Annotated in this window: 52 protein-coding genes (2 of these 52 running past the window's edge); 28 read left to right on the forward strand and 24 right to left on the reverse strand. The window is 66.5% G+C overall.

Going from position 1 to position 56,789, the window contains the following annotated elements:
* Positions 1-273: the 3' end of a diguanylate cyclase gene (locus tag ACSQ8Y_RS20410; protein ID WP_436268255.1), read on the forward strand. 1,152 nt of this gene lie to the left of the window's left edge; the window shows 273 of its 1,425 coding nt (coding positions 1,153-1,425); its start codon lies beyond the left edge, outside the window; its stop codon occupies positions 271-273.
* Between the two features lie 103 nt (positions 274-376).
* Here ACSQ8Y_RS20410 and ACSQ8Y_RS20415 read toward each other — a convergent pair whose 3' ends face one another.
* Positions 377-853 carry a hypothetical protein gene (locus ACSQ8Y_RS20415; RefSeq protein ID WP_436268256.1) on the reverse strand — a complete coding sequence of 159 codons (477 nt, stop codon included), beginning with the start codon at positions 851-853 and terminating at the stop codon, positions 377-379.
* 144 nt (positions 854-997) lie between these two features.
* Positions 998-2,431: a M64 family metallopeptidase gene (locus ACSQ8Y_RS20420; protein WP_436268257.1), complete on the reverse strand. Its 1,434-nt coding sequence runs from the start codon at positions 2,429-2,431 to the stop codon at positions 998-1,000.
* 213 nt (positions 2,432-2,644) lie between these two features.
* Between ACSQ8Y_RS20420 and ACSQ8Y_RS20425 the strand changes: the two genes are divergently transcribed.
* From ACSQ8Y_RS20425 to leuA, 8 genes are all read left to right on the forward strand, one after another.
* Positions 2,645-3,430 (forward strand): DUF3050 domain-containing protein, encoded by a 786-nt coding sequence (locus ACSQ8Y_RS20425; RefSeq protein WP_436268258.1) that lies wholly within the window; start codon positions 2,645-2,647, stop codon positions 3,428-3,430.
* An 11-nt stretch (positions 3,431-3,441) separates the two neighbouring features.
* Entirely contained in the window at positions 3,442-3,819 is a 378-nt protein-coding gene (locus tag ACSQ8Y_RS20430) for a cupin (RefSeq protein ID WP_436268259.1), read from the forward strand.
* Positions 3,816-4,739 (forward strand): diiron oxygenase, encoded by a 924-nt coding sequence (locus ACSQ8Y_RS20435; RefSeq protein ID WP_436268260.1) that lies wholly within the window; start codon positions 3,816-3,818, stop codon positions 4,737-4,739. The genes ACSQ8Y_RS20430 and ACSQ8Y_RS20435 overlap by 4 nt, the downstream gene beginning before the upstream one ends.
* 12 nt (positions 4,740-4,751) lie before the next feature.
* Complete coding sequence (locus ACSQ8Y_RS20440) at positions 4,752-8,282, forward strand: amino acid adenylation domain-containing protein (protein ID WP_436268261.1); 3,531 nt, start codon at positions 4,752-4,754, stop codon at positions 8,280-8,282.
* Positions 8,283-8,332: 50 nt separating this feature from the next.
* On the forward strand, positions 8,333-8,821 hold the full coding sequence (locus tag ACSQ8Y_RS20445) for an SRPBCC family protein (protein ID WP_436268262.1): 489 nt from the start codon (positions 8,333-8,335) through the stop codon (positions 8,819-8,821).
* Positions 8,822-8,883: 62 nt separating this feature from the next.
* A complete protein-coding gene (locus ACSQ8Y_RS20450; protein WP_436268263.1) occupies positions 8,884-9,774 on the forward strand; it encodes a DMT family transporter in 891 nt (296 codons plus the stop codon).
* A 306-nt stretch (positions 9,775-10,080) separates the two neighbouring features.
* On the forward strand, positions 10,081-10,890 hold the full coding sequence (locus tag ACSQ8Y_RS20455; RefSeq protein WP_436268264.1) for an AraC family transcriptional regulator: 810 nt from the start codon (positions 10,081-10,083) through the stop codon (positions 10,888-10,890).
* A 297-nt stretch (positions 10,891-11,187) separates the two neighbouring features.
* On the forward strand, positions 11,188-12,888 hold the full coding sequence (gene leuA / locus ACSQ8Y_RS20460) for a 2-isopropylmalate synthase (protein WP_436268265.1): 1,701 nt from the start codon (positions 11,188-11,190) through the stop codon (positions 12,886-12,888).
* A 60-nt stretch (positions 12,889-12,948) separates the two neighbouring features.
* Here the strand turns inward: leuA and ACSQ8Y_RS20465 are convergent, their stop codons facing one another.
* On the reverse strand, positions 12,949-14,115 hold the full coding sequence (locus ACSQ8Y_RS20465) for a cyanophycinase (RefSeq protein ID WP_436268266.1): 1,167 nt from the start codon (positions 14,113-14,115) through the stop codon (positions 12,949-12,951).
* Between the two features lie 228 nt (positions 14,116-14,343).
* On the opposite strand from ACSQ8Y_RS20465, the gene ACSQ8Y_RS20470 reads away from it, so the two are divergent.
* Both ACSQ8Y_RS20470 and ACSQ8Y_RS20475 read left to right on the forward strand, forming a co-directional pair.
* A complete protein-coding gene (locus tag ACSQ8Y_RS20470; RefSeq protein WP_436268267.1) occupies positions 14,344-15,462 on the forward strand; it encodes a succinylglutamate desuccinylase/aspartoacylase family protein in 1,119 nt (372 codons plus the stop codon).
* Between the two features lie 13 nt (positions 15,463-15,475).
* Positions 15,476-16,861 carry a YfcC family protein gene (locus ACSQ8Y_RS20475; protein ID WP_436268268.1) on the forward strand — a complete coding sequence of 462 codons (1,386 nt, stop codon included), beginning with the start codon at positions 15,476-15,478 and terminating at the stop codon, positions 16,859-16,861.
* Here the strand turns inward: ACSQ8Y_RS20475 and ACSQ8Y_RS20480 are convergent, their stop codons facing one another.
* On the reverse strand, positions 16,862-17,251 hold the full coding sequence (locus ACSQ8Y_RS20480; RefSeq protein ID WP_436269874.1) for a GNAT family N-acetyltransferase: 390 nt from the start codon (positions 17,249-17,251) through the stop codon (positions 16,862-16,864). It lies immediately after the preceding gene.
* Positions 17,252-17,292: 41 nt separating this feature from the next.
* Positions 17,293-17,982, reverse strand: a complete 690-nt coding sequence (locus ACSQ8Y_RS20485) for a hypothetical protein (protein ID WP_436268269.1) — start codon at positions 17,980-17,982, stop codon at positions 17,293-17,295.
* Positions 17,983-18,124: 142 nt separating this feature from the next.
* Here ACSQ8Y_RS20485 and argH point away from each other — a divergent pair, with 142 nt between their 5' ends.
* Together argH and ACSQ8Y_RS20495 are read left to right on the forward strand one after the other, a co-directional pair.
* A complete protein-coding gene (gene argH, locus ACSQ8Y_RS20490; protein WP_436268270.1) occupies positions 18,125-19,525 on the forward strand; it encodes an argininosuccinate lyase in 1,401 nt (466 codons plus the stop codon).
* Positions 19,526-19,539: 14 nt separating this feature from the next.
* Positions 19,540-20,229, forward strand: a complete 690-nt coding sequence (locus ACSQ8Y_RS20495) for a DUF6445 family protein (protein WP_436268271.1) — start codon at positions 19,540-19,542, stop codon at positions 20,227-20,229.
* A gap of 18 nt (positions 20,230-20,247) precedes the next feature.
* On the opposite strand, the gene ACSQ8Y_RS20500 is transcribed toward ACSQ8Y_RS20495, so the two are convergent.
* Positions 20,248-20,838: a hypothetical protein gene (locus ACSQ8Y_RS20500; protein WP_436268272.1), complete on the reverse strand. Its 591-nt coding sequence runs from the start codon at positions 20,836-20,838 to the stop codon at positions 20,248-20,250.
* Between the two features lie 642 nt (positions 20,839-21,480).
* On the opposite strand from ACSQ8Y_RS20500, the gene ACSQ8Y_RS20505 reads away from it, so the two are divergent.
* From ACSQ8Y_RS20505 to ACSQ8Y_RS20560, 12 genes are all read left to right on the forward strand, one after another.
* Positions 21,481-24,021: a M4 family metallopeptidase gene (locus tag ACSQ8Y_RS20505; RefSeq protein ID WP_436268273.1), complete on the forward strand. Its 2,541-nt coding sequence runs from the start codon at positions 21,481-21,483 to the stop codon at positions 24,019-24,021.
* A 113-nt stretch (positions 24,022-24,134) separates the two neighbouring features.
* Positions 24,135-25,340, forward strand: a complete 1,206-nt coding sequence (locus ACSQ8Y_RS20510; protein ID WP_436268274.1) for a type II secretion system F family protein — start codon at positions 24,135-24,137, stop codon at positions 25,338-25,340.
* Positions 25,337-27,043, forward strand: coding sequence for a GspE/PulE family protein (locus ACSQ8Y_RS20515; RefSeq protein WP_436268275.1), 1,707 nt, complete (start codon positions 25,337-25,339; stop codon positions 27,041-27,043). The genes ACSQ8Y_RS20510 and ACSQ8Y_RS20515 overlap by 4 nt, the downstream gene beginning before the upstream one ends.
* Positions 27,030-28,121: a hypothetical protein gene (locus ACSQ8Y_RS20520; protein ID WP_436268276.1), complete on the forward strand. Its 1,092-nt coding sequence runs from the start codon at positions 27,030-27,032 to the stop codon at positions 28,119-28,121. Before ACSQ8Y_RS20515 ends, ACSQ8Y_RS20520 begins: the two co-directional genes overlap by 14 nt.
* A complete protein-coding gene (locus tag ACSQ8Y_RS20525) occupies positions 28,118-28,789 on the forward strand; it encodes a hypothetical protein (RefSeq protein ID WP_436268277.1) in 672 nt (223 codons plus the stop codon). Before ACSQ8Y_RS20520 ends, ACSQ8Y_RS20525 begins: the two co-directional genes overlap by 4 nt.
* Positions 28,777-29,376 (forward strand): hypothetical protein, encoded by a 600-nt coding sequence (locus tag ACSQ8Y_RS20530; protein WP_436268278.1) that lies wholly within the window; start codon positions 28,777-28,779, stop codon positions 29,374-29,376. The genes ACSQ8Y_RS20525 and ACSQ8Y_RS20530 overlap by 13 nt, the downstream gene beginning before the upstream one ends.
* Entirely contained in the window at positions 29,373-29,990 is a 618-nt protein-coding gene (locus ACSQ8Y_RS20535; RefSeq protein WP_436268279.1) for a hypothetical protein, read from the forward strand. Before ACSQ8Y_RS20530 ends, ACSQ8Y_RS20535 begins: the two co-directional genes overlap by 4 nt.
* Positions 29,987-31,975 (forward strand): secretin and TonB N-terminal domain-containing protein, encoded by a 1,989-nt coding sequence (locus ACSQ8Y_RS20540; RefSeq protein ID WP_436268280.1) that lies wholly within the window; start codon positions 29,987-29,989, stop codon positions 31,973-31,975. The genes ACSQ8Y_RS20535 and ACSQ8Y_RS20540 overlap by 4 nt, the downstream gene beginning before the upstream one ends.
* A gap of 1 nt (position 31,976) precedes the next feature.
* On the forward strand, positions 31,977-32,468 hold the full coding sequence (locus ACSQ8Y_RS20545) for a type II secretion system protein (protein WP_436268281.1): 492 nt from the start codon (positions 31,977-31,979) through the stop codon (positions 32,466-32,468).
* Positions 32,462-32,857, forward strand: coding sequence for a type IV pilin protein (locus tag ACSQ8Y_RS20550; RefSeq protein WP_436268282.1), 396 nt, complete (start codon positions 32,462-32,464; stop codon positions 32,855-32,857). Before ACSQ8Y_RS20545 ends, ACSQ8Y_RS20550 begins: the two co-directional genes overlap by 7 nt.
* Positions 32,854-33,381, forward strand: a complete 528-nt coding sequence (locus ACSQ8Y_RS20555) for a type II secretion system protein (RefSeq protein WP_436268283.1) — start codon at positions 32,854-32,856, stop codon at positions 33,379-33,381. Before ACSQ8Y_RS20550 ends, ACSQ8Y_RS20555 begins: the two co-directional genes overlap by 4 nt.
* A 34-nt stretch (positions 33,382-33,415) precedes the next feature.
* Positions 33,416-34,645, forward strand: a complete 1,230-nt coding sequence (locus ACSQ8Y_RS20560) for a M24 family metallopeptidase (RefSeq protein WP_436268284.1) — start codon at positions 33,416-33,418, stop codon at positions 34,643-34,645.
* Between the two features lie 2 nt (positions 34,646-34,647).
* Here the strand turns inward: ACSQ8Y_RS20560 and ACSQ8Y_RS20565 are convergent, their stop codons facing one another.
* Positions 34,648-35,091 carry a DUF2846 domain-containing protein gene (locus tag ACSQ8Y_RS20565; RefSeq protein ID WP_436268285.1) on the reverse strand — a complete coding sequence of 148 codons (444 nt, stop codon included), beginning with the start codon at positions 35,089-35,091 and terminating at the stop codon, positions 34,648-34,650.
* Positions 35,092-35,101: 10 nt separating this feature from the next.
* Positions 35,102-35,482 carry a hypothetical protein gene (locus tag ACSQ8Y_RS20570; RefSeq protein WP_436268286.1) on the reverse strand — a complete coding sequence of 127 codons (381 nt, stop codon included), beginning with the start codon at positions 35,480-35,482 and terminating at the stop codon, positions 35,102-35,104.
* A gap of 206 nt (positions 35,483-35,688) precedes the next feature.
* Here ACSQ8Y_RS20570 and ACSQ8Y_RS20575 point away from each other — a divergent pair, with 206 nt between their 5' ends.
* Genes ACSQ8Y_RS20575 through ACSQ8Y_RS20585 form a run of 3 tightly spaced genes read left to right on the forward strand, consistent with a single transcriptional unit; the run spans position 35,689 to position 41,294 of the window.
* Positions 35,689-37,332 (forward strand): DUF1800 domain-containing protein, encoded by a 1,644-nt coding sequence (locus ACSQ8Y_RS20575; protein WP_436268287.1) that lies wholly within the window; start codon positions 35,689-35,691, stop codon positions 37,330-37,332.
* Complete coding sequence (locus tag ACSQ8Y_RS20580) at positions 37,332-38,681, forward strand: DUF1501 domain-containing protein (protein WP_436268288.1); 1,350 nt, start codon at positions 37,332-37,334, stop codon at positions 38,679-38,681. The genes ACSQ8Y_RS20575 and ACSQ8Y_RS20580 overlap by 1 nt, the downstream gene beginning before the upstream one ends.
* A gap of 6 nt (positions 38,682-38,687) precedes the next feature.
* Positions 38,688-41,294, forward strand: coding sequence for a DUF4214 domain-containing protein (locus ACSQ8Y_RS20585; RefSeq protein WP_436268289.1), 2,607 nt, complete (start codon positions 38,688-38,690; stop codon positions 41,292-41,294).
* Positions 41,295-41,311: 17 nt separating this feature from the next.
* Here the strand turns inward: ACSQ8Y_RS20585 and paaZ are convergent, their stop codons facing one another.
* The 16 genes from paaZ to paaB form a co-directional block, all read right to left on the reverse strand.
* Positions 41,312-43,357 carry a phenylacetic acid degradation bifunctional protein PaaZ gene (gene paaZ, locus ACSQ8Y_RS20590; RefSeq protein ID WP_436268290.1) on the reverse strand — a complete coding sequence of 682 codons (2,046 nt, stop codon included), beginning with the start codon at positions 43,355-43,357 and terminating at the stop codon, positions 41,312-41,314.
* Positions 43,358-43,372: 15 nt separating this feature from the next.
* The gene (gene paaY / locus ACSQ8Y_RS20595) at positions 43,373-43,978 is read right to left on the reverse strand and encodes a phenylacetic acid degradation protein PaaY (RefSeq protein WP_436268291.1); all 606 of its coding nucleotides are present in this window, start codon (positions 43,976-43,978) and stop codon (positions 43,373-43,375) included.
* An 8-nt stretch (positions 43,979-43,986) separates the two neighbouring features.
* The gene (locus ACSQ8Y_RS20600) at positions 43,987-44,724 is read right to left on the reverse strand and encodes an ABC transporter ATP-binding protein (RefSeq protein ID WP_436268292.1); all 738 of its coding nucleotides are present in this window, start codon (positions 44,722-44,724) and stop codon (positions 43,987-43,989) included.
* A gap of 8 nt (positions 44,725-44,732) precedes the next feature.
* A complete protein-coding gene (locus ACSQ8Y_RS20605; protein ID WP_436268293.1) occupies positions 44,733-45,488 on the reverse strand; it encodes an ABC transporter ATP-binding protein in 756 nt (251 codons plus the stop codon).
* On the reverse strand, positions 45,481-46,467 hold the full coding sequence (locus ACSQ8Y_RS20610; RefSeq protein WP_436268294.1) for a branched-chain amino acid ABC transporter permease: 987 nt from the start codon (positions 46,465-46,467) through the stop codon (positions 45,481-45,483). The genes ACSQ8Y_RS20605 and ACSQ8Y_RS20610 overlap by 8 nt, the downstream gene beginning before the upstream one ends.
* A complete protein-coding gene (locus tag ACSQ8Y_RS20615) occupies positions 46,464-47,339 on the reverse strand; it encodes a branched-chain amino acid ABC transporter permease (protein WP_436268295.1) in 876 nt (291 codons plus the stop codon). The genes ACSQ8Y_RS20610 and ACSQ8Y_RS20615 overlap by 4 nt, the downstream gene beginning before the upstream one ends.
* A 13-nt stretch (positions 47,340-47,352) precedes the next feature.
* The gene (locus ACSQ8Y_RS20620; protein WP_436268296.1) at positions 47,353-48,501 is read right to left on the reverse strand and encodes an ABC transporter substrate-binding protein; all 1,149 of its coding nucleotides are present in this window, start codon (positions 48,499-48,501) and stop codon (positions 47,353-47,355) included.
* Between the two features lie 101 nt (positions 48,502-48,602).
* Positions 48,603-49,808: a 3-oxoadipyl-CoA thiolase gene (pcaF, locus tag ACSQ8Y_RS20625; RefSeq protein WP_436268297.1), complete on the reverse strand. Its 1,206-nt coding sequence runs from the start codon at positions 49,806-49,808 to the stop codon at positions 48,603-48,605.
* A 34-nt stretch (positions 49,809-49,842) separates the two neighbouring features.
* Positions 49,843-51,168, reverse strand: coding sequence for a phenylacetate--CoA ligase PaaK (paaK, locus tag ACSQ8Y_RS20630; RefSeq protein ID WP_436268298.1), 1,326 nt, complete (start codon positions 51,166-51,168; stop codon positions 49,843-49,845).
* Positions 51,169-51,208: 40 nt separating this feature from the next.
* Positions 51,209-51,601, reverse strand: coding sequence for a hydroxyphenylacetyl-CoA thioesterase PaaI (paaI, locus tag ACSQ8Y_RS20635; RefSeq protein ID WP_436269875.1), 393 nt, complete (start codon positions 51,599-51,601; stop codon positions 51,209-51,211).
* A 127-nt stretch (positions 51,602-51,728) separates the two neighbouring features.
* Entirely contained in the window at positions 51,729-53,294 is a 1,566-nt protein-coding gene (paaH, locus tag ACSQ8Y_RS20640; RefSeq protein ID WP_436268299.1) for a 3-hydroxyacyl-CoA dehydrogenase PaaH, read from the reverse strand.
* A 1-nt stretch (position 53,295) separates the two neighbouring features.
* The gene (gene paaG, locus ACSQ8Y_RS20645) at positions 53,296-54,099 is read right to left on the reverse strand and encodes a 2-(1,2-epoxy-1,2-dihydrophenyl)acetyl-CoA isomerase PaaG (RefSeq protein WP_436268300.1); all 804 of its coding nucleotides are present in this window, start codon (positions 54,097-54,099) and stop codon (positions 53,296-53,298) included.
* 23 nt (positions 54,100-54,122) lie between these two features.
* Positions 54,123-55,199, reverse strand: coding sequence for a 1,2-phenylacetyl-CoA epoxidase subunit PaaE (paaE, locus tag ACSQ8Y_RS20650; RefSeq protein WP_436268301.1), 1,077 nt, complete (start codon positions 55,197-55,199; stop codon positions 54,123-54,125).
* Positions 55,200-55,212: 13 nt separating this feature from the next.
* Positions 55,213-55,785 (reverse strand): 1,2-phenylacetyl-CoA epoxidase subunit PaaD, encoded by a 573-nt coding sequence (gene paaD / locus ACSQ8Y_RS20655; protein ID WP_436268302.1) that lies wholly within the window; start codon positions 55,783-55,785, stop codon positions 55,213-55,215.
* Positions 55,786-55,850: 65 nt separating this feature from the next.
* Entirely contained in the window at positions 55,851-56,603 is a 753-nt protein-coding gene (paaC, locus tag ACSQ8Y_RS20660) for a 1,2-phenylacetyl-CoA epoxidase subunit PaaC (RefSeq protein WP_436268303.1), read from the reverse strand.
* Positions 56,604-56,616: 13 nt separating this feature from the next.
* On the reverse strand, positions 56,617-56,789 hold the 3' portion of the coding sequence (gene paaB, locus ACSQ8Y_RS20665; RefSeq protein WP_436268304.1) for a 1,2-phenylacetyl-CoA epoxidase subunit PaaB. Its footprint extends 112 nt past the window's final position; 173 of the gene's 285 nt are visible here — the last part of the coding sequence; its start codon lies beyond the right edge, outside the window; its stop codon occupies positions 56,617-56,619.

The following is a 56,789-nucleotide window of genomic DNA, read 5'->3' on the forward strand; positions in this document are numbered from 1 at the left end:
GACCTGCTGGGACGCCTGGGCGGCGAAGAGTTCGCCGTGCTGCTGCCCGGCTGCAGCGAGGCAGACGCCCGCATTATCGCGCAGCGCGTGTGCGACGCCTTCGCGCGGCACACGGTGGCGGTGGGTGAAGGCAAGCTGCTCAATTCCACCGTCAGCATAGGCGCGAGCTGCGCCGACAACACCGGCACGCCGATCGAGACCATGCTGTCGGCGGCCGACGCGGCGCTGTACAAGGCAAAACAGTCCGGCCGCAACCGCGTCGAACTGGCGTAAAAAAAACAGGCTGAGCCGCATTCGAGGTCAGACCCCAAATGCGGCTCAGCCTGCGAGCGATGCAACAGCCCTACTTCAGCCTTATTTCAGCCTTATTTCAGCCTTACTTGACCGTGGCGGCCTTCACGTCGGCGTTGGCTTTCGCCTTCACCTCGGCGGTCTTGGCGGCGGCGATGGTCTTTTCCTCGGTGGCTTCGGCTTTTTCCTTGGCGACCTTGGCATCGGCCTTGGCGGCGGTCTTGTCCACTTTCATGTTCGCGTCGGCCATTTTCTTGTCGGCCTTGGCTTCGGCTTTCACCTTGTCTTCGGGATCGGCCTTGGCGACTTTTTCCTCAGCCTTGGCGTGCGTCTTCTCGGCCTTGGCGTGGGCCTTGGCGACTTTCTCGTCGGCCTTGGCCTGGGCTTTCGCTACGTCTTGATCAGCGGCGGCGTCCTTTTTCATTTCCTTGGCTTCGGCCTTGGCCACCGATTTCTCGGCCTTGGCCTGGGCCTTGGCGACGTCGGCTGCCGGGGCCGGGGTTTGTGCCATGGCGGCGGTGGCGAACAGACCTGCGATCAGGGTAGCAATCAGCTTATTCATAATATCGACCTTTCAAAGGTTTTTGGATGAGTGTGTTGTTCTTGTCACGGATCCAGAATAAGCTTGTTGAGCACCCCCTTCTGTACGCTGGCGCACGATGGACTCGTATCAAACGTTACCAAACATTACCGGCCAGGAGCGGCGTCAGCGGGCCGGGTCGCGCGTATACAGGTCTATCGTGGCGCCCACCGCCTCGCTGCACACGGCGCAAAACTTCTCGCTGCGGTCGAACATCAGGCATTGCTGCGCCGGGCGGTAGTAGCCCTTGGCTTCGTAGTTGGCGCCCTCGAAGGCGCCCACATCCTGCCGGTGCGGCGCGGTGGAGAACAGCTTGGCGGTGAACGCCAGGTCCTCTTTGAACAGCGCGCTCATTTCGGATTCAGGACGGTTCGCCTTGCGTAATGCGGCGCGCACCTTCTGGTACTCGCGCGCATGCGTTTCGTAGGCTTCCTTCGGCCATGGCGTGGGCAGCGGCGTGCCCGGCTTCACCAGGTGCTTCCATTTCAGCCTGGCCGGGTCGCGCAGCGCGGTGGCGTTCGGCTCCCACGGTTCCACGCGCTCTCCGCTGGCCTGGTAGGCCACCGGCGAGGTGTAGTACTCGTCCGCCAGGCCCGCGAAGTGGTGGCCGAATTCGTGCACGAACAGATAGTTGGCCCAGTCGCTATTGGCAGCCGCCGTGCTGAACTGGCCGTAAATGCCGCCGCCCCCGTAGGTGTCGTTGTTGACGAGGATTTCAATGAACTCGTACGGCGCGTGCTGGGCGATGTCGCGCAGCGCGCGGTTGTCCAGCGTGAGCACGTAGCGCTCGCTGCCGAAGATGTCGTAGCGGGTGCCCAGCGCGGATGCCTTGTGCGCGCCGGTCGATGGACGCGACACGCCCGATTCCTGGGTCGGCACGGCCAGGCCCCAGACGTTGAAGTCCTGGGCGCGCTCCTTGAACGGCGACACGGAAAACAGGTAGTCCGCCAGCCGGCGCGCGGTCTGCTCGAACTTGGCCATGTCGGCCCTGGTGTAGCCGTCGCCCAGGATCAGCAGGTCCACCTTGTCCGGCGACGGGCCGCCGACGCGGATGGGGATCGGCTTGGCGGGCGCGGACTCCTGCTTGCGCACCACGTCCTGCGCGTCGGTATCGATCTCCACGCTCCAGACCACGGAGAAGGCGCTGCGCTCGTCGCGCCTGAGGATGCGCACCTTCACCGGGCGGTCCGGCTTCGGGAAGCGCACCGATTCCTGGAAGCCGCGGCTCATCTTCTGCGCCTCCTCGGTGCTGCGCCATTCGCCGAAGATGGTGGAGAAGCCGCGCGAGTACAGCAGGTCGCCGGTCCTGGCGTCCACCACTTCCACCCGGTTGACGCCCCGGTCGGTGTCGTCCAGATTGCGCGACAGCTTGCCGGGCCACGGCAGCGGCTCGATCACCACGCGGTCCATCGCGTACTGCTCGGACAGGGCGTTGCCGGTGTGGAGATAGTCGAGGCGCACGGTGGCTGGAGGCGATGCCGGGGCAGCTGCCGCAGCGGCGGCGGACAGGGCGAAGGCCGCCCCGGACAATGCGGCGGCGGCCTTGGTGCGGAGGGTCATGGCGGTCCTTGCGTTGGGTTGGGAGACCATTGTAAACCCGGCCGCGGTGGCGCGAAAGGCTGCTGCCGCAGCGTGCATTCGGGATGTCACCTGCACGAATGAATTCGTCACCATTCCGCATTTCGTGCGCCATCCAGTTCGGGCATCATCATCGCTCATTTTCCTCCAACCGACGAATCCGGCCACCGGCATTCCCGATACTAAGGTGTATACATGAGCAAAGTAACGGTATTACGCGACACCCTTGCACAGAAACACGAGGCATTGACCAAGCACCCTGTTTTCACGGCGGTACGCAACCTCGACGACCTGCGCACCTTCATGGAATGGCATGTGTTCGCGGTGTGGGACTTCATGTCCCTGGTCAAGCGCCTGCAAATTGACCTGACCACGGTATCCCTGCCATGGGTGCCGCCTGAAAATCCCCTTGCGGCCAGGCTGATCAACGACATCGTACTGGGCGAGGAATCGGATGAAACGCCGGACGGCGCCATCAGCCACTTCGACCTGTACATCAATGCGATGCGCGAAATCGGCGCCTCGACCGACCAGATCGGAACCTTCGTATCGCTGGTCAGGGCCGGCGTGCCGGTGGCCAGCGCACTGGCCAGCGTCAAGGCGCCGGAGCCCGCCTGCCGCTTCGTCATGGCGACCATGGACGCCTGCCTCAAGGGCGAAACGGCCAGCGTGCTTGGCAACTTCTTCTACGGCCGCGAGAACGTCATCCCCGCCATGTTCCGGACCTTGCTGGACCAATGGAGCATCGATGCGAGCGCCGTGGCGACCCTGGTGTTCTACCTGGAGCGCCATATCGAAGTGGACTCCGGCGATCATGGCCCGGCGGCCGAAAAAATCATCGCCCAGATCTGCAAGGGCGACGACGAGATGCTGCAGGCGGTACTCGCATCCGGCATCGCCGCGATCGAAGAGCGGCAGCTGCTGTGGAATGGGCTGCTGCTGCAAATTGAACAGAAGCAGGCCGTATGCGCGATCAATTGAGGCGGGCCGGCATGGAACAAGTACACAGGCTGGAAGCCTTCGAGTGGGAACGCCCGGCGGGATTTGACGAGGGAATCGAACAGGTCATCATCGTCGATACGCTGGACCAGCAGAAAAAACAGGGCGTGCGGACCCGCTTCGTGCGCTTCGCACCGGGCGCCGCTACCGCCGTCCCCTTCATCCACGACTACGACGAGGAAGTCTACCTGGTCGAGGGCGACCAGGCCTTGCTGGACAAGGCCTCCCTGCAGCAAGTGGCGTCCTACGGCAAGGGCGCCTATTTTGTCCGCCCCGCAGGCACCTTCCACGGCCCCTTCTCGAGCGCGGCCGGCTGCCTGCTGCTGGAAATTCACTCCTATCCAGTTGCCGGGGAAACGGGGGCCGCATGATCGAGCATCATTACCAGAGCCATTCGTCGATCTGGGAGTCGCGTGCCACGATCCGATCGCGTCCGCGCCGCCAGATCGAAGACGACGGCCTCCAATACTATCCGGCCGAGCGCCAGCCGCTTTGCCTGCATCCGCTGATCGCCGGGCTGGGCAAGGAAACGGAAGAATTCATCCTGATCCAGAGCCTGTACAAATACATCAACGACATCATCATCTTTGAAACGGAAATCGTTAACCGGACCGCGCGCAGCATCGCCAAGGGCCAGTTTCCATTCGAGTTTCCCTTTGCCTGCCGCTATGACGCGATGTCGGTGGTGATCGACGAGGACTACCACGCCTACGTGGCGATGGACTATCTGAACCAGGCGCAGGAACGCACCGGCATCGCGCCGATCGCGCTGCCCGCTGAAATCGAACTGTCGCGCGCCATTCCGCGCACGCTGGCCACGCTCGGCGAACAATACCGCGATGGCATGGAATTGCTGGCCGTGGCGATTTCGGAAAATACCGTGACCGCCGATGTCGCGGCCTTTTCGCGCGACGCCAGCATCAAGCGCTCGGTCAAGGGCATGATGTCGGACCACCTGGCCGATGAAGGCCGGCATTCGAGCTTCTGGATCAAACTGGTCAAGCTTTACTGGGCCAATATCGACGAACCGGCGCGCGTGGCGCTCGGCTCGGCGCTTCCGGTTTTCCTGCAGCAGTACCTGACCAACGATATCCAGGCCGACTTCGACCGCCGCCTGGTGGCGGCCATCGCCATGCCGGAAGCCTCGCGCCGCGACATTTCGGCCGATATGGTGCGCTCCTACCCCATCACCAAGCGGCATCCGATGATGGTCAATATCGTCAAATTCTTCAAATCGAGCGGACTGCTCGAGCACACGCCCACGCGCGCGGCGCTTGACGCGTTCATCTAACAAGGTGGCTAAATGAAATCACTCATCATCGGCGTGTCCGGTACGGATGGCCTGGCGACCAAGGCCATGGTCGCGCTGTTCGAACTCGGTCACGAAGTGCTGGTCTTGCCCGGATCGGGCGAACAATTCCTTGAGATCGCGGCCAGTCTCGGCGTCGCCGTCCTGACGCGGGACGCCGCCGCGCACATGCCGCCGCTGGACGCACTATTGCTGCTGGCCGAAGGCGCCGCAGCGCCCGCATGGCTGCAACAGCCCTGCCATGAAGTGCGATGCGGGATCAGCCTGGACGCGGCGCGGGGGCAAACCGGCGAACTGGCCTGGAGCATCGGTCCGGCCACGGCCATGCGCACGCTGTGCAGCACCACCTTCACCGTCGGCGGCCAGCGCAGCGGCGCCGACCTCGCCGCCGGCGTGACGCAGCTGGCGCTCGACTTGCTGATGGAAGCGGTCGGCCACGCCGCGCAGCACAACGGCGTCTGGGGTGTGCAGGCGGCAAGCGCCGCCACGGCGCGCTGCGATGCCGCCTCGATGCTGGAAACACTGGCCTTCTGCCACCAGTCGAACCGGCCGGCCAGGCCAGGCGCGCCGCAAGGCTCGCTGTTCGCCCAGTTCGCCGACGCCGCCACGGCGCACCCGCGCCATACCGCCCTGGTCGCGCCCGACGCCACCCTGAGCTACCAGGAACTGTTCGATTACGCGGCCGCGATAGCCGAAGACCTGCTGCAGCGGGGGCTGGCGCCGCAGGACGGTGCCGAGACCGTGATCGGCGTCGCCATGCCGAAGTCCGCCAGGCTGTACGCCACCATCCTGGCAGTCGTCGGCATCGGCGCAGCCTATGTCCCGCTCGACCCTGCCTACCCGGCGCCGCGCCTGGCAGCCGTGGCCGAGGATGCGGCCCTGGCGCAGGTCCTGACCGACGCCGAGCACGCCGCCACCTTCGAGCGCCTCGGTTTGCAGACGATCCAGGTCGTGCCCTACCAGCCCGGCGTCTGCGCCGGCCCGGCCGCCCCTTCCCCCTTCGCGCGCGCGGCGCAGCAGCACCAGCCGCAGCGCCTGGCCACCGTCATCTACACCTCGGGCTCGACCGGGCGCCCCAAAGGGGTGATGCTGGAACACCGCAATATCGCCGCCTTCTGCCACTGGTACCGCGGCCACGTCGGCCTGACGGCGGTATCGCGGGCCCTGCAGTTTTCGACCATTTCCTTCGACGCCTCCCTCCTCGACATCTTCCCCACCCTGTTCGCCGGCGGCTGCGTAATCGCGCCGTCCGAGCAGCAACGGCATGATTTCAGCGCGCTGGACGAACTGGTCAGGGCGCACGGCGTCACCCACGCCTTCCTGCCGCCCGCCTTGCTGGCCGGCTTGCCCGATTTTGCGTGGCCCGCGCTGCAGCACCTGGTCACCGGCGGCGACGTCTGCGATCCGGACACCATCGGGCGCTGGAAGCGCGGCCGCCAGTTCCACAACATCTACGGTCCGACCGAGTGCACGGTGCTGGCGACGACGTCGAATTTCTCCCTCGACAGCGCCAACAAGAACATCGGCCAGCCGATCGCCGGCGCGCGCTGCTATGTGCTGGACGACAACCGGAAACCGGTCCGCGGCGGCGAGCAAGGCGAGCTGTATATTGCCGGCGCCGGCGTCGGGCGCGGCTATTTCCGCCAGGCCGCGCTCACCGGCGAACGTTTCCTGGCCGATCCGCTCGAGCACGGCGCCAGCATGTACCGCAGTGGCGACATCGTCACCTGGCGCGCCGACGGCGGCATCGAATTCATCGGACGCAAGGACTTCCAGGTCAAGATCCGGGGCTTCCGGGTCGAGCTCGGCGAGATCGAAAACGCGGTCCTGGCCTGCGCCCTGTTCAAGCATTGCGCGGTCGTGGTCGACGAGCAAAAACGCATCCTCGCTTTCGTCGCCAAACCCTGCCATGCCGCCGCGAACGCGGCCGACGTCAAGGCTGGCGTGCGCCAGCGGCTGCCGGACTACATGGTGCCTTTCCAGGTCACGGTGCTGCCCGCGCTGCCGGCGACCGACAACGGCAAGACCGACCGCAGGGCCCTGCTCGCCCTGGCCGCGCCGGCCGCCCGCGACGCGGTCGAGGAAACCCTGAGCGCCACTGAAAGCCGCTTGCGCCCGATCTGGGCCGCAGTACTGCAGCTCGACGAGACCGAGATCGGCAAAACCGACTCCTTCTTCGACCTGGGCGGCCATTCGCTGCTGGTATCGCGCATGCTGCTGGCGATCAAGAAGGAATGGGCGGTCAGCACCCCGCTGGCGCGCTTCATGGAACAGCCCACCATCGCCGCGCTCGCGCTGCTGCTGACCGACGATACCATCCGCAAGGGCGACAGCATCCCGGAGCAAGTCTATACGGACATGCTCTTGCCCGTGAGCGTAGCGCCCATGCCGGCGGCCAACCCGGCGCTGCACGCGCCGCGCGCCGTGCTGCTGACCGGCGCCAACGGCTTCCTCGGCGTGTTCCTGCTGCAGCAGATCCTGCAGCAGACCGACGCCGTCGTGCATTGCCTGATCCGGGCCGCCACGCCCGAGCAGGGCAGCCGCAAGCTGGGCGCCGCGCTGGCGGCCAATGGCTTGCAGGCCCTGGCCGGCCAGGCGCGCATCCGGATTGTGCTGGGCGACCTTGAGCAGCCGGGCCTGGGCCTGCCGGCGCAGCTGTTCGACGAGCTGGCGCAACAGGTCGACGTCATCTACCACAATGGCGCCAACGTCAATCACGTGTACGACTACCGCTACCTGGCCAATGCCAATGTGCGCTCCACGCTCGAGCTGCTCAGGCTGGCCACCACGGGCAAGAACAAGGCCCTGCACTACATCTCGACGCTGTCGGCCGCCAGCAACGTCGACGCCGCCGGCCGGATCGTCGAGGACGGGCCGGCCAGGACTCCGCCGGCGTTCGTCAACAACGGCTACAACCTGAGCAAATGGGTGTCCGAGCATCTGGTGTGGCAGGCCATCGGACGCGGCCTCACGGGAACGATTATCCGGCCGGGCAATATCAGCGGCCATACGCAGACCGGCGTCTGCCAGCCGGACCAGAACCGCATCATGCTGCTGATAAAGGGCTCGGTGCAGCTGGGGTGCGCGCCGGCCTGGGACAGCGGCTTCGACCTGTGCCCGGTCGACTTCCTGGCCGAGGCCGCCGTGCGCTGCTCGCTGTCGGCCAGGCTCGATACGCCGGTCCTGCACTTCCACAATCCCAAGCCGCTCGACTGGGTCGACTACCTGGCCTGCTGGCGCGGCTTCGGCTATCCGCTCGCGCTGGTCGCGCCCGACGAGTGGCGCAGGCGGATCGTCGAGGTCGACGAATCGAACGCGCTCTACAACGTGCTGTCGTTTTACCTCGACGAGAGCAACGAAGACATCGGGGACATGTCGCATATCGACCACCTGCGCACCGAGGCGGCCCTGGCCCGGCTGGGCATGGCGTTCCCCGACAAGAGCGCCGCGATGATCGAAAACAATTTGCGCTACCTGCAAGACAGCGGCTTCATGCCGCAACTGCCGATCGAGGCCGACGGCTGAACCGCCGCGCCACCTCCTTTCATCCAACCCAAACTCACCAAGGATAGACCATGCTGCAACAAGTAAAACAGACCGGCGCCGCACCCGACACCCTGATCCGCAATCCCGCCACCCGCGTCATTTCCGGCTCGGCCGAACTGCCGGTGCCGGCCCGCCAGGCCTGGGCGGTGGTGGGCGACTTCGCCGGCTTCGACAAGTTCATCACCGGCCTGGAACGCACCGAAATGACCGGCGACGGCGTGCGCTCGGTACGCAAGAAATTCTTCGGCGATGGCAATATCGTCCTGGAACAGCTGAACTCGCGCGATGACGCCGCCATGCAGATGACCTGGAGCCTGCTGTACACCACCTTCAACATCGGCAACCTGTGGGCATGGATGCGCGTGGACGAAACCGGCGCCAACGGCTGCAAGGTCAGCTGGGACATCGCCGGCGAACCGTGGACCGGCGGCGCCGAAGGCCAGCCTGCTTTCGACGCCTTTGTCGAAGGCTTCGTCGACATGGCGATGACCAACCTGAAGGCCCTGTTCCAGAAGTAAGCCGCTGCGCAGGCGGCGCCGGCCACCGGCGCCGCCCTTCCATCCACCTTCACGGCCCCGCCATGTCCCCATATTCCCTGTTCCTGGTCATCCTCGTCCCCTTCATCTGGGGCCTGCAAGCGGTCATGCTCAAGATCGGCCTGCATCAATTCCCGCCGATCTTCATGGTCGGCATGCGCTTCGTGATGATGAGCCTGATCCTGCTGCCCTTCATCGGCGGCATCAAGGGCAAGCTCGGCCCCGCCCTGCTCGTCAGCCTGACCCAGGGCGTGGCCCACTTCGCGCTGCTGTACATCGGCTTCCGCCTGGTCGACGTCTCGACCGGCATCATCGCCTACCAGACCAACGCGATTTTCACGGTCATCCTGGGCGGCCTGCTGTTGCGGGAGCGCATTACCAAACTCGGCATGGCGGGCATCCTGACCGCCTTCTCCGGCGTGGCGCTGATCGTCGGCGGACCGAAAGCGGGCGGCAGCACCGAGGCCATGTTCATCATCATCGGCTCGGCGTTCATGTTCGCTGTGGGCAATATCACGGCGCGCCGCTACGGCCCCATGAAGCCTGCCGCCCTCAACGCCGTGGTGTCGCTGGCGGCCGGCCCCGCGCTGCTGCTCATTTCCTTCCTGTTCGAGCAGGGACAGGTCGAAGCCGTACGCCACGCCGACCTGACCGGCTGGGGCGCGCTGCTCTACACCGTGCTGGCCGGCGGCATTGCCGGGTTCGGCATCTGGTACTGGCTGCTGAACAAGTATCCGGTCGACAAGATCGCGCCGTTCGGCTTGCTGATGCCCTTCTTCGCCATGCTCGGCAGCGTCATCCTGTTGCATGAAAATATCACCGCAATGAATATGCTCGGCGCGGTGCTGACAGTGGCCGGTGTGGCCATTGCCCAGTTCGGCAAATCCTGGGCCGCCTGGTTCGCGCGTCCTGCGCCCTTGGCAAAGGCCGGCTGACCGCCGCGCCGCGATCGCGGACAGGGGCCCCACGAGGGCCCCTGCGCATTGACAAAACATAAACCCCGCGCTACACTTCATTTATTGTCAATATTACATTGTTGACTATTAAAGCAATATTTACCATCAGTGAATATCAACGCTCAAGGCAATTCACGCCAGCTGAATTGGGGCGCCCTTCCCGCAGACCTCGATAGCAACAATGCCAACGCAATGCCATCATTTGCCACAGCGGCGCCCGTGCGCCCGTGCGCCCGTGCGGCCTGGCGGCGCGGCACCGTTTAACAGCCCAAGCAAGGAATGCCCATGTCGCAATTCGAAGCAACGCCAGACCATGCGCCCGGTACGCCATGCCGCGGCAATGCGCACGCCTTCCAACAGGCCGAAGCGCCGGTGACGATCCTGTCGGCGGAGCTCGCGGCCGACTTTTTCTCGCCCGTGCACCAGCATGCGAGGGGGCAGCTGATCTACGCGCCCAAGGGGATGCTGGTCGCCAACGTCGAAGGCAAGTCCTGGGTGCTGTCGCCCACCCGCGCGGCCTGGGTCCAGCCCAGCGTGGCCCATTCGATCGAATGCCTGAGCCATACCCACATTTCAACCCTGTACATCGCCGGCTCGCTGTGCGCCCGCTTGCCGCCCAGCTCCTGCCTGATGTCGATCACGCCGCTGTTCAAGGAAATGGTGCGGCGGCTGTCGAGCTTTCCCGACCATTTCGAGCACGATTCAGCCAGGGCCAGGCTGATCCCGAGCGTGATCGACGAGCTGCAGGCGCTGCCGCTGCAGCCGCTGATGCTGACCATGCCGACCGACCGCCGCCTGCTGCGCATGTGCGAACGGCTGCGGCGCGCGCCGGAGTGCGACGCCACCGTCCTGATGCTGGCCAAAGAGGTCGGCCTGAGCTCGCGCCACCTGATGCGCCTGTTCTACATCGAAACCGGCATGCAGTTCGGCGCATGGCGCCAGCAGATGCGGCTGATGGCCTCGCTGCCTTTCCTGGCCGACGGCATGCCCGTCATGCGCGCTTCCCAGAACGTCGGCTACAACAGCGTGGCGGCCTTTTCCACCGCCTTCAAGCGCACTTTCGGCACCTCGCCCAGCCAGTATTTCAGCGCCTGACGCCGCCGCGCATGCGCGCAAGTGACATTTCGTGCGGCCAGGTGACGAACTGCGGCCCCACGATTGACACTGCCGGGGGCCGCTTATAGGATCGTTCCCATCCCGTCGATCAACAGCCACTGCCCGCTCCATGCCCAGCCCGTCCTTCCCCGTCCTCACCAGCGCCTCCCTCCGCGCGCTATCCCGCCCGCCCCTAGCGACCGCTTGCTGAGGCGCGCCGCCGCGCCGCTGCGGCAAGCTCGCCACCCTACCCATTCCCGTTTGATTATCTTTCCTCTCTTTGAAAGGAGATGCACCATGTTGCGCAACCCTCATGTGAAGTATCGTGCCACCGCCACTGTCGACCTGCCCGAACGCAGCTGGCCCAGCCGCAGCATAGTCCAGGCGCCGATCTGGATGAGCACCGACCTGCGGGACGGCAACCAGGCGCTCATAGAACCGATGAATCCCGAGCGCAAACTGCGCTTTTTCAATCAATTGCTGAAGATCGGCCTGAAACAGATCGAGGTCGCCTTCCCGTCCGCCTCGCAGACCGATTTCGACTTCGTGCGCGCGCTGATCGAAGAAGACCGCATCCCCGACGATGTCACCATCGAGGTGCTGACGCAGTCGCGCGAGGACCTGATACGCCGCACGGTCGATTCGGTCAAGGGCGCCAAGCAGGCCATCATCCACCTCTACAACCCGATCGCCCCCGCGTTTCGCCGCATCGTGTTCGGCATGAGCCGGGAGGAAGTCAAAGCCATCGCCGTCAACGGCACGCGCCTGATCAAGCAGCTGACCGACGCGGCGCCGGAGACCGCATGGACGTATGAATATTCGCCGGAAACGTTCAGCATGGCCGAACTCGATTTCGCCAAGGAAGTGTGCGACGCCGTGTCGGCGGAGTGGCAGGCCACGCCCGAACGCAAGATCATCCTCAACCTGCCGACCACCGTGGAGTGCACCACGCCCAATGTCTATGCCGACCAGATCGAATGGATGCACCGCAACCTGGAGCGGCGCGACAGCATCATCCTGAGCGTCCATCCGCACAATGACCGCGGCACCGCGGTCGCCGCGGCGGAACTGGCCGTGATGGCCGGGGCCGAACGGATCGAGGGCTGCCTGTTCGGCAATGGCGAGCGCACCGGCAACGTCGACCTGGTCACCCTGGCCCTGAATTTGTATTCGCAGGGCATCAGCCCGGGGCTGGACTTTTCGGATATCGACGAGGTGCGGCAATGCGTGGAATATTGCAATGACATCCAGGTCCACCCGCGCCATCCCTACGCCGGCGAGCTGGTGTTTACCGCCTTTTCCGGTTCCCACCAGGACGCCATCAAGAAGGGCTTCGCCCAGCAGGACCGCGGCGGCATCTGGGAAGTGCCCTACCTGCCGATCGATCCGGCCGACCTGGGGCGCAACTATGACGCGGTGATACGGGTCAACAGCCAGTCCGGCAAAGGCGGCATCGCCTACCTGTTGGAAAACGACTTCGGCCTGAGTTTGCCGCGCCGCCTGCAGATAGAATTCAGCCGGGCGGTACAGCGCGTGACGGACCAGACCGGGCGCGAAATCCGCTCGAACGAGGTGCATGCGCTGTTCCGCCAGGAATACCTCGACGAACACGGTCCTTATGCCTACGTGGCGCACCGCTTGACGGAAAATTCGCGCCTGGCCGACGGCGTCGGCATCGAGGTCGAGCTGTTGCTGGACAATGTCCCGCTCACCATCGCCGGCCAGGGCAATGGCCCGATAGACGCGTTTGTCGCGGCGCTCGGGCAGCAGATCAGCATCATGCATTATTTCGAGCACTCGCTGGCGACCGGCGCCAACGCGAGCGCGGTCAGCTATATCGACATGCGGGTAGCGGGCAACGCCAGCGGCTTCGGGGTCGGCATCGACCAGAATATCGTGACCGCCTCGCTCAAGGCCGTGGTGTCAGGCCTGAACCGCCACCTGCGCGCCGGCAAGACGGCGGAGCGCAACGCGGAGCCGCAAACCCTGGCGGCATAGCAGGGATGGCAGGCCCATCCACATCGTCCGTGGCGGACGATGTGGATGAATCGATGCAGATTAATTCTTGTACTTGTACAGCGGGCGCTGCACTTCGATGGGCCGGATGTCCAGGCGCAGGTTCAGGATGGAGTAGTAATCGGCCACCGATGACAGGTAGCCGGTGCTTTCCGGCGTCTTGGAGAAGCGGAACTCGAAGCCCACCTCGGGCGCCGTGCCGCGCGGGTCGCCGCTGGCGATGCCGATGGCGTCCACCTGGTCGCTGTCGATCAGCTTCTCCATCAGGTCCACCACCGCGCTGTTGCCCAGGATATCGTTGCTGAACACCGGTCCGCGCCGCACCGGCCGCGTGTTGTCCAGCCGCCCGTCGGCCTTGTCCGGCGCCGGCGTGAAGGTCTGGGTGGCGATGTTGAATTTGTCGCCCCGGTCCAGGTAGCTGATCAGGATGTTGCTGACGTTGAAGGCGCTCGATTCGGAATCCATGGTCGCATGCGACAGGTCCAGCAGCATGGCGCCGCGGTAGCCGATGATCTCCACCTCGCGCTTGGCGTTGACCACCATGGCGCTGTTCTCGTCTATGCCCAGGCCAAGCTGGTAGCCCTTCTTCAGCATGGCCGGGATCATGCGCGCGAAGCGGCCCCGTATCAGCAGGTGCTGGTCGACGAAGATATCGTCGCCGATGAAGCCCAGGCCGGGCGCAATGTCCTTGCCGTCGGCCACGCCCTCCTGCAAGGTGGCCAGCACGCGGCGCGCGTCGTAGAACATGGTGCTGCTCATGATGGCCGCGCCGGCGCTGGTGCCGGCAATGACGCCGCCGCGCCGGTAGATGTCCCAGATCGCGTCCAGCGCCGCCGTGCGGGTGCCGTCCGCGCGCACCAGGGCCTGCGTGATGCGGCCCTGGTCGCCGCCGGCGAAGTACACGCCGTCGGCGCGCCGCACGCGGTCGGCCAGGGTCATGTCGTCGGCGGCCTTGCGGTAGTCGCTATTGGCCAGCTTGACGGCGATGGGCACCAGGAAGGGGTCGGCGCCGTAGCGCTTCAGGTAGCCGATGATGGCCTGGCCCGAGCGCTCGGGCGCGCCCGCGGCCGAGGGGAACACCGCGATGCGGGCGCCTTTGCCGCCGGCCAGTTGCACGATGCGCTGCCAGATGTCGGCATTGTCGCCGCGCAGGCCGCCGCCGATGATGACCAGCGACCCTTTCGGCTGTACCGGCTCAGCTGCATGCACTTGCGCCCCCGTGATTGCATACCACAGCAGGGAAACCCTGCCCACGCATTGAATCAATGTTTTGAGTACACCCATTTTCGAATCCGTTTTGCAGAAATAGTGCAGATACCATGCCCTGAGGGCGCGCTGCGTATGGCCCGCTCCTGATGCCAATATACATCAAAAGCGTGGACACGCCGCGCTGGCAAATCCATAATCCCCCGATATCAAATCCACCGGGCCATCTTCATGCGTACAGAAAAACATCCCATCTCGGCGCCCCAGAGCAGCGCCCAGTTCGAGCTGACCAGTTTCCACTACGGCACGCCCGGCAAGGGCAAGAAAGTCTACATCCAGGCCGCGCTGCACGCGGACGAGGTGCCCGGCATGCTGGTGGCGCAGTTCCTGCGCCGGCAGCTGGACGCGCTGGAGGCGGCGGGCAAGGTGCAAGGCGAAATCATCCTGGTGCCGGCGGCGAACCCCATCGGCCTGTCGCAAGCCATCCATGGCGCGCCCTTCGGCCGCTTCGACCTGACCACCGGCATCAACTTCAACCGCTCCTACAAGCACGTGGCGGACGAATTGAAGGAGTCCTTGCAAGGCAAGCTGGGACCCGACCCGGCACAGAACGTGCGCGTGATCCGCCAGCAGGCGCTGGCCTCGGTGGCCGCGTGGGAGCCCAAGTCGGACGGCGAGGCGCACAAGAAGCTGCTGCTGGGCATGGCCATCGACGCCGACATCGTGCTGGACCTGCACTGCGACAACGAGGCGGTGCTGCACATCTACGCCGGCACGCCGCTGGCGGACGGCGTGGCCCCGCTGGCGCGGCTCATGGGCGCGCACGCGGTGCTGCTGGCACTGGCCGCCGGCGGCGAGCCCTTCGACGAAGCCTGCAGCCGCTTGTGGTGGGACTTGCAGGCGCACTTCGGCGACGCCTATCCGATCCCGCCGGCATGCTTGTCCACCACCATCGAGCTGCGCGGCGAGATGGAAGTGAACTACGAGCTGGCGCGCCAGGACGCGGACGCGCTGGTGCGCTACCTCGCGCACGCCGGCGTGCTCGACGCCGAAGCGGGCGAACTGCCCGCGCCGCTGTGCGAGGCGACGCCGCTCGAAGGCGTGGAGCCGCTGCTGGCGCCGCACGCCGGCATCCTCGTCTATACGCGCAACATGGGCGAGCGCGTGAAGGCGGGCGACGCGCTGGCCGACGTGATCGATCCGGTCAACGGCACCACCACTTCGGTGCGCTGCAGCGTCGACGGCGTATTCTTCGCCCGCAGCGCGCACCGCCACGTGCTGCGCGGGATGAACATCGGCAAAGTGGCCGGGCCCGCCGCCTTCCGCTCCGGCGAACTGCTTAGCCAATAAGAACAAGCCCCCCATGAAACTGCGCATCCCCAACACCTACGTCCTCGTCTTCGCCATCCTGGCGCTGATCGCGCTGGCCACCTGGTTCATCCCGGGCGGCAAATACGACACCCACCTCGTCGACGGCAAGCAGCTGATCAACCCCGCCACCTTCCACTACGTCGACAGCAAGCCGCAAGGCTTCGCCGCGCTGATGATGGCGCCGATCAAGGGTTTCACCGAGGCGGGGCTGATCATCGGCTTCATCCTCATCGTCGGCGGCGCCTTCAACGTGCTGCACAAGACCCAGGCGGTCGACGCGATGATCAAGGCCATCGCCAAGGCGCACACGCATTCGCGCTTCGTGCGGGCCGCGCTGATACCGGTCTTCATCACCCTGTTCTCGCTGGGCGGCGCCACCTTCGGCATGAACGAGGAGGCGATCCCCTTCATCCTCATCTTCGTGCCGCTGGCGCTCGCGCTGGGCTACGACACCGTCACCGGCGTGTCGATTCCCTTCCTCGGTTCGCAGGTGGGCTTCGGGGCCGCCTTCCTGAACCCCTTCAACGTCGGCATCGCGCAGGGCATCGCCGGCATCCCGGTGTTCTCCGGCATGAGCTACCGCCTGGTTTGCTGGCTGGTGGCCACCGCCATCACGGCCGCCTTCATGATGTGGTACGCGGCGCGCATCAAGCGCAGCCCGGAACTGAGCCCCACCTATGTGCTGGACCTGGAGAAACGCAAGGAGAGCCCGCTCGACCTGGGAAGCTTCGAGGGCATGACGGCCAAGCACAAGGTGGTGCTGGCCATCTTCGCCGCCTCGCTGGCCGGCATGGTGGTGGGCGTGGTGAAGTTCGACTGGTATATCGAACAGATCGCCGCGCTGTTCCTGGTGATGGCCATCGTCATCGGCGTAATCGGCGGCCTGGACTCGGACGAGCTGGTGGCCGCCTTCATCCAGGGGTCGAAAGACCTGGTGGGCACGGCGCTGGTGATCGCGCTGGCGCGCGGCACCATGATACTGGCGCGCGACGCCAACATCATCGACACCATGCTGCACGGCCTGCTGCCGCTGGTGCAATCGTCCAGCCCCGTGTTCGCGGCGCAGAAGATGTTCGGCATCCAGACCGTGATCAACTTCTTCATCCATTCCGGCACCGGCCAGGCTTCGCTGACCATGCCCATCATGGCGCCGCTGGCCGACCTGGTGGGCGTGACGCGCCAGACCGCCGTGCTGGCCTTCCAGTTCGGCGAACTGACCACGCCGATGATACCGACCTCCGGCATCACCGTCGGCGTGCTCGCGCTGGCGCGCATCCCGTGGATCACCTGGGCCAGGTGGATGGTGCCGCTGCAGCTGATCTACGCTGTCATGGCCCTGCTGCTGCTGATCCCGCCGGCGCTGATGCAGTGGCAGTGATCAGCGCCCTTCGGTGTAGATGGCCGGGAAGTAGCGCTCCATCAGCGATTGCGGGCGCAGCGGCGGCGTAAAGCCGAATTGGGCGTACAGGCCGTGCGCGTCGCCGGTGGCCAGCGTGAAGCGGCGCAGTCCCTGCAGGTCCGGATGCGCCATGACGGCCTCCATCAGGCGCTTGCCGTGGCCCTGGCCCCGATGCTCCGGCAGCACGAACACATCCACCAGGTTGGCGAACGTGGCGCCGTCCGTGATGACGCGGGCGAAGGCGATTTGCCTGCCCTCCAGGTAGCCGCCGAAACACAGCGAATTGGCGATGGCTTTTTCCAGCACCGCCAGCGGCAGGCCGATCGCCCAGCTGGACCGCTCGCTGAGAAAGCGGTGAATAAGCGCCATGTCCAGCGCCGCCTTGTCCGATGTGACCTCCAGTGCGATGTTCAATGTTTGCCTTTCAGGTAACGTTCAGGCAGCGGGGCCTGCTCGGACTCCGCTTGCCACACCAGCGACAATATCCACCAGCGCTGGCCGTCGTTTACCAGCTGGATGCTGTTGACGCCGCGCAGGAAGGGCTTGGCATCGTCGGCCGCGTGGCGCGCCTCGTAGGTGCTGAACACGTGGGCGATCTGGCCGAAGGTCTCGGTCGTGCGCGTCAGTTCCGACTCGTAGAAGCCTTCCCTGGCGAACAAAGGCGTCACGCGCGAGATGTAGTCGGAGACCGACAGCACGCGGGTGGTGATGTCGCCCGCCTTGTTCGGGCCATGCACCACCATGCGGCCCTCGTGCGTAAACAGGCTGCGCAGGCGTTCCCAGTCGCGCGCCTCGCCGGCGGCGCCGGAAATGGTGGCGTACAGCGCCGACAGGATGCCGTCCAGGCTGGCCAGCCGCGCGTCCGGCGCCGCCTGCGCGGGCTGGAGGGCCGGTTCGATGCCCGGCCCGGCGCCCGCTTGCGCGGCGGTGGCCGGCGCCGCCGCCCAGGAGGCGGAGGTGCCGGCGTTGCCGTTGGCGCTGACAACTAGCGCGGGCGCGGGCGCGGCGGCGTCCGGTTCCCCGGCGCGCGCGGCGCTGTTGCCCAGCATGGCCCCCATCATCAGGACGCACAGCAGGCTGGCTTGGGCTGGCTGCTTCATGGCTGGTCTCCCCTGGTTCGATGCGCCCATGATCGGCGATTTCCGCCCCGCTGTCACGCCCGCGGCGAGCGCTAATCTGCCGAGCCGGCCAACCTTGTTTATAATCGTTCAAATATCCGCACGCTCACCTTCCTAAAAAATCATGACTGATCAATTCTCCAAGAAGGGCGAAGCCTGGTCCGCCCGCTTCTCCGAACCCGTCTCCGACCTCGTCAAACGCTACACCGCCTCTGTATTTTTTGACAACCGCCTGGCCAAAGCCGACATCCAGGGCTCGCTGGCGCACGCCGACATGCTGGCCGCGCAAAGCATCATCAGCGCGGCCGACCTGGCCGAAATCCAGCGCGGCATGGCCCAGATCAGCCAGGAAATCGAAGCGGGCCAGTTCGAATGGCTGCTGGACCTGGAAGACGTCCACCTGAACATCGAAAAGCGCCTGACCGAGCTGGTGGGCGACGCCGGCAAGCGCCTGCACACCGGCCGTTCGCGCAACGACCAGGTGGCCACCGACATCCGCCTCTACGTGCGCGCCGCCATCGACGACGTGACCGGCCTGCTGAACCAGCTGCGCGGCGCGCTGACCGACCTGGCCGAGCAACACGCCGACACCATCCTGCCGGGCTTCACCCACATGCAGGTGGCGCAGCCGATCACCTTCGGCCACCACATGCTGGCCTACGTTGAAATGTTCGGCCGCGACGCCGAACGCATGGCAGACTGCCGCAAGCGCGTGAACCGCCTGCCGCTGGGCGCGGCCGCGCTGGCCGGCACCACCTTCCCGATCGACCGCCTGCGCGTGGCCAGGACGCTGGGCTTCGACGACGTGTGCCACAACTCGCTGGACGCCGTCTCGGACCGCGACTTCGCCATCGAATTCACCGCCGCCGCCTCGCTGATCATGACGCACGTGTCGCGCATGTCGGAAGAGCTGATCATCTGGATGAGCCCGCGCGTGGGCTTCATCGACATCGCCGACCGTTTCTGCACCGGCTCGTCCATCATGCCGCAGAAGAAAAACCCGGACGTGCCGGAACTGGCGCGCGGCAAGACCGGCCGCGTGTACGGCCACCTGATGGGCCTGCTGACCCTGATGAAGGGCCAGCCGCTGGCCTACAACAAGGACAACCAGGAAGACAAGGAACCGCTGTTCGACACCGTCGACACGCTGATGGACACGCTGCGCATCTTCGCCGACATGGCCGGCGGCATCTCCGTCAAGCCGGACGCGATGCGCGCGGCGGCCCTGCAGGGCTACGCCACCGCGACCGACCTGGCCGACTACCTGGTCAAGAAGGGCCTGCCCTTCCGCGACGCGCACGAAGCGGTGGCGCACGCGGTGCGCGCCTGCGTGGACCTGGGCATCGACCTGTCGGACATGTCGCTCGAACAGCTGCGCCAGTTCTCGGCGCTGATCGAGCAGGACATCTTCCAGGTGCTGACGCTGGAAGGTTCGGTCGCCGCGCGCGACCACGTGGGCGGCACCGCGCCGAACCAGGTGCGCGCGGCCATCGCCCGCGTGCGCGCGCAGCTGGCGTCCAGCTAAGTCCAGGGGACGCCATGCAGCGCAACGCTTCGGGTACCAGGCCGGCCGCTGCGTTGCCGCGCCTGACCTACCGCAAGCCCCAGCTGGGGCGCGACTACTGGGTGCAGGACGACATCCTGCCGGACCCCGAGGCAGTGGCGCGGCGCTGTTTCCAGCGCGAAGACTGGGAAATGGGCGCGCCCCGCGCGGCCATGCCCTGGCCCGGCATGCGCAGTCCGGCGGCATTGCTGCCGGACGAGCTGGCGGCGGTGGAAGCGTGGGTCAGGAAAGTGACGGGCGCGAAAAAACTGTGGCAGGAGCAGGCGCCGGAAGGGCGCATGCTGAACCATAATTACGTGCAGCTGGTGGGCGCCACCGAATCGGGGCCGCGTCCGCATACCGATTCGCTCAAGCTGTGCCGCTACGCGGCCGTGATCTACCTGTCGCCCGATCCGCTGGCCAGCGCCGGCACCTCGTTCTACCGCCTGCGCTACCCGGACGGCACCATGGGCGGCAACTACTGCAGCCCGCCGCACGCCAACCTGCGCGAAGCGCTGGGCGTGACCTCGCTGCCGCCGCAGGCCTGGCACGAGGACGTGGTGGTCGAGAACCGCTTCAACCGCATGCTGCTGTACCGCGCCAACATGGTGCACTCGGCCAGCGGCTATTTCGGCACCGGCCACGACGACAAGCGCATGACCGCCGTCTTCTTCTGGATGGCCTAGACGGCCGCCGGCGCAGCCCTACTGCGCCACCAGGCGCGACAGCACCGCGATGGCCGCGCCGGTCTGGCGCGGCTCGAGCAGCACCGTCAGCTCGGTGTGGGTGCTGATCATGTTCACCAGGTTGATCTTGTCCCAGGCCAGCTTCTTCAGGATGCCGTGGTAGATGCCCGGCATGTTGAAGGTCTCCGGGTCCAGGTGCAGCGTGACCGCGTTCAGGCTTTCGAGCCGCGCCAGCTGGCGCTCGGTGGCGAAGATCTCGTCCACCACGCACGTGAGCGGGCGGCTGCAGATCACCATCACCTCGTTGATGCCGCGCGTGACCGAGACGAAGGCGCCGCGCTGCGGCGCCGCCTTGGCCAGCAGCTGGCGGTGGCACTCGTAGGTGTGCTCCGAATAACGGAAGGTGCACATCGTCAGGTCGGTGCGGGTGGTCAGCTCGCCGGTCTTGCGCGCCAGCGACAGCTCGCCGTGCGCGGCCGCCTCCTGCTGCGGCAGCCGCTCCGCCACGCGCCGCAGCGCCATCACCACGGCGGCCTGCCCCACCGGCTTCCACAGGTCTGTTTCGAGTTGCGGCTGCAGTTGCCGCGCGAGTTCGGACAAGTTGATCAAGCCGCGCCCCAGTCCTTCTGTAAGGAAGGGCGACTCCATGACGATCCGCTCAACTTTGGTAGATATCGAGAGCATAGTAAACAAGGAAAAAAGCTGTCCCTGCGCACCTGGCCACGGATGGGCTAAGGCGCACGATGGCACCGCTGGAGCCGGGTCGCGGCGAGCGGAGTACGGATGTGCTGGGGGCGGCGGCGTGGCCCTATGAGGGCTGGGGTGGCGCTTTGCGTATGGTCATATTCTCTGCTCCCTGTGGTTCCCGGTGCGCGGTTTTTTATGGGTCGTGCCCTGCGCTTTTATGCACCTAGTGTAGATCGCAACATTAAGAAATTGCAACCCGCACGCGCTGAAGAAACAGGCAATGTGTCGCGTTCGTGACGAAATTAGAGTGTTAAGTCTATTACGTTGCGTGTTACATACAGTATCGCGATGAAACCCTCCTGGTGTGCGCCGTTGCTAGCATTTCTGTAGCTGGCGCCGCCCGAGGCAAAGGCAACTTTGTCTCATATTTAACAAAATTCCCCGTCCCGACTCATTTCCCAAGTTTTTTGACTTGCCGCCGCCGGCAGGAATAGTGTCGCCCATCTGGCTCAGCCAAAAGCCCCGGCCAGGACCACCACTGCGAACGAAACCTTTGGAGAAGAGATGAATTTACGTAAGAAAATGCTTGCCGCATCCATCGCTGCCCTGCCGATGATGCTGATCGCCCATGCACAAGCTGCCGGCCCCCACATGATGGCCGCCCCGGTCGCCCAGGCCTCTCCACAAGAGAACGCCGGGCTGGCCGCCAAATTGGCAGCACGCCCCAGCTCGGCCGGCCTCGGCCAGCAGCACGGCTTCGCCATGGGCGCCCAGCACCCGGGCGCGGCCGGCACCAAGATCACCCGCGCCAAGCACACCTTTAACGGCCTGCGCGTGTTCGGTTCCGAGTCCGTGGTCGTCACCGACGCCGCCGACAACATCGTCAGCGAATCCGTGTCCGACCGCCGCGCCGGCCTGAACGCTGCGCGCGGCGTTGCCGCCAACGGCGCACGCACCGGCGCGCCGGACCTGACGCCGGCGCTGAGCAGCGCCGACGCCATCGCCGCCGCCGTCAAGTCGGTCGCGCCGGGCGGCGTGCACCGCTGGGCGCCGCAAGCCGAGCTGCTGATCTACCCGGTCATGAAGTCGGTGCGCGTGGCTTCGGCCCTGAACAAGGCCGAATCGGCCCTGAACGCGATGGACCTGGAAGAAGTGGTGGACCGCTACGAGCTGGCCTACCTGGTCAAGACCCGCATGGCCGACAGCCGCAAAAAACTGGTCTACCACGACACCATGGTCAACGCCAGGACCGGCGCCATCATCTCGCAGTGGGAAACCCTGCAGACCGTGGTCGGCACCGGCAACAGCCAGTACAACGGCCAGGTGCCGATCAGCACCACGCTGTCGGGCAGCACGTACTCGATGAAGGACGCCACGCGCGGCGTGGGCGGCACCTTCGGCGGCATGGCCATCACCAACGCCAACCACGCGCCGGAATCGAACCCGACCGCAGGCAGCATCTACACCAACAGCAGCAACACCTGGGGCGACGGCCAGCAATACATCAGCGGCGGCAGCACCACCAGCGCCAACGGCCAGACCGCCGCCGTCAACGCGCTGTGGGGCTTGATGAACACCTACGACGCGATGAAGAACGTGCTGGGCTGGCAGTCGCTGGACGGCAACAACACCGCCACCTACATCGCGGTCCACGTCGACAACAACTACGACAACGCCTTCTTCGACCCGAACTGCAAGTGCATGTACATCGGCGACGGCAGCTCGTTCAAGAGCCTGGGTTCGATCGACGTGATCGGCCACGAAATGTCGCACGGCGTGATCGACGCCACCTCCGACCTGGTCTACGCCGGCGAATCCGGCGGCCTGAACGAGTCCAACTCGGACATCGGCGGCGAGATGGTGGAAGCCTACGCGCGCGCGGGCGGCACCGGCACCGCGATCCCGAACAGCGGCAACGACTGGCAGATGGGCACCGAGATCTCCAAGACCGGCCAGCCGCTGCGCTGGATGATCAAGCCGAGCAAGGACGGCCAGAGCCCGAACGCGTGGAGCAGCACCATCAAGAACCTGAACGTGCACTACAGCAGCGGCCCCAACAACCGCATGTTCTACTTCCTGGCGCAGGGTTCGAACTCGAGCACCGCCAGCGACGCCTACAGCTCCTACCTGAACAAGCAGCCGCTGGCCATGACCGGCATCGGCAACGACAAGGCCTACCGCATCTGGTTCAAGGCGGCCACCACCAAGTTCACCTCGTCGACCAACTACGCCGACGCGCGCAACAAGGTGCTGCTGGCGGCCGAGGAACTGTACGGCGTGGGCAGCGCCGAGGCCACCGCCGTCAAGCGCGCCTACGCGGCCATCAACGTCGGCCTCGACGTCGATGAAGCGGCCGGCGCCGGCGGCGTCGTCATCGGCACCCAGCCGGCCAGCGTCACCGTCGCCCCCGGCGCGACCGCTTCGTTCTCCGTCGCGGCCAGCGGCGGCACCGCGCCGTACAGCTACAAGTGGTACCGCAACGGCGCGCTGATCTCCGGCGCCACCTCGGCCACCTACTCGCTGACCGCGCAAAGCAGCGACAGCGGCGCCGTGTTCAACGCCGTCGTCACCGACTCGTCGTCGCCGGTCAAAACGGCCACCTCGGGCAACGCCACCCTGACCGTCTCGACGGTGAGCGGCGTTGAGCGCGCCACCAACGGCGGCTTCGAGTCCGGCATCACCGGCTGGAGCGGCAGCACCGGCGTGATCGGCTCCTTCAGCGGCCAGACCGCCTTCGAAGGCACGAAGTTCGCCTGGCTGGGCGGCAACGGCTCCACCGCGACCGAGACGCTGACCCAGGCCATGGTGATCCCGTCGACCGCCACCGCCGCCTCGCTGACCTTCGCGCTGCATATCGACACCGCTGAAACCACGACCAGCACCATCTACGACAAGCTGGTGGTGACGGTCAAGAACAGCAGCGGTACGGTGCTCGGCACGCTGGCCACCTACTCCAACCTGAACAAGGCCACCGGCTACCAGACCCGTACCTTCAGCCTGCTGCCGTACAAAGGCCAGACGGTGACGGTGTCGTTCGCGATGACGGAAGATTCATCGGCCCAGACCTCGTTCGTGCTTGACAAGGTCAGCCTGATCACCCAGTAAGCCGCTTTAGCATAGTAGAAAAACGGCGGCTGCGTTTCCGGACGCACTATCCGCATCCGCCGTCCACTGCAGTTTGCACCACCGACCAGAACGCCATACCGAATGCGAAGCTAATGCAGTACCAGATACAGGTTCAAGGCGGCGCGGGCGCGCCGCCACGGCAAACCATAGCGATCGAAGCAGCCAGCGAAGCCGAGGCGCTGCGGCTGGCGCTGCGCCACGGCTGGCGCGTGCTGGCCATAGACAGCGCCGCCGCCCCGCCGGCGGCGGGCGCGCGCGCCGGCGCCCGCAGCCAGCCCTTCCCCCTGCTGCAGTTCAGCCAGGAGCTGCTGGCCCTGCTCGAAGCGGGTCTCAACCTGAGCGAAGCCATCGCCACCTTGCACAACAAGGAAGCGCGCGGCGCCGCCAAGGCCACCCTGGCCGGCATCCGGCTCGCGCTCCAGCAAGGCAAAAGCTTTTCCGAAAGCCTGGCCGAATTTCCGGCCATCTTCCCCGACATCTATATCTCCACCGTGCACGCGGCGGAGCGCTCCGGCTACCTGCCCGAGGCGCTGGCGCGCTACGTCGCCTACCAGCTGCAGTTCGACGCGATCCGCAAGAAGCTGGTGTCGGCCGCCATCTACCCGGTGATGCTGCTGTGCGTGGGCACGCTGGTCACGCTGTTCCTGCTCGGTTACGTGGTGCCCAAGTTCAGCGTGGTGTATGAAAGTTCCGGCCGCGAGATCCCGTGGATGTCGCAAATGCTGCTGGCCTTCGGCCGCCAGCTGGCCGCCCATCCCTGGCTGTGCCTGGGCGTGCTGCTCGGCGTGGCCGGCGGCGCCGTGTTCGCCGCCTGCAACGCCGCCGTGCGCGGCGCGCTGGTGCTGCAGGTGCTGCGCCTGCCGCTGCTGGCCGCGAAGGCCGCCGAATTCCGCCTGGCGCGCTTCTACCGCGCCCTCAGCCTGCTGCTGCACGCCGGCATACCGCTGGCCAAGGCGCTGGCCATGGTGTCGGCCATGCTGCTGCCCGAACAGCGCCACGCGCTGGCCCTGGCGCGCCGCGCCGTGGAGGAAGGCCAGCCCTTCTCCGCGGCGCTGGAGCAGCAAGGCCTGGCCACGCCGGTGGCGCAGTCGCTGCTCAAGGTGGGCGAGAACACCGGCCGCCTGGGCGACATGCTGGAGCGCTCCGCCAAGTTCCACGACGAAGAATTCGCCCGCTGGGTGGACTGGGCCTCGCGCATGCTGGAGCCCTTGCTGATGACGCTGATCGGTGTCGTCATCGGCGGCGTCGTGGTGCTGATGTATATGCCGATATTCGAACTCGCAGGGAGTCTTTCTTGAACGCACGCGCACCGTCTCCACTTGCCCCTCCCGCAGCCGTCGTCACGCCCGGCCTGCTGCTCAGCGCCGGCGCCGCCGCGCAAAACCAGGGCCGCCCGCAACTGGCGGTACTGGAGGAAATGGCGCAGCTCGCGCCGGAGGAATTCACGCGCCAGCTGGCCGCCCTGTTCTGCTATCCGGCATGGACCATGGCCATGCTGCAGGCCGCCACGCCGGCCTACGCCCTGCTGCCCTACACCGACTGCGCGCAGCGCGACTGTGTGCTGATGCAAAACGCGGCAGGCGAGGCTGGCATGCCGGTCCTGGTGATCGTCAACCCCTTGGCCGACGACGTGCAGCAATGGGCCGACTATACCGCCGGCACGCCCTTCAGCGTGGCGCTGGCGCATCCCGACGACATGACGGCCTACCTCGCGCAGCAGGAATCCGTGCAGCAGGCCATGGCGGACATGGGATCGGAGGCGGGCGAGGACACCAGCCTGGACCAGACCATCGAGGACATCTCGCTGATACGCATCAGCGAAGACAGCAGCCCGGTGGTCAAGCTGGTGAACTCCACCATTTACGACGCGCTGAAATTCCAGGCCAGCGACATCCACCTGGAATGCGACGTGGCCAGCCTGGTCATCAAGTACCGGGTGGACGGCGTGCTGGTGCAGGCGGGCCAGGTGCAGGGGCTGCAGATGGCCGAGCAGATCATCTCGCGCATCAAGGTGCTGGCGGACCTGGACATCGCCGAGCGCCGCGTGCCGCAGGACGGCCGCTTCAAGGTGCGCGTAAAAGGCAGCGAGATCGACTTCCGCGTCTCCATCATGCCCAACATCTTCGGCGAGGACGCGGTGCTGCGCCTGCTGGACCGGCGCGCGCTGACCGCCGCGGCCACCGCGCTGCGGCTCGAGAGCCTGGGCCTGAACGCGGACGCCATCGTGCAGATCCGCCGCCTGGCAGCCAAGCCGCACGGCATGCTGCTGGTGACCGGGCCGACCGGCTCCGGCAAGACCACCACGCTGTACGCCGCCGTCACCGAGATCAACACGGGGCGCGACAAGATCGTCACCATCGAAGACCCGGTGGAATACCGGCTGCCGCGCGTGCTGCAGATTCCGGTCAACGAAAAAAAGGGCCTGACCTTCGCGCGCGGCCTGCGCTCCATCCTGCGCCACGACCCGGACAAGATCCTGATCGGCGAAATCCGCGACGACGAGACGGCGCAGATCGCGGTGCAGGCCTCGCTGACGGGCCACCTGGTTTTCACCACGGTGCACGCCAACAACGTGTTCGACGTGGTGGGCCGCTTCCTGCACATGGGTGTGGACCCCTACAGTTTCGCGGCGGCGCTGAACGGCATCGTCGCCCAGCGCCTGCTGCGGCTCAACTGCGAGCACTGCGCGGTGGAAGTGGAAGCCGATCCGCAAGACCTGCGCGACAGCGGCCTGACGGCGCAGGCGGTCGCCGGCTGGCGTTTCAAGGCCGGCGCGGGCTGCGGCCACTGCCGGGGCACCGGTTTCAAGGGCCGCAAGGCAGTGGCCGAGGTGCTGATACTGAACGATGCCATGCGCGAAATGATCTGCACGCGCGCGCCGGTCAGCCGTATGAAAGAAGAAGCCGCGCAGAACGGATTCCGTCTGGCGCGGGAAGCCGCGCTGGAACTGGTGCGGCTGGGAGAAACCACGCTGACGGAGCTGAACCGTGTCACTTATTGAACGCCTGGCCGGGCTGCTGCCGGCACGCCGCACCCTGCACGTCCACCTCGCGCCGCAACAGTTGCTGGCCGTCGTACGGCAAGGCGGCCGCATCGTCGAAGGCAGCGCGATGCGGGTCGTCTATGCAAACCCGGCAGGCCAATGGCAAGCTGCCATCGCAGCCCTGCGTGCATTCCTTGCGCAGCCCGAAGCACCGAACGCTGTCATTGCCCAGCGCCAAACCTCAGCGAAGGCGGGAACCCATACGCCGCATCAGCCTAGGCAAAGCATGGATTCCCCCGTCCCGGTCGTTTCGCAGGCGCAGAGCGACGCTCAGCGAATTCCCTGCTACACCTTGCGCGGGAATGACAGGCCTGCCGGCGCAGTGCTGCGCGATTCCCTGGCGGCGCGCACACCGCTCTCCATCAGCCTCTCGGGCCGCTGGTGCCAACTGGTTCTGGCGCCGTGGAGCGACGCACTCTTGGCGGAACCTGGCGCCAGCCGCTTTCTGCATATGCAGCTGTCGGCCGTCTACGGCGACGCAGCGGGCAACTGGACCGTCAGCAGCGACGACGCGTCCTATGGCCAGCCGCGCGTCGCATGCGGCATCGCAACCGGATTGCTGGACGCGCTGCACACGCTGGCCGCCGAACACGGCACGCGCTGCGCCGCCATCGAACCATCGGTCAGCGCGGTGTGCCGATCGCTGACGGGCAAACCTGCCGCTTTCGCCATCATCGAGCAAGGCCGCATGACGCTGGCAGCACTGGCGGGCGGTCGCATCACCGCCATCCAGTCGCAGCCCTGCGGCGCGGCCTGGCACGCCGAACTGCCGCAGTCCTGGCAGCGCTGGTCGCTGCGCGCGCCGGAACTGGCCGCCATCGGCGATATCGCCGTTGTCGACCTGAGCGGACAGTCCGGCGGCACGGTGGCAGGCCGCTTGCCCGGCCTGTTCCGCCTGGCGGATTCGCCCTTCGGCAGCGCCGGCAGCACCGAAGCCGCCGCGCAAACGCTGGCCGATGCGGCGCAAGGCTCGGCGCCCGCCAGCGGTCTGCCGCTGTCCATAGTCGGCGGCACAAGCAAGCGGGAGGCGGCATGAGCGCCACGCGCATCGCCTTCGTCCGCGCCGCACCGCCGTTGAACGGCTGGCGCCTGGCGCTGCTGGCTGCCGGCATGATCGCCCTCCTGCCCTCGGCCGCGCGATGGCTGCAGCAATGGAACGAAGTCCAGCGCATCGAGACGCAGCTGGCGCAAGTCCGGCCGCGCCGCGCGACGCAGCCGGCGCTGACGCAAAACCAGCTGCGCGACCAGGACCAGCAAACCAAGGTCGTGGCGGAAGCCGTGCGCCAGCTCAACCTGCCCGTGGCCCGCCTGCTGAAGACCCTGCAAGCACCCGCCGACATGCATGTCGCCCTGCTCGGCCTGGATCTGAACGGCCAGCCCGCGCTGGATCCGGACGCCACGAACGCAGCAGTCGGAATCGCTGCGGCGGCCGGCCCGGCCGCCAATGCCGGCACTACCGCAACGGCAAGCGGCGCCGCAGCAGCCACCGCTGGCGCAAGCGCAAGCGCTAGCACCGCTAGCGTCCCATCCGGCTCGCTGAAGATCGCGGCCGAAGCCGAAACCGCGCAGGACATGCTGAACTATCTGGCCTTCCTGAACCAGCAGCAGATGTTCCGCTCCGTCTACCTCGTCAAACACGAAATGGCCGGCGGCGACGCCGGCCATCCATACCGGTTCCAGCTGGAGGCACAATGGCGGCAATGAAATCCGGCGCGGCGCTGAAACTCACGTTGCCCGCCAACCTGGGCCCGCGCCTGGGCTGGGAGAGCAAACGCCTGTGGCGCAAGACCGGCGCGGGCGCGGCCACCGGCATTGCCACGCTGGCCGCCGCCCTGCTCGCGCAATGGCACACCGGCACGCTGCACGAGCGCGTAGCCGTCCTGCGCCAGCAACTGCAAACGGCCACCCGCGCGGCAGCCCTGCCGCAAGCCGCCGTGCCGACCGCCGCCGACGGCCTGAGCGCCTTCTACAACTACCTGCCCGCCCACACCTCCATCCCCGAACAGCTGCAAACGCTGGTGGAGCTCGCGGCAAAGCACCAGGTGCCGCTGGCCAAAGCCGAATACAAGGCCCAGCCGGAACCGCGCGCCGGCTTCCTGCGCTACCAGGTCAACCTGCCGGTGAAAGCCGAATACGCCAATGTGCAAGCCTTCATGCTCGACGCCCTGCAAGCCATGCCCACGCTGACACTGGACAGCGTCGCCTTCAAGCGAGAACGCATCGACAGCGGCGCCATCGAAGCCCGCGTCCAGTTCATCCTGCTGGTGCGCAAGGCGGAGGGCGCAAAATGAGGAAGCTGATACTGGTCGCAGCCGCTGCCGCCACCCTGCTCGCGGCGTGGTTCGCGCCGGACGACGAAGGCGTGATCGTCTCGCCCGCAGCCGCCACCGTGCGCCCCGCCTACGACGCCACCGCTGCGTCCAACCATGCGGCGCTCGCGGCAGCCGTCGCTGCGGCCAAGGCGGCAGGCCCCGATCCGCAGTACGCGGCCGGTGGACAAGCCGCGAGAGCCATCCCCGCCGAACTGCAGATCCAGCGCCGCGTGGCGGACGAAGAACCCGGCAAGCTGTTTGCCGGCGGGGGCTGGCAAACAGCTTCACCGCTGAAGCCCGCCGCCGCGCGCATGCAGCAGCACCAGCAGGACCAGCAGGACCAGCAGACCGGCGCCAGCGCGGCCGCAGGCACGGGCGGCCTGCCGCCGCTGCCGTTCCAGTTCGTCGGCCGCTTTATTGATGACGGCAAGACCGCCTATTTCCTGCAGATGGATGAACACAACATTGTCGCCCGCGTCGGCGAAAAAGTCGGCGACAACTATCAGCTCGACGAAGCGGCCAACGGCACGCTGACCTTCACCTATCTGCCGCTCAAGCAGAAACAAACCTTAGCCGTAGGGGACACGAATTGAACCACTCCGCCGCAACACGCCTGCACATCCTGGCCCTGAGCGTATTGCTTGCCGCCTGCGCAAGCAGCCAGACCTATACCGAAGGCAATGCCCTGCTCGACGCCGGCCAGGTCGAGCAGGGCCTGGCAAAGCTCGAACAAGCCAGCCGCGAGGATCCCCACAACGCGCAATACCGCATCACCCTGCTGAGCCGCAAAGCCAGCCTGGTGAACAGCCTGAACTCGCGCGCCGACGCGCTGCGCGCGCAAGGCGGCGACACCGGCTTCGCCCAGGCAGACAAGCTGTACCAGCAGGCGCTGGCCATAGACCCGAACAATGCCGCCGCGCGCCAGGGGCAGGCCGCCATGGACCAGGAGCGCCGCTACCGCCAGGCCGTGGCCGAGGCCGAAACGCTGCACAAGCGCGGCGGCGAAGCCAACCTTGCCTCGGCCATGGAGCTGCTGCGCCCCGTGCTGCAGGAGCACCCCAACCATCGCGATGCCGCGCGCCTGAAGAACCGCATAGCGGACGACCAGGCCCGCGCCAGGGGCGGCGCCGGGCGCCTCGCCGCGGCCTACCGCAAGCCGGTGACGCTGGCCTTCCGCGACGCGCCGCTGCGTTCCGTGTTCGACTTCATCGGCAAGGTATCCGGCCTGAACTTCGCCTTCGACAAGGAAGTCGATCCCGCGCTGCGCGCCACCATCTCGGTGCGCGACGCCAGCATCGAGGAAGCCATCGCCATGCTGCTCAGTTCCAACCAGCTGGAGCAAAGCGTCACCGGCGAGCGTTCCATCACCATCTATCCCGCCACGGCGCAGAAGCTGAAGGACTACCAGCAGCTGGTGGTGCGCACCTTCTTCCTCGCCAACGCGGACGTGAAGCAGGTGGCGTTCACGCTGAAGACGCTGCTCAAGGCCAGGGATATCGTCACCGACGAACGGGTCGGCATCATCATCATGCGCGACACGCCGGAGCTGATACGCATGGCCGAGCGCATCATCGCAGTGCAGGACGTGGCCGACCCTGAAGTGGTGCTGGAAGTGGAAGTGCTGGAAGTGAAGCGCACCCGCCTGCAGGAGCTGGGCATACGCTGGCCCGAGCAGGCCAAGCTGACACTGGCCGGCGCCGCCGGCGGCCTGGGCGCGCTGAAGCTGGCCGACCTGCACCGTGCCAACAGCAGCAACACCAACCTTGAAATCGGCTCGGTGGTCGTCAACGCGCTCAAGTCCGACACCGACAGCAATATCCTCGCCAACCCGCGCATCCGGGTGCGCAACAAGGACAAGGCCAAGGTGCTGATCGGCGACCGCGTGCCCGTCATCACCGTCACCACCAACAACGGCGTCAGCTCGGACAGCGTGAATTACATCGACGTCGGCTTGAAGCTGGACGTGGAACCGAACGTCTACCTGGACGATGAGGTGGCCATCAAGATCAACCTGGAAGTGAGCAACGTGGTCAAGGACATCACCAGCAAGTCCGGCACCCAGGCCTACCAGATCGGTACCCGCAGCGCCTCCACCGTGCTGCGCCTGCGCGACGGTGAAACGCAGATGCTGGCCGGCCTGATCAGCGACGAGGACCGCAGCACCGGCAACAAGGTGCCCGGCATCGGCGAACTGCCCATGCTGAACCGCCTGTTCGGCAGCCAGAAGGACGACCGCTCGCGCAGCGAGATCGTGCTGTCGATCACACCGCGCCTGGTGCGTTCGATCCGCCGGCCGGAGCTGAGCGAGGCCGAATTCCTGTCCGGCACCGAGTCCAGCATCGGCGGCCGCGGTCCCATGGCCAGTATCGGCGGCGGCGCCGAAGGCGGCGCCAGCACCGGCTACAGTGTCAACGCGGCGCCCGCCTTGCTGCCGCCATCGGAACCGCCGCCGCCCCGCAACTCCGGCATGACCGGCGGCGACGACGGCAACCAGGGCGGCGCCTTCGCCCAGCCCTCCAGCGCGGCAAAGCCCGAGCCGGCGGGTCCGGTACCCAATGCGCCGAAGAAGGGCCAATAGAATGCGGCGCCACCACCGGGACGGAGCCCAGCGCGGGTTCACCTTCATCGAGCTGATGATCACGCTGACCATCATGGCCACGCTGGCTGCGGTGGCCGTTCCCATGGTGCAGGTGACGGTGCAGCGCGAACGCGAGCATCAGCTGCGCGCGGCGCTGGTGGAGATCCGCGAGGCGATCGACGCCTACAAGCGCGCGGCGGACAACGGCAGCGTCAAGCTGAACATCGGCGATTCCGGCTTTCCCAAGAAACTGGAGGAACTGGTGGACGGGGTGCCGGACCAGCGCAGCCCGCGCAAGCAGAACATCTACTTCCTGCGCAAATTGCCGCGCGATCCCTTCGCGCCCGCCGGCGCGGCAGGCGCCGCAGCCACGTGGGACAAGCGCGCCTACAGCTCCGCGCCGGACAACCCCACCGAAGGCGACGACGTATTCGACGTCGCATCCCGCTCGGACAAGCTGGGCCTGAACGGCATCCCCCTGAAAGCATGGTGAACGGCTTGGACATCAAAACGAAACGCACCGGCTTCACGCTGATCGAACTGCTGGTGGTGCTGGCCATCATCTCCCTGTTGCTGACGGTGGCGCTGCCGCGCTATTTCGGCTCGGTGGAAAAATCGAAGGAGGTGGCGCTGAAGGAGAACCTGAAGGTGCTGCGCATCAGCATCGACAAATTCTACGGCGACAAGGGCGAGTATCCCGGCACGCTGGCGGACCTGGTGACGCACCAGTATTTCAACAAGATTCCGGTCGACCCGGTCACCGAATCGGCCGCCACCTGGCAGCTGGTGACGCCGCGCGACAGCGAAAAGTCCGGCGTGGCCGACGTCCGCAGCGGCGCGAGGGGCAGCACGCGCGACGGCATCCCCTTCGGGCAGCTATGAGTTCCGGGCTCCGGTTCACCCGGCGAAGCGGCTTCGCCTACATCTGGACGCTGATGCTGGTCTCCTTCATGGGCGTGGGCCTGGCCATCGCCTCCGAAACCTACGCCACGGCGGCACGGCGCGACAAGGAAGCGCAGCTGCTGTTCATCGGCCACGAGTTCCGCCAGGCGCTGGGCCGCTACCACGAGGCGAAGGGCGTGGGCGGCGTCGCGCAGTACCCGCTCACGCTGGAGGAACTGCTGAAGGACCCGCGCTACCCCGGCGCCGTGCGCCACCTGCGCCGGCTGTACGCGGATCCGGTCACGGGCAAGGCCGAATGGGGGCTGCTGCGCCAGCAGGGCCGCATCGTCGGCGTCTATTCCTTGTCCGAACAGCGCCCCATCAGACAGGGCAACTTCCGCGAGGAAGACAAGAGCCTGAACCGCAAGCCGCGTTACGCCGACTGGCTGTTCACCTATCCGGCACACTTGTTCACGGCGCCGCCGCCTGGCATGCCGGCAGGTGGAAAACCCGCGCGAAACTGATATCATCCCGGCACTACTTTCGGAGGAAACTCGCATGAGCATAGGCGTAGGCGGTAAAACGGCGGAACAGGCACTGGCAACCCTGTCGGACATGACGGCGGGCGCAGTCCCCATCGGCAAGGACGAGCATCTGCAACGCATCGCCAAGGCGCAAGCTTATATGCGCGACCAGGGCATCGCCGCCATCTATATCAATGCGGGCGCCAACCTGCTGTACTTCACCGGCACCCGCTGGCACGCCAGCGAACGCATGGTGGGCGCCATCCTGCCCGCGCAGGGCGCGCTGGAATACATCGCTCCCGCCTTCGAGGAAAGCACGCTGCTCGACTTCATGCTGGTCGAAGGCAAGGTCAATGGCTGGCAAGAACATGAAAGCCCCTACCAGCTGTTCGTCGACACGCTGGGCCGCATGGGCATCGCCGCCGATTCGGCGCAAGCGCCGCGCGTAGGCATCTGCGAAAGCGCCGCCTTCTTCATCTACGACGGCATCCGTCCGCTGGCCGAAGGCTACGCGCTGGAAAACGCGCGCATCGTCACGGCCCACTGCCGTACCAGGAAGTCCGCGGCCGAAATCGCGCTGATGCAGCGCGCCAAGGACATGACGCTGGCCGTGCACGTGGCCACCGCCAGCATGCTGCATGAAGGGATCACCACCGTCGAGGTGGAACAGTTCATCGCCGCCGCGCACCGCAAGGTCGGCGCGCCCGGCTCCTACTTCGTCATTGTGCTGTTCGGCGAGGCGACCGCCTATCCGCACGGCGTGAGCTATGTGCAGACGCTGAAGCAGGGCGACACGGTGCTGATCGACACCGGCTGCAAGCTGCACAACTACATCTCGGACATCACGCGCACCTATGTGTACGGCGAGCCGAGCGCGCGCCAGCGCAGCGTGTGGAACAGCGAAAAGGCGGCGCAGGCGGCCGCGTTCGCGGCAGCGCAGCCGGGCGTGCCGTGCCAGGAAGTGGACTTCGCCGCGCGCCGCGCGCTGGAAGCGGACGGCTACGGACCGGGCTACAAGCTGCCCGGCCTGCCGCACCGCACCGGCCACGGCATCGGCCTGGACATCCATGAATGGCCCTACCTGGTGGGCGGCGACACCACGCCGCTGGAGACGGGCATGTGCTTCTCGAACGAGCCGATGATCTGCATCCCCGGCGAATTCGGCGTGCGCCACGAAGACCATTTCTACATGACCGAAACAGGCCCGAAATGGTTCACCGAGCCGGCCCACAGCATCGATGACCCGTTCGGGCTGCAAAGCTAGGCTTACTTGGCTTTCGCGACGCCGGTGTAGCTGAGTTCAGCCAATTCCTTCTTGGCCACATCGGCGCCGACCAGTTCCGGCACGACGCGGCCAACCATGATGCCCATCGACACCGAGGTGCGGACGTATTTGACTTCGCCCTTGTCCAGCACGAAGGTGACCTTGTTGGTCGCTTCGGTGCTGGTCGCCGCCTCGTGGTTTCCGGCGGCGGCGTCCACGAAGAAGTAACCGCCCTGCTTCGATTCGCCGACTTCGCTGCCGTCGAATTTGATGGCAGGCGTCAGTGCGCCGCCCAGCATGCTGGCGTTGCGGTAAAAGTAGACGCGGCCCTGTTCCGCGCTCAGCTTCGGCACCGATGCTTCCATTTCCTGGAATTTCGGGCCGGTGGCGGCACAGCCGGTGAGTGTGACGGCGATAGCGGCCATGGCCAGAGATGCAAATTTCATGCTTGTCCTTTTATTGTAGGGCGAACGGAATGGCCGGCTGCAGGGCCGAATAGCCCTGCTCCGCCGGTAGATAGAATCCAACCAGGAGTCCGCGATCCAGCACCAGGTAGGCTTCATGCACATGCGAGCCTTCCAGCGTGAACACGTCCATGTGCGGGCGGTACACCTCGCCCTGCGGAATGCGGCCGGCGTATTTCCAGCGGCTACCCGCCGCCAAGGTGCGCCGATAGCCGGTGGCGAGGGTGATCTCGGTTTCCCGCAGCAGCGCGCGCGGCTCGCTCTGCAATGCTGCCGCAGGCCGCGTCAACGCCACGGGCACATGCTGCACAGCGCAGGCCGCAAGGGACAATGCCAGCAGTGCCGGCCAGCTTACACGGAAAAGTCGTTGCATTGATCTACGCGAGGTGGCCGGGAAAGACACCATGGTAACGTTAATGTACGGCAACAAAACTATCCAATCATCACAGACACGTCAATTATTCGCCAGCGAACGCCGCGGTCAGCCGCCCGCTCCCGTCGCTTTCCTCCAAATGAAGGATGTTTTTTTGTTAATTGGCAAGTATCCTGTGCGGACGGCCTATCCGCACAAGGAAAACAATGAGATACCGTCTCGCCACACTGCTGCTGCCGCTGCTGGCCAGCTGCAGCAACCACGACGCCGGCAACGGCGCCGCTCCTGCCACGCTGGCCAGCACGGGACAGGTGTCCGTCAAGGCCAGCGCGCCGGTCACCCACTACGCGGCGGCGCGTTTCGCCGACCAGGTCAGCTTCGGCGCCACGCCTGCGCTGGTGGCCGAGATCGAGAAGCTCGGCTTCGAGGCCTGGATCGACGCCCAGTTCGCGCTGCCGGTGACGCCCCACGACGCCTCGCCCGTCGCCCACTTCAACGACCAGGTGCGTGCCGAGGCCGACGCTGCCAATGTCTATTTCGAAAAGGCGACGCTGGAAGCGATGCTGGCGCGTCCCGACCAGTTGCGCCAGCGCGTGGTGTGGGCGCTGTCGCAGTGGATCGTCGTCTCCAACGGCAAAGTGCAGCAGTACGCGACCCTGCTGTGGCAAAACCTGCTGAACGACCATGCCTTCGGCAACTACGGCGAATTGCTGCGCGCCACCAGCACCAGCCCGCCCATGGGCGTTTATCTGGACAACCTGTCGAACCGGCCGAAGTCCGACGAATGCCCCTGGTGCGCGCCGAACGAAAACTATTCGAGGGAACTGCTGCAGCTGTTCGCGCTGGGCGTGGTCAAGCTGAACCAGGACGGCAGCACCCAGCGCGACGCCAGCAAGCGGCCCCTGGAAACCTACACCCAGCAGGACGTCGAGGCCATGACGCGCGCCATGACAGGCTGGCAGATGGCGAAGTCCACGCCCAAGGGCGACTACACCAGTTACGACGGCGTCCTGATCCCTGAAACCTGGGCGCCGGCGCATGACCGCGAAGCGAAGACCCTGCTGGGCACCACGCTCCCCGCAGGCCAGGACACCAGGCAGGACATGGAGGCGGCCATCGCCGTGCTGATGGCGCACCAGAACATCGCGCCCTTTGTGAGCCTGCGCCTGATCCAGCACCTGGTGACCAGCAACCCCACGCCCGCCTACATCAGCCGTGTCGCCACGGTGTTCCGCGACAATGGCAAAGGCGTGGCCGGCGACATGCAGGCCGTGCTCAAAGCCGTGCTGCTCGACGGCGAGGCGCGCAAGGGCGACACGCTGGGCGCCGACTCGCTCAGCTTCGGAAAAATGCGCGAACCGGTGCTGTGGTACACCGGCCTGCTGCGCGGCATGGCTTGCAGCACGCCGCTGCGCTGGGATGCCACGCCGGAGTATCCCATCGCCGGCGTGTCCAGGCCCAGCATCCAGGGGCCATTCAACCAAAGCAGCGTGTTCAGCTTCTACCTGCCGACCGACCGCGCACCGGGCAGCAACCTGCTGGCGCCGGAGCAGCGCCTGCTCAACGCAGAAGAACTGGCGGGCCGCATCGGCGGCTACGGCCTGGGCACCGCCTCCCGGCTGAGCGCCGCCGGCTGCCAGGCCGATCCGTTCGGCAAGGCGCTGACCGCGTCGCCGCGCGCCTTCATCGATCTGGTCAGCGAGCGCTACTTCCGTGGCGCCATGCCGCAAACGCTGCGCCAGAACCTGCAGGAACTGGCCGCCAGCGTCTACGGCGCCACGCCCAACGAACGCGCCATGACCTTGCTGCAGTACGCGCTTGCCACCCCTTACTATGGAGTCATACGCTGATGGACCGCCGACATTTCCTGCGCCTGGGCGCCGCCGTTCCCACCCTCAGCCTGCTCGGCGGGGCCAGCCTGATGGGCACCAGCGCCAGCGCCGCGGCCGACGATTACCGCGCCGTGGTATGCCTCTTCCTCACCGGCGGCAACGACGGCCTGAACAGCCTGGTGCCGACCAGCGGCGCCTACAGCGACTACGCTGCCGCGCGCCCCGCGCTGGCCCTGCCCAAGGACAGCCTGACCGCGCTGTCCGGCTCCACCGCCGGCCACAGCTTCGGCCTGAACCCCGCGCTGGCGCCGCTCGCGCCGCTGTACAACGGCGGCCGCCTGGCCTGGATCCTGAACACCGGCCCGCTGGTGCAGCCGGCAACCGCCCGCCAGGTGCTCGACCACAGCGTGGCAGTGCCTTCCTTCCTGCTCTCCCACAGCGACCAGGTGATGTGGCAGCAAGGCTGGCTGGGCGACAACGACGGCAGCGGCTGGGCCGGCCGTTCGCTGGAACTGCTGCCGTCCTCGCTGCGCAACGCGCTCAGCGCGGTGACCATGAACACCGACCGCACCCTGGTGCTGGGCCGGAACTCTCCGGTGTCGTTCCTGAGCGCCTGGGACTCGCGCTACTGGGGCGCGGCCGACCTGGCGCAGCCGCAAACGGCTGCCACCCAGGGCCTGAACCGCATGGCGCAGTGGCAGTTCGCCAACCAGTACGAGGCCGAGTATGCGCGCACCTTCGGCCGCAGCATCTCCGAGTCGACCTTGTTTACGCAGGCGGCCCTGAACGCGCCGGCGCCCAAAGCGGACTTCGACGACAACGACCTGGGACGCATGCTGCGCAAGCTGGCCACGCTGCTGCCGGTGTTCAAGAAAAACGGCTACAAGCGCCAGGTGTTCCTGGTGCAGTGGGGAGGCCTGGACACGCACAGCGGCCAGCGCGGCAGCGCGGCGACATCGCAGGATGCCCAACTGGCCATCGTCGCGCGCGCACTGGCCGCCTTCGACACGGCCAACCAGGCCTCCGGCGTCGACCAGGGCGTGGCCACCATCATGATGTCGGACTTCGGCCGCACGCTGCGCCAGGCCTCCGGCGGCGGCAGCGACCACGCCTGGGGCAACCACTGGTTCGTGATGGGCGGTCCGGTGGCCGGCGCGCAGGCTTACGGCACCATGCCGACGCTGACCCTGGGCGGCCCGGACGACGGCGATGCCAACGGCGACGGCCGCATGGTGCCCACCACTTCGACCGACCAGGTGGGCGCAACCCTGATGAAGTGGCTCGGCGTGCCGGCCGGCCAGCTCACTACGGCCTTCCCCAACCTGGTCAACTTCCCCACCCCAACGCTTAACTTCCTGCACGCCTGACACGACATGGACATCACACTCACCACAGGCGCCGACAGCTACACCCAGACCAGGGTCGCCGACAACAACAACTACTTCGGCCTGGCAGGCAACGACACCATCCGCATCTACCAGGGCATCATCATCGGCGGCCCGGGCAACGACACCATGGTGCGCATTCCCAGCACCGACTGGTGGCTCGGCGTGCAGGCCGCTTACTGGGACAGCCCCGGACTGGTCAACGTCGACCTGGCGGCCGGCACGGCGGACGATGGCTGGGGCGGGCGCGACTCCTTGTCCAACATCGACTCGGTATCCTATGGCTGGATGGGCGGGAGCGGCTTCGGCAACGCCAACGCCAACACCTTCTACCTCGGCGGGGGCGGCGAATTCGTCATCGACGGCCGCGCCGGCGACGACATCGTGTTCCTGCCGCAGTACGATACGCCCAACCTCGCCTATTTCACCGTCAACGTCGCCATCGACGGCAAGAGCGCCACCGTCACCTCGACGCAGGACGCCAACTTCAAGGTCACGATGTCCAACATCGAGCGCTTCGGCGTGGCCGGTGCGTGGGACGTCACATACGATCTGACCAGCCTGATCAAGCCGTCCGACATCGCCACCCAAGGGCTGCTGGCGGCCGACGCCAACCGCTGGAACGCGGGCGCCGCCCTCGGCAGCGCGGCGTCGCTGAGCTACAGCTTCGTTGAAACGGCGCCCGCCAGCGGCGTGGGAGTGGCAGGCTTCCGCACCTTCACCGCCGGCGAACGGGCCGCCGTCAAGGCCGTCCTCGATGCGGCGGCGGCCGCCACGGGCCTGAGCTTCACCGAAGTGGCCGACAGCGGCGGCGCAGCCGGCCAGCTGCGCTTCGGCGCCAGCCAGCAGGCCGCCACCAAGGGCGTGGCCACGCTGCCCGGCGTAGGCGGCGACGGCGCCGGCGACGTCTGGCTGGACCTCGAGACGCTCGCGCTGATGGCGCCCGGCCAGGAAGGCTACGCCGTGCTGCTGCATGAAATCGGCCACGCGCTGGGCCTGCGCCATCCGCGCAACGTCGAGCCGGGCGACAACTACGCGGCGCAGATGACGGCCGGCTACGACGTCACCGGCAATACGGTGATGTCGCAAACCGCATCGCCGGACGGCCTCTATCCGTCGTCCTGGGGCGCCTACGACATCGCCGCGCTGCGCCACCTGTACGGCACGAAGGCGCTCAACGCGGGCGACACCGTGCACCTGCTGGGCAGCGCCGACTTCCAGGCCCAACGCGGCCTGGTGGACGATGGCGGCACCGACACGCTGGACGCCTCGGCCGCCACCACCGGCGCCGCCATCGACCTGGTGGGCGGGCACCTGAACAGCGTGGGGGTGACGGCAAACGGCGTGGGCGCCATCGGCAACCTGTCGATCGGCATCGACACGCTGATCGAAAACGCCGTCGGCTCGCGCTACGACGACGTCCTGCTGGGCAATGCGCTGGACAACCGCCTGGCCGGCGGCAAGGGCAACGACTGGATCGACGGCGCGGCGGGCCTGGACACGGCAGTCTTTGCCGGCCTGCGCGGGGACTACCTGATCAGCACGGGCTTCGGCAAGGTCTTCGTCACCGCGCGCGACGGCGTCTCCGGCTTCGACACCGTGCTCGCCACCGAAGTGCTGGCCTTCGACGACCAGAGCATCACGCTGGGCGCCAGCGCGCTGGGCGCGGACCTGGCGCTGGCGCTGGACCAGAACAGCAGCGTGGCCGGCCAGCTGCCCGACCCGAGCGACCAGGCCCGGGCCCAGGTCAGCTACGCCCTGGCGCAAGGCCCGGCCAACGGCACCGCCACGCTGCAGGCGGACGGCAGCTACAGCTACACCCCAAAAGCCGATTTCAGCAGCGCCGACCGTTTCAGCTACACCGTCTCCGACACGCACGGCGGCTCGAATACCTATATGGTCTTCCTGACGGTGCGCGCCAACGGCGGCCTGCAGGCCGGCGGCGAGGGCAACGACGTGCTGGGCGGGCTGGCCACCAGCGACATCATCAACGGCGAAGGCGGCAACGACCGCATCAACGCCAGCGCCGGCTACGATGAAATCGACGGCGGCGGCGGCACCGACACCGTGGTCTACGAGGGCGCGGCGGCCAGCCACGCGCTGGCGCAGGACGGCGAGCGCTGGACGCTGCGCAAGCCGGACGGCCAGGGTACGGACACGCTGACGCGGGTGGAAAGGCTGCTGTTCCCGGACGGCGCGCTGGCGCTCGACCTGGACGGCATGGCGGGCCAGACCTACCGGCTGTACCAGGCCGCGTTCGACCGCAAACCGGACGTCGGCGGCCTGGGCTACTGGCTGGCGGTGCTCGACGGCGGCGCCGGCATGCAAAGCGTGGCCGGCAGCTTCCTGCAATCGGCCGAGGCGCAGGCCCTGTACGGCAGCGCCCCGGCCAACGGCGCCTGGGTCACCAGCTTGTACCAGAACGTGTTGCACCGCGCGCCGGACCAGGGTGGCTACGACTACTGGACCATGCTGCTCGACCGGCACATCATCAGCCAGGTCGATGCCCTGCTCGGCTTCGCCGACAGCCCCGAAAACCACGCAGCGGTGATCGGGGCCATCTCGCAGGGCATCAGCTACACGCCCTACGGCTAGCCCCGCCTGCCGCCGGGTCAGGCGTGCTTGGACACCAGTGTCAGGATGTCGTAGCTGGCCACCAGTTCGTCGTTCTGGTTGGTCACCTGCACATCCCACGCCACCACGCCCTGGCCGACGCCCTTGTCGTCGGTACGGTTGCGGTCCACCTTGCGCTTGCAGGTCAGGCGCGCGCGGATGGTGTCGCCGATGCCCACAGGCGTGATGAAGCGCAGGTTGTCCAGGCCGTAGTTGGCCAGCACAGGCCCCGGCGCCGGCGACACGAACAGGCCCGCCGCCGCCGACAGCACGAAGTAGCCGTGCGCGATGCGCTTGCCGAACTGCGTGTCCTTGGCGGCGATGTCGTCGAAGTGCATATAGAAGTAGTCGCCCGACACGCCGCCGAAGTTGACGATATCGGCCTCGCTCACCGTGCGGCGGTGCGTCAGCAGGGAGTCGCCTATCTTCAGGTCCTCGAAGTGGCGGCGGAAGGGGTGCACTTCGCTTTCATTGACCGCCGCGCCGCGCACATACTCACCGGTGACGGCGGCCAGCATGGTCGGCGAGCCCTGTACGGCGGCGCGCTGCAGGAAATGGCGCACCGCGCGGATGCCGCCCAGCTCCTCGCCGCCGCCCGCGCGGCCGGGACCGCCGTGCTTGAGCTGCGGCAGCGGCGAACCGTGGCCGGTGGAATCGACCGCCGATTCGCGCTCCAGGATGTGCACGCGGCCATGCGAAGCGGCGGCCATGGGCACCGCGTAGGCGGCGGTCTTCGGATCCTTGGTGACCAGCGTGCTCACCAGGCTGCCCTTGCCGCGCGCGGCCAGGGCCAAAGCCTCGTCGATACCGTTGTAAGTCATCATGGTGCTGACCGGGCCGAAGGCTTCCACGTCGTGCACCGCGTCGTTGCTGCCGGCGTTACGGCACAGCACCAGGGTCGGCGAGAAGAACGCGCCCTCCGCCACGCCCTCGCCTATCAGCTTGTAGCCGTGGCTTGCGCCGAACACGATCTCGTTGCCGTGCGCGAGCAAGGCCAGGCGCTCGGCCACGTCCCTTTGCTGGTCCTTCGAGGCCAGCGCGCCCATGCGCACGCCCTCCACCGACGGGTCGCCGATGGTGACCTTGGACAGGCGCTCGCGCAGGCGTTCGGCCACCGCGTCCACCCGGTCCTGCGGCACGATGATGCGGCGGATGGCGGTGCATTTCTGGCCGGCCTTGCCTGTCATCTCGCGCGCCACTTCCTTCACGAACAGGTCGAACTCCGGGTCGTCCGGCGTCACGTCCGGCGCCAGGATGGCGCAGTTCAGCGAGTCCGCCTCGGCGGTGAAGGGCACGGAGTTGGCGATCAGGTTGCGGTTGGTGCGCAGCTTGGCGGCGGTGTCGGCCGAACCGGTGAAGGTGACCACGTCGGCGCCGGTCAGGCGGTCCAGCAGGTCGCCGGTGCTGCCGATCACCAGTTGCAGCGCGCCTTCCGGCAGCAGGCCGGATTCATGCGCCATGCGCACCACGGCTTCAGTCAGGTAGCTGGTGGCGGTGGCGGGCTTGCCGATGCACGGCATGGCGGCCAGGAAGCTGGGCGCGAATTTCTCCAGCAGGCCCCAGATCGGGAAGTTGAAGGCGTTGATGTGCACCGCCAGGCCGCCGCGCGGCACCAGGATGTGGGTGCCGGCGAAACCGCCGCGCTTGCCCAGCGCAATGGCCGGGCCTTCGTGCAGCACGTTCGACGACGGCAGCTCGCGGCTGCCCATGCTGGCATAGGCGAACAGGGTGCCGATGCCGCCCTCGATGTCGACCCAGCTGTCGGCGCGGGTGGCGCCGGTCAGGTGCGACACCGCGTACAGCTCTTCCTTGCGCTCCATCAGATACACGGCCAGCGCCTTCAGGCGCGCGGCGCGCTGCTGGAAGTCCAGCTTCATCAGCGCCGGCACGCCGGTCTTGCGGGCGTAGACCACGGCCTCGCTGAAGTCGATGGCTTCGGCGTGGGTGTGGTAGATCAGGCTGTTGTTCAATGCGCTGTGCAGCGGGGTGGCCGCTTCCTTGCCGTGCCAGCGGCCGGCGATCAAGCTTTGCAGGGTTGTTGCCATTCGAATTCTCCAGGTTTATGCGTTTTTGTGCAGGTGCAGCGGCAGGGACGATTCCCACTGCATGCGTTGACGATCCGGTTCCACCTCTTCCAGCGCATCGACCTCGCGCATGGTGGCGAGCGAGCGCACGGCCAGCTCGTGGTACTGCGAGGTGCCGGATGTTTTCCAATTGATCTCGGCCTCGCTCACCTGGCGGATGATGCGCGCCGGCGTGCCGACCACCATGCTGCGCGGCGGGACGTCCATATTGGCCTTGACGAAGCTCATCGCCGCGACAATGCTCTCGGCGCCGATGACGGCGTTGTCCATCACCACCGAGTTCATGCCCACCAGCGCGTTGCGGCCGATGCGGCAGCCGTGCAGCACGGCGCCGTGGCCGATGTGGCCATCGGCTTCCACCACGGTGTCCGCGCCGGGAAAACCGTGCATCACGCAGCCGTCCTGCAGGTTGGCGCCCTCCTCCAGGATCAGGCGGCCGAAGTCGCCCCGGATCGACGCCAGCGGGCCGACATAGCAGCGCGGCCCGATGATCACGTCGCCGATCAGCACCGCCGTCGGATGCACGTAGGCGGTCGGATGCACCACCGGCGTGATGCCGTTCAATTCATAGACCTTGACCATGGATCTCCTCACATTCCCAGGTAGGCGCTCTGCACCTGTTCATTCTTCAACAGCTCCGGGCCGGGGCCGGACAGCGTGATGGCCCCGGTCTCGATCACATAGCCGACGTCGGCGATCGACAGCGCCGCGTGCGCGTTCTGCTCGACCAGGAAGATGGTGATGCCCTGGTCGCGCAAGCTCTTCACGATACGGAAGATCTCGGCGATCAGCAGCGGGGCCAGTCCCATGCTGGGCTCATCGAGCAGCAGCACGGTCGGGCGCCCCATCAGTGCGCGCGCCATGGCCAGCATCTGCTGCTGGCCGCCGGACAGCGTGCCCGCCAGCAGAAGACGTTTCTCCCGCAACACGGGGAACAGCTGGAACATGCGTTCCATGTCCGCCGCCACCTCCGCCTTGGGCCGCGTGTAGGCGCCCAGCAGCAGGTTGTCCTCGACCGTCATCGGCCCGAACACCTGGCGCCCCTCGGGCACCTGGCAGATGCCAGCGCGCACGCGCCTGTCGGCGCTGGCGCGGCTCACGTCCTGGCCGCCGAAATGGATGCTGCCGCCGCTGATGGGCTGCACGCCCGATATCGCGCGCAGCAAGGTGGTCTTGCCCGCGCCGTTGGCGCCCACCAGCGCCACCAGCTGCCCTTGCCGCACTTCGATGTCGATGCCGTGCAGCGCCTGGATGCGGCCGTAGTGGCTGGTCAGCCCCTTGATTTCGAGCACCAGCGGCTTCACCGTCACGTCGTTCGTGTTAGTCATGGCATCCCTCATGCTGCCGCTCCAAGATAGGCCGCCACCACGTCCGGATTGGCGCGCACTTCGGCCGCCGTGCCTTCGGCCAGCTTCTTGCCGTAGTCCAGCACCAGGATGTGGTCGGAAAGGTTCATCACCAGCTTCATGTCGTGCTCCACCAGCACCACCGTCACGCCGGACTGCGCGACCTTGCGGATCAGCGCTTCGATCTCGCCGGTCTCGGTGTGGTTCAGGCCTGCGGCCGGCTCGTCCAGCAGCAGCACTTTCGGCCGCGCCGCCAGGGCCCGCGCGATTTCAAGACGCTTGAGCGCGCCATACGGCATCTGGCTCGAATCGGCGTCCACATACTGGCCCACGCCGACGAAGTCCATCAGCTGCGCGGCCTCGTCGCGGCACGCCTGGTCGGCCTTGCGCACCGACGGCAAGCGCAGCATGGAAGCGAACAGGTTCTGGTTCAGGCGCAGGTGCGCGCCCACCATCACATTGTCGATCGCCGTCATGTTCAGGCAGATCTGCAGGTTCTGGAAAGTGCGGCTCATGCCGCGCCGCGCCAGCTGGTCCGGCGACAGCCCGGCCACGTTCTCGCCGCGCAGCAGGATCTCGCCCTGCGTGGGCGTGTAGACGCCGGTGATCAGGTTGAACAGCGTGGTCTTGCCGGCGCCGTTGGGCCCGATCACGGAGTGGATGGCACCCTCGCGGATCGCGAAGCTGACGTCCTGCACCGCGTGCACGCCGCCGAAGCTCTTGCTCAGGTTGCGGATCTCAAGCATGGCCGCCTCCCGCCTTCTTCACCAGGGTCAGCGGCGCCGCGGAAGCGGGCTTGGTGCGCCTGCGCGCCAGCGACGGCACCAGGCCGCGCGGCAGGAAGATCATGGTCAGCATCAGGATGGCGCCGAACACCACCACTTCCCAGCCTTCGAAGGCGGACAGCAATTGCGGCAACAGCGTCAGCAAAGCCGCGCCAAGGATGGAGCCGAACACGGAAGCCATGCCGCCCACCACCACCATCGTCACCAGTTCGATGGAGTGGAAGAAGCCCGCCATATTGGGCGTGATGAAGCCGATGTAGTGCGCGCTGATGCTGCCCGCGATGCTGGCCACCACGGCCGACAGCACGAATACCCGCACCTTGAAGCGCGTGGTGTCGATGCCGACCACGCGCGAGGCCACCTCGGAGCCGTGGATGGCTTGCAGCGCGCGCCCCACCGGCGAGTCGATCAGGTTCAGCGCGAACCACGTCACCAGCAGCAGCAAGGCGGCGGCCACCGCGTACCAGGATTTCTCGCCGCTGATCTCCGCACCGAATACCGAGAAGCCCGGCACCGAAATGCCGTCCGGCCCGCCGGTCCACTGGCCTTCGTTGTTGATGACGATGGAAATGATGATGCCCAAGCCCAGCGTGGCCATGGCCAGCGTGTGGCCTTTGAGCTTCAGCACCGGGCGCGCCAGCACGAAAGCCAGCAGGCCGGTTGCGGCCGCGCCGGCAAGCAGCGCCGCAACCGGCGGCCAGTTGTGGTGCGTGGTCAGCACGGCCGAGGCGTAGGCGCCCAGGCCGAAGAAGCCGGCGTGGCCCAGGCTGATCTGGCCGGTGTAGCCCATCAGCAGGTTCAGGCCGATGACCACCACCGCGTTCAATGCGATGCGGATCGCCACGTCGTAATAATAGGCGTTGGGCAGCGCCAGCGGCAGCACCGCCAGCACCAGCGCCAGGATCAGCAATCCTGCATGTTTGGAGAACAAGGTGCTCATACGCGCTCCGATACTTTGGCGCCGAACAGGCCGCGCGGCATGAAGAACAGGATCAGCAGGATCAGCACGAAGGGCATCGCGTCCTTGTAGGCGGACGAGATATAGCCTGCCGTCATCGCCTCGGCGATACCCAGTATCAGCCCGCCCGCGATGGCGCCCACGCCGCCGCCCAGGCCGCCCAGCACCGCCGCGACGAAGCCCTTCAGGCCCAGCATGATGCCGGCGTCGTACGAGGTGTAGGTGATGGGTGCGAGCAGCGCGCCGCCGACCGCGCCCAGCAGCGCGGCCAGGCCGAAGGACAGCAGCAGCACGCGGCGCGTGTTGATGCCGACCAGCTGCGCGGCCAGCTTGTTGTGCGACGTGGCCAGCATGGCCTTGCCCAGCAAGGTGCGGCCGAAGAACCAGCCCAGCACCGCCACGATAAGCAGCGTGACGCCCAGCACCCACAGGCTTTGCGGCAGCAGGCTGGCTCCCAGGAACTGGATAGGCGTGTCGCCGGAGAAGGCGGGCAACGTGTGCGTGCCCTTGCCCAGCCAGATCTGCACCAGGCCGCGCACCACCAGCGAGGCGCCGATGGTGATGATGATCAGCGTGACCACCTGCGCATTCTGCGCCGGCTCGATCACCGCTTTTTCCATCACCAGGCCGACGATGGCGGTAAGGATGACGGCGCCGATGATGGCCAGCGGCAGCGGCACGCCCGCCCCCGCCATCATCGCCGCCAGCATCCCGCCCAGCATGATGAATTCGCCCTGGGCGAAATTAATCACGCCGCTGGTGTTGTAGATGATGGTGAAACCGAGCGCCGCCAGTGCGTAGGCGGAGCCGGTCGTCATTCCCGAATACAGGAATTGGAGGAATTGGGCGAGCATGGCTGTTCCCTGCTTACTTCAGCAACTGCCAGTCGCCGTTCTTCACCTCGACCATGCGGAAGGCCGACAGGTCCAGTCCCATATGGTCGGCGGGGCCCATGTTGAACACGCCGGTGGTGGCCACGAAGCCCTTGGTCTGCTCCAGCGCGGCGCGGACCTTTTCCTTGTCGGTGCCGCCGGCGCGCTTGATGGCGTCCAGCGACAGGTTCAGCGCGTCCAGCGCGTAACCGCCGAAGGTGGACGGATCGATCTTGTAGCGGTCCTTGTAGGTCTTGTCGTAGCCGGTGACGATGGCCTTCTGCGCGTCGGCGGCGGGCAGCATCTGGCCGATCAGCAGGGCCGGCGTCGGCAGGCGCACGCCCTCGGCGGCCTTGCCGGACAGCTTGATGTACTCGTCCGAGGCCACGCCGTGCGACTGGTACATCGGCAGCGCGGTCATGCCCAGCTGGCCGTAGTTCTTGGTGACGACCGCGGGGCCCTGGCCCAGGCCGAACACGAACACCGCCTGTACGCCGGCGACATTCTTGATGCGGGTCAGCTGGGCGGTGACGTCGGTGTCCTTCGGGCCGTAGGTTTCGTCGGCCACCAGGGTGATGCCGTATTTCGCCGCGACGAGCTGCGATTCCTTGCGGCCGGAGGCGCCGAAGCCGCTGGTTTCGGACAGCAGGCCGACCTTGCTGATGCCGCGCTTCTTCATGTCCTCGAAGACCTTCTCGGCAGCCATGCGGTCGGTGTGCGGCGTCTTGAAGACCCATTTCTTGACCGGGTCGATGATGACCACGGCGCCGGCCAGCGAGATGAAGGGCAGGCCCGCCTTGTCCACCAGCGGGGCCATGGCCATGGTGGCGCCGGTGGTGGTGCCGCCGATCAGCACGTCCACCTTGTCCGATTCGATCAGGCGCTTGGTGAAGCCGTTGGCCTTGGCCGCGTCGCTGCCGTCGTCGTAGTGCACCAGTTCCAGCTTGCGGCCCAGTACGCCGCCCTCGGCATTGACCTTCTCGACGTAGAGCTGCAGCGTTTTCAGCTCCGGGTCGCCCAGGAAGGCGGCGGGGCCGGACACCGACAGCACCGAGCCGATCTTGATGTTTTCCGCCAGCGCGCTGCCTGCGGCCAGGACCAGGGATGCTGCGATGACGGTCTTCTTGAGGATGTTCGTGAACATTTTTGTGTCTCCGTGATTTTTTTAATGGTCAAAAAAATGCTGCGTCCGCTGTCATTGCCGCGCAGGCTCGGCGCCCCCGCGGGAATGACACGGCACCTCTGCTACACGCGCTCGATCACGAGTGCAATCCCTTGGCCCACACCAATGCACATGGTGCACAGCGCATACCTGCCGCCCGTGCGCTCCAGCTCATTCAGCGCCGCCGTCACCAGCCGCGCGCCAGACGCCCCCAACGGATGGCCGATGGCGATCGCCCCGCCGTTCGGATTCACATGCGCCGCGTCGTCCGCCAGCCCGAGGTCGCGCGTCACCGCCAGCCCCTGCGCCGCGAACGCCTCGTTCAATTCGATCACGTCCATCTGCTCTATGGTCAGCCCCAGCTGCGCCAGCACCTTCTTCGAAGCGGGCGCCGGGCCGAAGCCCATGATGCGCGGCGCCAGGCCGGCTGTCGCCATGCCCAGCACCTTGCCGCGCGCCTTCAGGCCGTATTTGTCCACCGCCGCCGCCGATGCCAGCAGGATCGCGCAGGCGCCGTCGTTCACGCCCGATGCGTTGCCCGCCGTGACGCTGCCGTCCGGCTTGACCACGCCCTTCAGCTTGGCCAGCATCTCGATGGTGGTGTCCGGACGCGGATGCTCGTCGGTGTCGACGACCTTCGGCTCGCCCTTGCGCTGCGGAATCACGACAGGCACGATCTCGCTCTTGAAGTGGCCGGCCGCGTGCGCGGCGGCCCAGCGCTGCTGGCTGCGCAGCGCAAACGCATCCTGGTCGGCGCGGCTGATGTCGAATTCATTGGCCACGTTCTCGGCCGTCTCCGGCATGGAATCGATGCCGTGCTGCGCCTTCATCAAGGGATTGACGAAGCGCCAGCCTATGGTGGTGTCCTCGATCTTGGCGGCGCGCGAGAAGGCGCTGTCGGCCTTGGCCATCACGAAGGGCGCGCGCGTCATGCTTTCCACACCGCCGGCAATGACCAGGTGCGCTTCGCCAGCCTTGATGGCGCGCGCGGCGATGCCCACCGCGTCCAGGCTGGAGCCGCACAGGCGGTTGATGGTGTTGGCCGGCACTTCGACCGGCAGGCCCGCCAGCAGCACGGCCATGCGGCCCACATTGCGGTTGTCCTCGCCCGCGCCGTTGGCGCAGCCGTAGTACACGTCGTCCACTTCGGCCCAGTTCACGCCGGGATTGCGCTCCTTCAGCGCGGCGATGGGCACCGCCGCCAGGTCGTCCGCCCGCACGCTGGCCAGGGCGCCGCCATAGCGGCCGAAGGGAGTGCGCACCGCGTCACAGATAAAGGCTTCGTTCATATTTATTCCTTAAACAGCTTGTTTAAACAGCGCATTAAACAGTTTTTGGTCGTTTGTCGAGCACGCGCTTGGCCTTGCCCGTCATGGTGCGTTCGATGCTGTTGGCCGCCAGCAGGCTGACGCGGGTCGTCACGCCGACATAGGTCTTGATGTGATGCTCCAGCTCGCGCGCCAGGGCTTCAACCTCGTTGGCGGTCAGCTTGCCGGTCAGTTCGGGACGCAGTTCGCCGATCACGTCCAGCTTGTCCAGGTGGCCGTCGCGGCTCACCACCAGCTGGTATTGCGGCGCCAGCTTCGGCATCTTGCAGATCAATTCCTCGATCTGCGTCGGGAACACGTTCACGCCGCGGATGATGAGCATGTCGTCCGAGCGGCCGGTGATCTTGCCGATGCGGCGCATGGAGCGCGAGGTCGGCGGCAGCAAGCGGGTCAGGTCGCGCGTGCGGTAGCGGATGATGGGCAGCGCCTCCTTCGACAGCGAGGTGAACACCAGCTCGCCGTCCGAACCGTCCGGCAGCACTTCGCCGGTCTCCGGGTCGATGATCTCGGGGTAGAAATGGTCTTCCCAGATCACCGGGCCGTCCTTCGATTCGATGCACTCGCTGGCCACGCCCGGTCCCATCACCTCGGACAGGCCGTAGATGTCCACCGCGTCGATGCCGGCGCGCGCTTCAATCTCGGCGCGCATGGCGTCGGTCCACGGCTCGGCGCCGAAGATGCCGACCTTGAGCGACGACTCGGCCGCGTCCAGTCCCTGGCGCTGGAATTCCTCGATGATGTTCAGCATGTACGACGGCGTGACCATGATGATCTCGGGCTTGAAGTCCTGGATCAGCTGCACCTGCTTCTCGGTCTGGCCGCCGGACATCGGGATCACCGTGCAGCCCAGCCGCTCGGCGCCGTAGTGCGCCCCCAGGCCGCCGGTGAACAGACCGTAGCCGTAGGAGATGTGCACCATGTCGCCCGCGCGGCCGCCGGCGGCGCGGATGGAGCGCGCCACCACGTTGGCCCAGGTGTCGATGTCGTTCTGCGTGTAGCCAACCACCGTGGCCTTGCCGGTGGTGCCGCTCGACGCGTGGATGCGCACCACTTTCTCGCGCGGCACGGCGAACAGGCCGAAGGGATAATTGTCGCGCAGGGTCTTCTTGTCGGTGAAGGGGAACTTGGCCAGGTCGGCCAGGGTTTTCAGGTCGTCCGGATGCACACCCTTGGCATCGAAAGCGGCGCGGTAGTGCGGCACGTTTTCATAGGCATGCTTGAGCGACCACTTCATGCGTTCCAGTTGCAGCGCCTGCAGTTCATCCTTGCTGGCGCGTTCGATAAGCTCCAGGTCGGCTGGGGCGGGATGTCGTTGAACCATTGCTGTCTCCTCGGTGTTCCGTTTTTATTCGGCTATTGCGCTAACCCTGCTGCGGTGCCACCTCGCCGCTGACGCGGTGCGATTTGCCACGGAACAGGGCAATGATGCGTCCGTCCTGGTTGCTGACCTTGACGTCGTAGATGCCGCTCTTGCCCGCCAGCGCCTGCTCCACCGCTTCCGCGGTCAGCAAGTCCTGATGGCGGCCGGGGGCCAGGTAGTCGATCGTGCAGCCGGCGCCCACCGTGTTTTGGTTATGGCTGTTGCACGCAAATGCGAAGGCGCTGTCCGCCAACGCAAAGATATAGCCGCCGTGGCAGGTCTGGTGCCCGTTCAGCATGTCTTCCCGCACCGGCATCGTCATGCGCGCGTAGCCGGGCCGGATCTCGGCCAGCAGCACGCCCATGGCCTGCGTGGCGCGGTCGCGCGCGAACATCGCATCGCCGGCGGCCTGCGCGAGCGCCTGCGCCTGCGCGGGCGTCAGCGCGGCCGCATGCGCGGGCTGCTTGTGCGCGTCGGCGCGGACAGTTTCAATGCGGATGGCATCGGCCATGGTTGCGTCCTTATGCATGGAATGCCGCTCCCGATGCCTGCTTGCGGCGCAGCAGCGGCGATACGCGGTAGCGGTCCTCGCCGTAGCTGGCCGCGAGGTTGTTCAATACGGTGGCGATGCGGGCGATGCCGACGGCGTCGGCCCAGGCCAGCGGGCCGCGCGGATAATTCACGCCCTTCTGCATGGCGGTGTCCGCCCCCTGCGCGCTGCAGACGCCCTGGTTGACGGCGTCCGCCGCCTCGTTGGCCAGCATGGCGACGGTGCGCATCACCGCCAGGCCGGGCACGTCGTCCAGCCTTGTGACCGCAAATCCGGCCGCCTGGAACAGGCCCACCACGGCCTTGTAGGCGGCGGGGTTGCACTGGTCCGAGCAGGCGACGGCGATGCGCGTGGCTTTACCGTAATCCAGCGCCAGGTCGAACAGCACCGTGTCCGGGTGCTTGTTGTCGGCCGCCCGCTGGGTGGCGCTGCGGCCGTCCGTCAGGTAGACCGCAGCGCCATTGCAATGGAAGGCCGGGGCAGCGTCGTGTGCGTCCGCGTGGCCCTCGGGCGCCTTGCGCTGCGTGACCTCGATACCGTGCTGCTTGAAGCGCGCCAGCACCGCGTCCGTCACCACCGACGCGCCGCTGGCGCCGGGCTCCACGCTGTAGCTGACGTATTCGGGCTTGGCTTGCGCGGCTTCGGTTTGCGGCCGCGGCGCGCCCGCGCCTTCGCCGTAGGCAAAGAAGCCACGGCCGGATTTGCGGCCCAGGAAGCCGGCGTTCACCAGTTCCTGCTGGATCACCGACGGCGCGAAGCGCGGATCGTTGTAATAGGCGCTGAAGACGGACTGGGTGACGGAGTAGTTCACGTCGTGCCCGATCAGGTCCATCAGTTCGAAAGGGCCCATGCGGAAGCCGCCCGCCTCGCGCATCACCGCGTCGATGGTGGCGGCGTCCGCGGCCTGCTCGTTGAGCAGGCGCAGGCCTTCGGCGTAGTAGGGGCGCGCCACGCGGTTGACGATGAAACCGGGCGTGGACTTGGCGTGCACGGGATTCTTGCCCCAGGCCGCCGCGGTGTCGAACACGGTCCCGGCGACGGCGGCGTCGGTGGCCAGGCCGCTGATCACTTCCACCAGCGCCATCAGCGGCACCGGGTTGAAGAAGTGCATGCCGACCAGGCGCTGCGGGCGGCGCAGCTTGGCCGCGATGGCCGTGACGGAGATCGACGAGGTATTCGTGGCCAGGATGCAGCCGTCGCCGACGATGCCTTCCAGGTCCGCGAACAGGGAACGCTTCACGTCCAGGTTCTCGACGATGGCTTCCACCACCAGCGCCGCATCCGCCACGTCGCCCAGGCCGTCGGCTGCGCGCAGGCGCGCGGTGGCAGCTCGCGCATCGGCGGCCGTCATGCGCTCCTTGTCGACCAGCTTCAGGTAAACTTTGGCGATGTCGGCGATGGCTTTTTGCACCGCCTCGGCGCGCGTGTCGTACAGCTTGACGATGTGGCCGGAAGCGGCCGCCACCTGGGCGATGCCGGAGCCCATGGCGCCGCTGCCGATGACGGCGACGACGCTGCCTGCAGTCAGTGCGGCCATCTTATTCTCCCTTGAATTCAGGCGTGCGCTTGGCGATGAAGGCGGCGACGCCTTCGCGGTAGTCGTGGCTGTGGCCCAGCTCGCGCATCATCTCGCCTTCCAGCTTCAACTGCTCGGGCAGGGAGTTGCAATGGCTGATCTGCAGCGCCTTCTTGGTGAAGGCCAGCCCCTTGGTCGGCGCGGCGGCGAAGTGTTCGGCCATGGCCAGCGCTTCGGTCATCAGCAGTTCGTCCGGCACGGCTTTCCAGATCAGGCCCCATTGCTCGGCGCGGTCGGCGGTGAGTTTTTCGCCCAGCATGGCCAGGCCGGTGGCGCGCGCCATGCCGATCAGGCGCGGCAAGATCCAGGTGCCGCCGGTGTCCGGGATCAGGCCCAGACGGCAGAAGGCTTCGACGAAGCTGGCCGATTTTCCGGCCAGGACGATATCGCAGGCCAGCGCCAGGTTGGCGCCGGCACCGGCGGCCACGCCGTTGACGGCGCAGATGACCGGCATCGGCAGGCTGCGTAGCGCCAGCACCAGCGGAGCGTAGAATTTTTCGACCGAGTCGCCCAGGTCGACGCCCTGGGCGCCGGGTTCGACGGCGCGGTCGCCCAGGTCCTGGCCGGCGCAGAAGCCGCGGCCGGCGCCGGTCAGCAGAAACACGCGCACCGATTTGTCGGCGTCCACCCTGGCCAGCGCGTCGCGCACCTCCAGGTGCATGGCCTGGGTGAAGCTGTTCAGCTTGTCGGGACGGTTCAAGGTCAGCTTGGCGATGCCGTTCTTGATGTCAAACAGGATGTTCTCGTATTGTGCAAACTGCGTCATGGCGTCTCCTCCAATGGATTGCTTTACTCGGCCTGGTCGAAATCGACCACTACTTTATCCGTTACCGGGAAGCTCTGGCAGCTCAGCACGAAGCCGCGCGCGATCTCGTAGTCTTCCAGCGCGTAGTTCACATCCATGTCCACTTTCCCGTCCAGCAGCTTGCAGCGGCAGGTCGAACATACGCCGCCCTTGCAGGAGTAACGCATGTCGATGCCGGCGCGCAGGCCCGCGTCGAGGATGGACTCCTTGTCGCGCTCCATGGTGAACATGGTGTGGTTGCCGTCCATGACCACCGTCACTTCGGTCAATCCCGTGCCCAGGTCGGCCTGCGCGCGCGGCTTGTGCTGGTGCTTCGGAATGCTGGCGGCGAACAGTTCGATCTTGATGTGCGACTTCGGCATGCCCGCTTCCTGCAGCGCTTCCGACACGCCGTGCATCATGTCCTCCGGGCCGCAGATGAAGGCGGTGTCGTAGTCCTCGACGCGCACCCAGTGCTGCAGGAACTGCCTGGCCTTCTCCTTGGTGATGCGGCCGTTGAACAGTTCGATATCCTGCTGCTCGCGGCTCATCACGTAGGCGATGTTCAGGCGCTCGGTGTAGATGTCCTTCAGGTCGGCCAGCTCGTTCTTGAAGATCACCGACGACGAGGCGCGGTTGCCGTAGAACAGCGTGAAGCGGCTGTCCGGCTCCGTCAGCAGCGTGGTCTTGATGATGGACAGGATGGGCGTGATGCCGCTGCCGGCCGCGAAAGCCATGTAGTTCTTGCTATTGGCGGCGTCCAGCGGCACGTTGAAGTGGCCCATGGGCGGCATCACGTCGATGACGGTGCCGGGTTTGAGCGTATCGTTGGCCCAGGTCGAGAACATGCCGCCGGCCGTGCGCTTGATGGCCACGCGCAGCGCGCCGTCCTGCACGGCCGAGCAGATCGAGTACGAGCGGCGCACGTCTTCGGCGTTAATCTGCGCGCGCAGGGTGAGGTGCTGCCCTTGCTGGTACTTGAAGCGCTCTTCCAGTTCGGGTGGCACGGCGAAGGTGACGGCGATGCAGTCGCGCGTTTCGTTGTTCACCCGGGCGACGGACAGCGGATAGAATTTGCTCATGGTGGTTATGCTCTCAGTGGCACTTGAAGTAGTCGAACGGTTCGCGGCAGTCGAGGCACTTGTACAGTGCCTTGCACGGCGTGGAGCCGAACTGGCTGGTGTTTTCGGTGTGGCTGGAACCGCAGTGCGGACAGACCACTTTCGGTTTGGCGATGGCGCCGCGTTTCACGCCGGCGGCAAGATCGCTTCCCTCGCGTCCGCTTTCCTGGCGTCCTTTACGCAGGCCGCTGATGTCGACCACCTGCTGCGCGGGCGGGGCGATGCCGTAGCCTTTCAGCTTGGCCTTGCCCTCCTCGCTCATCCAGTCGGTGGTCCAGGCAGGCGAGAGCTGCGTGCGCAGTTCCACCCGCTCGACGCCGCGCCCGCGCAGCGCATCGGTGACGGCGTCGGCGATCACCTGCATCGCGGGGCAGCCGGAGTAGGTTGGCGTGATGGTGACGGTGCATGCGCCGTCATCGGCCACCTGCACGTCGCGCACGATGCCGAGGTCGACCACCGAGATGACGGGGATCTCGGGGTCGGCGACCTCCGCCAGCCAGCCCCATATCTGCTGCACCTTGTCATTCCCGCGCACGCGGGAATCCATAGTGCGCGTGCCAGGATGCTCAGCATGGGTCCCCGCTTCCGCGAGGACGACAAGATGGGGGCGCATTACCACTCCGACCCTGGATAGGCGCGCTGCAGGAACTGCATCTCGGCCAGCAGATAGCCCAGGTGCTCGCTATGGACGCCCTGCTTGCCGCCCTTCTGCATCCACGCGTCCGGCGACGGCATCGTCAAGGTGGCCTCGCCGAAGATGTCGCTCACGTGCGCCAGCCATTGCGCGCGCAGCGGTCCGGCTTCCGGCGCCACGCCGGCGGCCACCATGGCCTGGTCGACCGCGTCGTACTTGAAGAACTCGCCCGTGTACATCCACAACTCGTCGGCCGCCGCCTGCGTTTTCGCGTGGCTCACTTCCGTGCCGTCGCCCAGGCGCACGATCAGGTCGCCGCTGCGGCGCAGATGATAGGTGACTTCCTTCAGCGCCTTCTCGGCAATCTCGCGGATGCGCTCATCGCCCGACCTGGTCAACGCACCGATGAAGAAGTAGTGCCAGGTGTCGAAATAGAACTGGCGCATCATGGTGTCGGCGTAGTTGCCGTTTTTCTGCTCCACCAGCAGGCAGTTCTTGAAATCGTGCGCGTCGCGGTGGTAGGCCAGCTTGTCCTCGTCGCGCCCCGCGCCTTCCAGCTCGGCGGCGTAGGTGTACCACATGCGGGTCTGGCCCAGCAGGTCCAGCGCGACGTTGGTCAGCGCCATGTCCTCCTCCAGCGCCGGGCCTTTGCCGCACAGCTCGGAGAGGCGCTGGCTCAGGATCAGGGTGTTGTCGCCCTGGCGCAGCAGATAAGTGACTTTATCGTCCATGATGGCGGCCGCCTTACAGGTTCTTCACTTCTTCCGGCATCGGGAAGAAGGTGGGGTGGCGATAGACCTTGCTGTTGGCCGGCTCGAAAAGGGCGTCCTTGTCGGCCGGGCTGCTGGCGACGATGTCGCTGGCGCGCACCACCCAGATGCTGACGCCTTCATTGCGCCGCGTGTAGACGTCGCGCG

The sequence above is a fragment of the Pseudoduganella sp. LjRoot289 genome, from assembly GCF_964252925.1.
Classification (GTDB): domain Bacteria; phylum Pseudomonadota; class Gammaproteobacteria; order Burkholderiales; family Burkholderiaceae_D; genus Rugamonas.

Bases quoted from the DNA above. Each gene is read 5' to 3' on its own strand.
- ACSQ8Y_RS20470 (WP_436268267.1), top strand. From the start codon at position 14,344: ATGCGTACAGAAAAACATCCCATCTCGGCGCCCCAGAGCAGCGCCCAG.
- ACSQ8Y_RS20445 (WP_436268262.1), top strand. From the start codon at position 8,333: ATGCTGCAACAAGTAAAACAGACCGGCGCCGCACCCGACACCCTGATC.
- argH (WP_436268270.1), top strand. From the start codon at position 18,125: ATGACTGATCAATTCTCCAAGAAGGGCGAAGCCTGGTCCGCCCGCTTC.
- paaH (WP_436268299.1), bottom strand. From the start codon at position 53,294: ATGGCCGCACTGACTGCAGGCAGCGTCGTCGCCGTCATCGGCAGCGGC.
- ACSQ8Y_RS20450 (WP_436268263.1), top strand. From the start codon at position 8,884: ATGTCCCCATATTCCCTGTTCCTGGTCATCCTCGTCCCCTTCATCTGG.
- ACSQ8Y_RS20555 (WP_436268283.1), top strand. From the start codon at position 32,854: ATGAGTTCCGGGCTCCGGTTCACCCGGCGAAGCGGCTTCGCCTACATC.
- paaI (WP_436269875.1), bottom strand. From the start codon at position 51,601: ATGTTCGCGCGCGACCGCGCCACGCAGGCCATGGGCGTGCTGCTGGCC.
- ACSQ8Y_RS20585 (WP_436268289.1), top strand. From the start codon at position 38,688: ATGGACATCACACTCACCACAGGCGCCGACAGCTACACCCAGACCAGG.
- ACSQ8Y_RS20430 (WP_436268259.1), top strand. From the start codon at position 3,442: ATGGAACAAGTACACAGGCTGGAAGCCTTCGAGTGGGAACGCCCGGCG.
- ACSQ8Y_RS20615 (WP_436268295.1), bottom strand. From the start codon at position 47,339: ATGCTCGCCCAATTCCTCCAATTCCTGTATTCGGGAATGACGACCGGC.
- ACSQ8Y_RS20610 (WP_436268294.1), bottom strand. From the start codon at position 46,467: ATGAGCACCTTGTTCTCCAAACATGCAGGATTGCTGATCCTGGCGCTG.
- ACSQ8Y_RS20485 (WP_436268269.1), bottom strand. From the start codon at position 17,982: ATGAAGCAGCCAGCCCAAGCCAGCCTGCTGTGCGTCCTGATGATGGGG.
- ACSQ8Y_RS20530 (WP_436268278.1), top strand. From the start codon at position 28,777: ATGGCGGCAATGAAATCCGGCGCGGCGCTGAAACTCACGTTGCCCGCC.
- paaK (WP_436268298.1), bottom strand. From the start codon at position 51,168: ATGGTTCAACGACATCCCGCCCCAGCCGACCTGGAGCTTATCGAACGC.
- ACSQ8Y_RS20505 (WP_436268273.1), top strand. From the start codon at position 21,481: ATGAATTTACGTAAGAAAATGCTTGCCGCATCCATCGCTGCCCTGCCG.
- ACSQ8Y_RS20575 (WP_436268287.1), top strand. From the start codon at position 35,689: ATGAGATACCGTCTCGCCACACTGCTGCTGCCGCTGCTGGCCAGCTGC.
- pcaF (WP_436268297.1), bottom strand. From the start codon at position 49,808: ATGAACGAAGCCTTTATCTGTGACGCGGTGCGCACTCCCTTCGGCCGC.
- paaD (WP_436268302.1), bottom strand. From the start codon at position 55,785: ATGGATTCCCGCGTGCGCGGGAATGACAAGGTGCAGCAGATATGGGGC.
- ACSQ8Y_RS20535 (WP_436268279.1), top strand. From the start codon at position 29,373: ATGAGGAAGCTGATACTGGTCGCAGCCGCTGCCGCCACCCTGCTCGCG.
- ACSQ8Y_RS20565 (WP_436268285.1), bottom strand. From the start codon at position 35,091: ATGAAATTTGCATCTCTGGCCATGGCCGCTATCGCCGTCACACTCACC.
- ACSQ8Y_RS20580 (WP_436268288.1), top strand. From the start codon at position 37,332: ATGGACCGCCGACATTTCCTGCGCCTGGGCGCCGCCGTTCCCACCCTC.
- ACSQ8Y_RS20440 (WP_436268261.1), top strand. From the start codon at position 4,752: ATGAAATCACTCATCATCGGCGTGTCCGGTACGGATGGCCTGGCGACC.
- ACSQ8Y_RS20425 (WP_436268258.1), top strand. From the start codon at position 2,645: ATGAGCAAAGTAACGGTATTACGCGACACCCTTGCACAGAAACACGAG.
- paaG (WP_436268300.1), bottom strand. From the start codon at position 54,099: ATGACGCAGTTTGCACAATACGAGAACATCCTGTTTGACATCAAGAAC.
- ACSQ8Y_RS20455 (WP_436268264.1), top strand. From the start codon at position 10,081: ATGTCGCAATTCGAAGCAACGCCAGACCATGCGCCCGGTACGCCATGC.
- ACSQ8Y_RS20435 (WP_436268260.1), top strand. From the start codon at position 3,816: ATGATCGAGCATCATTACCAGAGCCATTCGTCGATCTGGGAGTCGCGT.
- ACSQ8Y_RS20525 (WP_436268277.1), top strand. From the start codon at position 28,118: ATGAGCGCCACGCGCATCGCCTTCGTCCGCGCCGCACCGCCGTTGAAC.
- ACSQ8Y_RS20545 (WP_436268281.1), top strand. From the start codon at position 31,977: ATGCGGCGCCACCACCGGGACGGAGCCCAGCGCGGGTTCACCTTCATC.
- ACSQ8Y_RS20510 (WP_436268274.1), top strand. From the start codon at position 24,135: ATGCAGTACCAGATACAGGTTCAAGGCGGCGCGGGCGCGCCGCCACGG.
- ACSQ8Y_RS20495 (WP_436268271.1), top strand. From the start codon at position 19,540: ATGCAGCGCAACGCTTCGGGTACCAGGCCGGCCGCTGCGTTGCCGCGC.
- ACSQ8Y_RS20600 (WP_436268292.1), bottom strand. From the start codon at position 44,724: ATGACTAACACGAACGACGTGACGGTGAAGCCGCTGGTGCTCGAAATC.
- leuA (WP_436268265.1), top strand. From the start codon at position 11,188: ATGTTGCGCAACCCTCATGTGAAGTATCGTGCCACCGCCACTGTCGAC.
- ACSQ8Y_RS20480 (WP_436269874.1), bottom strand. From the start codon at position 17,251: ATGGCGCTTATTCACCGCTTTCTCAGCGAGCGGTCCAGCTGGGCGATC.
- ACSQ8Y_RS20620 (WP_436268296.1), bottom strand. From the start codon at position 48,501: ATGTTCACGAACATCCTCAAGAAGACCGTCATCGCAGCATCCCTGGTC.
- paaC (WP_436268303.1), bottom strand. From the start codon at position 56,603: ATGGACGATAAAGTCACTTATCTGCTGCGCCAGGGCGACAACACCCTG.
- ACSQ8Y_RS20550 (WP_436268282.1), top strand. From the start codon at position 32,462: ATGGTGAACGGCTTGGACATCAAAACGAAACGCACCGGCTTCACGCTG.
- ACSQ8Y_RS20420 (WP_436268257.1), bottom strand. From the start codon at position 2,431: ATGACCCTCCGCACCAAGGCCGCCGCCGCATTGTCCGGGGCGGCCTTC.
- paaE (WP_436268301.1), bottom strand. From the start codon at position 55,199: ATGAGCAAATTCTATCCGCTGTCCGTCGCCCGGGTGAACAACGAAACG.
- ACSQ8Y_RS20415 (WP_436268256.1), bottom strand. From the start codon at position 853: ATGAATAAGCTGATTGCTACCCTGATCGCAGGTCTGTTCGCCACCGCC.
- ACSQ8Y_RS20560 (WP_436268284.1), top strand. From the start codon at position 33,416: ATGAGCATAGGCGTAGGCGGTAAAACGGCGGAACAGGCACTGGCAACC.
- paaY (WP_436268291.1), bottom strand. From the start codon at position 43,978: ATGGTCAAGGTCTATGAATTGAACGGCATCACGCCGGTGGTGCATCCG.
- ACSQ8Y_RS20570 (WP_436268286.1), bottom strand. From the start codon at position 35,482: ATGCAACGACTTTTCCGTGTAAGCTGGCCGGCACTGCTGGCATTGTCC.
- paaZ (WP_436268290.1), bottom strand. From the start codon at position 43,357: ATGGCAACAACCCTGCAAAGCTTGATCGCCGGCCGCTGGCACGGCAAG.
- ACSQ8Y_RS20605 (WP_436268293.1), bottom strand. From the start codon at position 45,488: ATGCTTGAGATCCGCAACCTGAGCAAGAGCTTCGGCGGCGTGCACGCG.
- ACSQ8Y_RS20475 (WP_436268268.1), top strand. From the start codon at position 15,476: ATGAAACTGCGCATCCCCAACACCTACGTCCTCGTCTTCGCCATCCTG.